71 protein-coding genes and 2 pseudogenes (1 of these 73 only partly in view) are annotated in these 54,036 nt (G+C 53.9%); 8 read left to right on the top strand and 65 right to left on the bottom strand.

The genetic code is table 11. From position 1 onward, the window contains the following. The 4 genes from artI to artJ form a co-directional block, all read left to right on the top strand. Positions 1–298: the 3' end of an arginine ABC transporter substrate-binding protein ArtI gene (artI, locus tag QVF11_RS19575; protein ID WP_110275253.1), read on the top strand. It extends 434 nt beyond the left edge of the window; only the last 298 of its 732 coding nucleotides appear in the window; its start codon lies beyond the left edge, outside the window; it ends in the stop codon at positions 296–298. Positions 299–304: 6 nt separating this feature from the next. Further along, positions 305–1,021: an arginine ABC transporter permease ArtQ gene (gene artQ, locus QVF11_RS19570; RefSeq protein ID WP_110275255.1), complete on the top strand. Its 717-nt coding sequence runs from the start codon at positions 305–307 to the stop codon at positions 1,019–1,021. Next, positions 1,021–1,689, top strand: coding sequence for an arginine ABC transporter permease ArtM (artM, locus tag QVF11_RS19565; RefSeq protein WP_112214678.1), 669 nt, complete (start codon positions 1,021–1,023; stop codon positions 1,687–1,689). The genes artQ and artM overlap by 1 nt, the downstream gene beginning before the upstream one ends. A gap of 179 nt (positions 1,690–1,868) precedes the next feature. After that, positions 1,869–2,600, top strand: a complete 732-nt coding sequence (gene artJ, locus QVF11_RS19560; protein ID WP_287858787.1) for an arginine ABC transporter substrate-binding protein ArtJ — start codon at positions 1,869–1,871, stop codon at positions 2,598–2,600. A 52-nt stretch (positions 2,601–2,652) separates the two neighbouring features. Here the strand turns inward: artJ and QVF11_RS19555 are convergent, their stop codons facing one another. The 12 genes from QVF11_RS19555 to QVF11_RS19500 form a co-directional block, all read right to left on the bottom strand. Continuing rightward, entirely contained in the window at positions 2,653–4,125 is a 1,473-nt protein-coding gene (locus QVF11_RS19555) for a sensor histidine kinase (protein WP_287858786.1), read from the bottom strand. Continuing rightward, positions 4,122–4,838, bottom strand: coding sequence for a response regulator transcription factor (locus QVF11_RS19550; protein ID WP_142512440.1), 717 nt, complete (start codon positions 4,836–4,838; stop codon positions 4,122–4,124). The genes QVF11_RS19555 and QVF11_RS19550 overlap by 4 nt, the downstream gene beginning before the upstream one ends. Before the next feature lie 78 nt (positions 4,839–4,916). Further along, positions 4,917–6,047, bottom strand: a complete 1,131-nt coding sequence (rlmC, locus tag QVF11_RS19545) for a 23S rRNA (uracil(747)-C(5))-methyltransferase RlmC (RefSeq protein WP_287858785.1) — start codon at positions 6,045–6,047, stop codon at positions 4,917–4,919. Between the two features lie 42 nt (positions 6,048–6,089). Continuing rightward, positions 6,090–6,578, bottom strand: a complete 489-nt coding sequence (locus QVF11_RS19540) for a YbjO family protein (RefSeq protein ID WP_287858784.1) — start codon at positions 6,576–6,578, stop codon at positions 6,090–6,092. A gap of 196 nt (positions 6,579–6,774) precedes the next feature. After that, complete coding sequence (gene potI, locus QVF11_RS19535; protein ID WP_110275269.1) at positions 6,775–7,620, bottom strand: putrescine ABC transporter permease PotI; 846 nt, start codon at positions 7,618–7,620, stop codon at positions 6,775–6,777. After that, a complete protein-coding gene (potH, locus tag QVF11_RS19530) occupies positions 7,617–8,570 on the bottom strand; it encodes a putrescine ABC transporter permease PotH (protein ID WP_110275271.1) in 954 nt (317 codons plus the stop codon). Before potH ends, potI begins: the two co-directional genes overlap by 4 nt. A gap of 10 nt (positions 8,571–8,580) precedes the next feature. Next, the gene (gene potG, locus QVF11_RS19525; RefSeq protein ID WP_110275273.1) at positions 8,581–9,714 is read right to left on the bottom strand and encodes a putrescine ABC transporter ATP-binding subunit PotG; all 1,134 of its coding nucleotides are present in this window, start codon (positions 9,712–9,714) and stop codon (positions 8,581–8,583) included. Positions 9,715–9,856: 142 nt separating this feature from the next. Then, the gene (gene potF, locus QVF11_RS19520; protein ID WP_112214684.1) at positions 9,857–10,969 is read right to left on the bottom strand and encodes a spermidine/putrescine ABC transporter substrate-binding protein PotF; all 1,113 of its coding nucleotides are present in this window, start codon (positions 10,967–10,969) and stop codon (positions 9,857–9,859) included. A 348-nt stretch (positions 10,970–11,317) separates the two neighbouring features. Then, positions 11,318–11,797 carry a type III secretion system chaperone family protein gene (locus QVF11_RS19515; protein ID WP_112214685.1) on the bottom strand — a complete coding sequence of 160 codons (480 nt, stop codon included), beginning with the start codon at positions 11,795–11,797 and terminating at the stop codon, positions 11,318–11,320. 89 nt (positions 11,798–11,886) lie between these two features. Continuing rightward, positions 11,887–12,789 carry a 30S ribosomal protein S6--L-glutamate ligase gene (rimK, locus tag QVF11_RS19510; RefSeq protein ID WP_287858781.1) on the bottom strand — a complete coding sequence of 301 codons (903 nt, stop codon included), beginning with the start codon at positions 12,787–12,789 and terminating at the stop codon, positions 11,887–11,889. A gap of 115 nt (positions 12,790–12,904) precedes the next feature. Next, complete coding sequence (gene nfsA / locus QVF11_RS19505) at positions 12,905–13,627, bottom strand: nitroreductase NfsA (protein ID WP_287858779.1); 723 nt, start codon at positions 13,625–13,627, stop codon at positions 12,905–12,907. After that, positions 13,611–13,901, bottom strand: coding sequence for a YbjC family protein (locus QVF11_RS19500; protein ID WP_287858778.1), 291 nt, complete (start codon positions 13,899–13,901; stop codon positions 13,611–13,613). The genes nfsA and QVF11_RS19500 overlap by 17 nt, the downstream gene beginning before the upstream one ends. Before the next feature lie 205 nt (positions 13,902–14,106). Here QVF11_RS19500 and QVF11_RS19495 point away from each other — a divergent pair, with 205 nt between their 5' ends. After that, a complete protein-coding gene (locus QVF11_RS19495; RefSeq protein ID WP_110275282.1) occupies positions 14,107–14,370 on the top strand; it encodes a GrxA family glutaredoxin in 264 nt (87 codons plus the stop codon). A gap of 6 nt (positions 14,371–14,376) precedes the next feature. Here QVF11_RS19495 and QVF11_RS19490 read toward each other — a convergent pair whose 3' ends face one another. Then, positions 14,377–14,760: an inner membrane protein YbjM gene (locus QVF11_RS19490; RefSeq protein ID WP_287858776.1), complete on the bottom strand. Its 384-nt coding sequence runs from the start codon at positions 14,758–14,760 to the stop codon at positions 14,377–14,379. Between the two features lie 267 nt (positions 14,761–15,027). Between QVF11_RS19490 and QVF11_RS19485 the strand changes: the two are divergent. Next, positions 15,028–16,089, top strand: a pseudogene (locus QVF11_RS19485) (aspartate:alanine antiporter); the annotation flags it as partial. Positions 16,090–16,229: 140 nt separating this feature from the next. Here the strand turns inward: QVF11_RS19485 and QVF11_RS19480 are convergent. From QVF11_RS19480 to QVF11_RS19225, 52 genes and pseudogenes are all read right to left on the bottom strand, one after another. Then, entirely contained in the window at positions 16,230–17,072 is an 843-nt protein-coding gene (locus tag QVF11_RS19480; protein ID WP_287858774.1) for a hypothetical protein, read from the bottom strand. A gap of 3 nt (positions 17,073–17,075) precedes the next feature. After that, a complete protein-coding gene (locus tag QVF11_RS19475) occupies positions 17,076–18,944 on the bottom strand; it encodes a hypothetical protein (RefSeq protein ID WP_287858772.1) in 1,869 nt (622 codons plus the stop codon). After that, complete coding sequence (locus tag QVF11_RS19470; protein ID WP_287858770.1) at positions 18,937–19,560, bottom strand: tail fiber assembly protein; 624 nt, start codon at positions 19,558–19,560, stop codon at positions 18,937–18,939. Before QVF11_RS19470 ends, QVF11_RS19475 begins: the two co-directional genes overlap by 8 nt. Beyond that, positions 19,560–20,303 carry a phage tail protein gene (locus tag QVF11_RS19465; RefSeq protein ID WP_287858769.1) on the bottom strand — a complete coding sequence of 248 codons (744 nt, stop codon included), beginning with the start codon at positions 20,301–20,303 and terminating at the stop codon, positions 19,560–19,562. Before QVF11_RS19465 ends, QVF11_RS19470 begins: the two co-directional genes overlap by 1 nt. Before the next feature lie 11 nt (positions 20,304–20,314). Beyond that, positions 20,315–20,971, bottom strand: a complete 657-nt coding sequence (locus QVF11_RS19460) for a YmfQ family protein (RefSeq protein WP_116290276.1) — start codon at positions 20,969–20,971, stop codon at positions 20,315–20,317. Further along, a complete protein-coding gene (locus QVF11_RS19455) occupies positions 20,968–22,029 on the bottom strand; it encodes a baseplate J/gp47 family protein (RefSeq protein ID WP_180405147.1) in 1,062 nt (353 codons plus the stop codon). The genes QVF11_RS19460 and QVF11_RS19455 overlap by 4 nt, the downstream gene beginning before the upstream one ends. After that, positions 22,029–22,385, bottom strand: a complete 357-nt coding sequence (locus tag QVF11_RS19450) for a phage GP46 family protein (RefSeq protein ID WP_065782547.1) — start codon at positions 22,383–22,385, stop codon at positions 22,029–22,031. The genes QVF11_RS19455 and QVF11_RS19450 overlap by 1 nt, the downstream gene beginning before the upstream one ends. A gap of 65 nt (positions 22,386–22,450) precedes the next feature. Beyond that, complete coding sequence (locus QVF11_RS19445) at positions 22,451–23,032, bottom strand: phage baseplate assembly protein V (protein ID WP_287858764.1); 582 nt, start codon at positions 23,030–23,032, stop codon at positions 22,451–22,453. Then, positions 23,016–24,254, bottom strand: coding sequence for a phage baseplate assembly protein (locus QVF11_RS19440; protein WP_180405150.1), 1,239 nt, complete (start codon positions 24,252–24,254; stop codon positions 23,016–23,018). The genes QVF11_RS19445 and QVF11_RS19440 overlap by 17 nt, the downstream gene beginning before the upstream one ends. Further along, complete coding sequence (locus QVF11_RS19435) at positions 24,238–25,551, bottom strand: DNA circularization protein (protein WP_180405152.1); 1,314 nt, start codon at positions 25,549–25,551, stop codon at positions 24,238–24,240. Before QVF11_RS19435 ends, QVF11_RS19440 begins: the two co-directional genes overlap by 17 nt. Next, a complete protein-coding gene (locus tag QVF11_RS19430; RefSeq protein ID WP_180405154.1) occupies positions 25,551–27,728 on the bottom strand; it encodes a phage tail tape measure protein in 2,178 nt (725 codons plus the stop codon). The genes QVF11_RS19435 and QVF11_RS19430 overlap by 1 nt, the downstream gene beginning before the upstream one ends. 113 nt (positions 27,729–27,841) lie before the next feature. Further along, positions 27,842–28,237, bottom strand: coding sequence for a hypothetical protein (locus tag QVF11_RS19425; protein WP_064360182.1), 396 nt, complete (start codon positions 28,235–28,237; stop codon positions 27,842–27,844). Continuing rightward, entirely contained in the window at positions 28,237–28,611 is a 375-nt protein-coding gene (locus QVF11_RS19420) for a hypothetical protein (protein ID WP_064360183.1), read from the bottom strand. Before QVF11_RS19420 ends, QVF11_RS19425 begins: the two co-directional genes overlap by 1 nt. 11 nt (positions 28,612–28,622) lie before the next feature. Then, positions 28,623–30,041 carry a phage tail sheath C-terminal domain-containing protein gene (locus QVF11_RS19415; protein ID WP_287858760.1) on the bottom strand — a complete coding sequence of 473 codons (1,419 nt, stop codon included), beginning with the start codon at positions 30,039–30,041 and terminating at the stop codon, positions 28,623–28,625. After that, complete coding sequence (locus QVF11_RS19410; protein WP_117091926.1) at positions 30,041–30,238, bottom strand: DUF2635 domain-containing protein; 198 nt, start codon at positions 30,236–30,238, stop codon at positions 30,041–30,043. Before QVF11_RS19410 ends, QVF11_RS19415 begins: the two co-directional genes overlap by 1 nt. Further along, positions 30,228–30,878, bottom strand: a complete 651-nt coding sequence (locus QVF11_RS19405; protein ID WP_180405159.1) for a DUF1834 family protein — start codon at positions 30,876–30,878, stop codon at positions 30,228–30,230. The genes QVF11_RS19410 and QVF11_RS19405 overlap by 11 nt, the downstream gene beginning before the upstream one ends. Continuing rightward, positions 30,875–31,303, bottom strand: coding sequence for a gp436 family protein (locus QVF11_RS19400; RefSeq protein ID WP_180405161.1), 429 nt, complete (start codon positions 31,301–31,303; stop codon positions 30,875–30,877). The genes QVF11_RS19405 and QVF11_RS19400 overlap by 4 nt, the downstream gene beginning before the upstream one ends. Before the next feature lie 9 nt (positions 31,304–31,312). Continuing rightward, a complete protein-coding gene (locus tag QVF11_RS19395) occupies positions 31,313–31,711 on the bottom strand; it encodes an HI1506-related protein (RefSeq protein WP_180405163.1) in 399 nt (132 codons plus the stop codon). Beyond that, positions 31,712–32,620, bottom strand: a complete 909-nt coding sequence (locus QVF11_RS19390; RefSeq protein ID WP_287858757.1) for a Mu-like prophage major head subunit gpT family protein — start codon at positions 32,618–32,620, stop codon at positions 31,712–31,714. Positions 32,621–32,631: 11 nt separating this feature from the next. Continuing rightward, a complete protein-coding gene (locus QVF11_RS19385; RefSeq protein ID WP_080876741.1) occupies positions 32,632–33,027 on the bottom strand; it encodes a hypothetical protein in 396 nt (131 codons plus the stop codon). Next, entirely contained in the window at positions 33,020–34,105 is a 1,086-nt protein-coding gene (locus QVF11_RS19380) for a phage protease (protein WP_180405166.1), read from the bottom strand. The genes QVF11_RS19385 and QVF11_RS19380 overlap by 8 nt, the downstream gene beginning before the upstream one ends. 234 nt (positions 34,106–34,339) lie before the next feature. Continuing rightward, positions 34,340–34,885, bottom strand: coding sequence for a phage virion morphogenesis protein (locus tag QVF11_RS19375; protein ID WP_287858754.1), 546 nt, complete (start codon positions 34,883–34,885; stop codon positions 34,340–34,342). Continuing rightward, positions 34,875–36,146, bottom strand: a complete 1,272-nt coding sequence (locus QVF11_RS19370) for a phage head morphogenesis protein (protein WP_117005990.1) — start codon at positions 36,144–36,146, stop codon at positions 34,875–34,877. The genes QVF11_RS19375 and QVF11_RS19370 overlap by 11 nt, the downstream gene beginning before the upstream one ends. Continuing rightward, positions 36,139–37,707 (bottom strand): DUF935 domain-containing protein, encoded by a 1,569-nt coding sequence (locus tag QVF11_RS19365; protein WP_287858752.1) that lies wholly within the window; start codon positions 37,705–37,707, stop codon positions 36,139–36,141. The genes QVF11_RS19370 and QVF11_RS19365 overlap by 8 nt, the downstream gene beginning before the upstream one ends. Further along, the gene (terL, locus tag QVF11_RS19360) at positions 37,707–39,410 is read right to left on the bottom strand and encodes a phage terminase large subunit (RefSeq protein ID WP_048756481.1); all 1,704 of its coding nucleotides are present in this window, start codon (positions 39,408–39,410) and stop codon (positions 37,707–37,709) included. The genes QVF11_RS19365 and terL overlap by 1 nt, the downstream gene beginning before the upstream one ends. A 4-nt stretch (positions 39,411–39,414) precedes the next feature. Further along, on the bottom strand, positions 39,415–39,774 hold the full coding sequence (locus QVF11_RS19355; RefSeq protein ID WP_287858750.1) for a hypothetical protein: 360 nt from the start codon (positions 39,772–39,774) through the stop codon (positions 39,415–39,417). Between the two features lie 3 nt (positions 39,775–39,777). Beyond that, positions 39,778–40,107 carry a ubiquitination-like system serine protease family protein gene (locus QVF11_RS19350; protein ID WP_080876746.1) on the bottom strand — a complete coding sequence of 110 codons (330 nt, stop codon included), beginning with the start codon at positions 40,105–40,107 and terminating at the stop codon, positions 39,778–39,780. 3 nt (positions 40,108–40,110) lie between these two features. Next, a complete protein-coding gene (locus QVF11_RS19345) occupies positions 40,111–40,320 on the bottom strand; it encodes a hypothetical protein (RefSeq protein WP_287858749.1) in 210 nt (69 codons plus the stop codon). Continuing rightward, positions 40,313–40,813, bottom strand: coding sequence for a DUF1804 family protein (locus QVF11_RS19340; RefSeq protein WP_080876748.1), 501 nt, complete (start codon positions 40,811–40,813; stop codon positions 40,313–40,315). Before QVF11_RS19340 ends, QVF11_RS19345 begins: the two co-directional genes overlap by 8 nt. A gap of 1 nt (position 40,814) precedes the next feature. Further along, on the bottom strand, positions 40,815–41,129 hold the full coding sequence (locus QVF11_RS19335; RefSeq protein WP_080876749.1) for a hypothetical protein: 315 nt from the start codon (positions 41,127–41,129) through the stop codon (positions 40,815–40,817). Then, positions 41,126–41,371: a hypothetical protein gene (locus QVF11_RS19330; protein ID WP_064360196.1), complete on the bottom strand. Its 246-nt coding sequence runs from the start codon at positions 41,369–41,371 to the stop codon at positions 41,126–41,128. The genes QVF11_RS19335 and QVF11_RS19330 overlap by 4 nt, the downstream gene beginning before the upstream one ends. Then, a complete protein-coding gene (locus QVF11_RS19325; protein ID WP_071199240.1) occupies positions 41,368–42,003 on the bottom strand; it encodes a hypothetical protein in 636 nt (211 codons plus the stop codon). Before QVF11_RS19325 ends, QVF11_RS19330 begins: the two co-directional genes overlap by 4 nt. Further along, positions 41,993–42,241, bottom strand: a complete 249-nt coding sequence (locus tag QVF11_RS19320) for a DUF2644 domain-containing protein (RefSeq protein WP_047935294.1) — start codon at positions 42,239–42,241, stop codon at positions 41,993–41,995. The genes QVF11_RS19325 and QVF11_RS19320 overlap by 11 nt, the downstream gene beginning before the upstream one ends. Continuing rightward, complete coding sequence (locus QVF11_RS19315) at positions 42,223–42,876, bottom strand: glycoside hydrolase family 19 protein (protein ID WP_287858743.1); 654 nt, start codon at positions 42,874–42,876, stop codon at positions 42,223–42,225. The genes QVF11_RS19320 and QVF11_RS19315 overlap by 19 nt, the downstream gene beginning before the upstream one ends. An 81-nt stretch (positions 42,877–42,957) precedes the next feature. Beyond that, complete coding sequence (locus QVF11_RS19310) at positions 42,958–43,449, bottom strand: hypothetical protein (protein ID WP_180405180.1); 492 nt, start codon at positions 43,447–43,449, stop codon at positions 42,958–42,960. A 9-nt stretch (positions 43,450–43,458) separates the two neighbouring features. Next, positions 43,459–43,893: a Mor transcription activator family protein gene (locus tag QVF11_RS19305; protein ID WP_180405182.1), complete on the bottom strand. Its 435-nt coding sequence runs from the start codon at positions 43,891–43,893 to the stop codon at positions 43,459–43,461. Beyond that, on the bottom strand, positions 43,838–44,314 hold the full coding sequence (locus QVF11_RS19300; RefSeq protein WP_080876753.1) for a gp16 family protein: 477 nt from the start codon (positions 44,312–44,314) through the stop codon (positions 43,838–43,840). Before QVF11_RS19300 ends, QVF11_RS19305 begins: the two co-directional genes overlap by 56 nt. Before the next feature lie 255 nt (positions 44,315–44,569). Beyond that, positions 44,570–45,208 carry a hypothetical protein gene (locus QVF11_RS19295; RefSeq protein ID WP_227659769.1) on the bottom strand — a complete coding sequence of 213 codons (639 nt, stop codon included), beginning with the start codon at positions 45,206–45,208 and terminating at the stop codon, positions 44,570–44,572. 138 nt (positions 45,209–45,346) lie between these two features. Next, entirely contained in the window at positions 45,347–45,895 is a 549-nt protein-coding gene (locus tag QVF11_RS19290) for a hypothetical protein (protein ID WP_180405184.1), read from the bottom strand. Between the two features lie 55 nt (positions 45,896–45,950). Then, positions 45,951–46,490 (bottom strand): HD domain-containing protein, encoded by a 540-nt coding sequence (locus QVF11_RS19285; RefSeq protein ID WP_124235094.1) that lies wholly within the window; start codon positions 46,488–46,490, stop codon positions 45,951–45,953. Continuing rightward, positions 46,487–46,711, bottom strand: a complete 225-nt coding sequence (locus QVF11_RS19280) for a hypothetical protein (RefSeq protein ID WP_124235093.1) — start codon at positions 46,709–46,711, stop codon at positions 46,487–46,489. Before QVF11_RS19280 ends, QVF11_RS19285 begins: the two co-directional genes overlap by 4 nt. Positions 46,712–46,723: 12 nt before the next feature. Then, entirely contained in the window at positions 46,724–47,242 is a 519-nt protein-coding gene (locus QVF11_RS19275) for a hypothetical protein (RefSeq protein ID WP_071199247.1), read from the bottom strand. Continuing rightward, the gene (locus QVF11_RS19270; RefSeq protein WP_287858739.1) at positions 47,243–47,410 is read right to left on the bottom strand and encodes a hypothetical protein; all 168 of its coding nucleotides are present in this window, start codon (positions 47,408–47,410) and stop codon (positions 47,243–47,245) included. Positions 47,411–47,672: 262 nt separating this feature from the next. Continuing rightward, the gene (locus tag QVF11_RS19265; protein ID WP_142465056.1) at positions 47,673–48,311 is read right to left on the bottom strand and encodes a DUF3164 family protein; all 639 of its coding nucleotides are present in this window, start codon (positions 48,309–48,311) and stop codon (positions 47,673–47,675) included. Beyond that, a complete protein-coding gene (locus QVF11_RS19260) occupies positions 48,304–48,495 on the bottom strand; it encodes a hypothetical protein (RefSeq protein WP_180405186.1) in 192 nt (63 codons plus the stop codon). The genes QVF11_RS19265 and QVF11_RS19260 overlap by 8 nt, the downstream gene beginning before the upstream one ends. Position 48,496: 1 nt before the next feature. After that, complete coding sequence (locus tag QVF11_RS19255) at positions 48,497–48,730, bottom strand: hypothetical protein (RefSeq protein ID WP_040200266.1); 234 nt, start codon at positions 48,728–48,730, stop codon at positions 48,497–48,499. 18 nt (positions 48,731–48,748) lie between these two features. Beyond that, the gene (locus QVF11_RS19250) at positions 48,749–48,967 is read right to left on the bottom strand and encodes a hypothetical protein (RefSeq protein ID WP_146411201.1); all 219 of its coding nucleotides are present in this window, start codon (positions 48,965–48,967) and stop codon (positions 48,749–48,751) included. Beyond that, on the bottom strand, positions 48,954–49,250 hold the full coding sequence (locus QVF11_RS19245; RefSeq protein ID WP_180405189.1) for a hypothetical protein: 297 nt from the start codon (positions 49,248–49,250) through the stop codon (positions 48,954–48,956). The genes QVF11_RS19250 and QVF11_RS19245 overlap by 14 nt, the downstream gene beginning before the upstream one ends. Before the next feature lie 8 nt (positions 49,251–49,258). Next, a complete protein-coding gene (locus QVF11_RS19240; RefSeq protein ID WP_180405191.1) occupies positions 49,259–50,152 on the bottom strand; it encodes an AAA family ATPase in 894 nt (297 codons plus the stop codon). A 10-nt stretch (positions 50,153–50,162) separates the two neighbouring features. Beyond that, complete coding sequence (locus QVF11_RS19235) at positions 50,163–51,734, bottom strand: Mu transposase C-terminal domain-containing protein (RefSeq protein WP_287858866.1); 1,572 nt, start codon at positions 51,732–51,734, stop codon at positions 50,163–50,165. Positions 51,735–52,001: 267 nt separating this feature from the next. Continuing rightward, positions 52,002–52,223: pseudogene (locus tag QVF11_RS19230) on the bottom strand (DNA-binding protein); the annotation flags it as partial. Between the two features lie 2 nt (positions 52,224–52,225). Next, positions 52,226–52,438, bottom strand: coding sequence for a helix-turn-helix domain-containing protein (locus QVF11_RS19225; protein ID WP_180405195.1), 213 nt, complete (start codon positions 52,436–52,438; stop codon positions 52,226–52,228). A gap of 221 nt (positions 52,439–52,659) precedes the next feature. On the opposite strand from QVF11_RS19225, the gene QVF11_RS19220 reads away from it, so the two are divergent. Both QVF11_RS19220 and QVF11_RS19215 read left to right on the top strand, forming a co-directional pair. Then, positions 52,660–53,058: a DNA-binding protein gene (locus QVF11_RS19220; protein WP_180405197.1), complete on the top strand. Its 399-nt coding sequence runs from the start codon at positions 52,660–52,662 to the stop codon at positions 53,056–53,058. A 12-nt stretch (positions 53,059–53,070) separates the two neighbouring features. After that, positions 53,071–53,721 (top strand): ORF6C domain-containing protein, encoded by a 651-nt coding sequence (locus QVF11_RS19215; RefSeq protein WP_180405199.1) that lies wholly within the window; start codon positions 53,071–53,073, stop codon positions 53,719–53,721. The last annotated feature ends 315 nt before the right edge of the window (positions 53,722–54,036 follow it).

Genomic DNA, 54,036 nt, shown 5'->3' with positions numbered 1-54,036 from the left:
CCCGGAAATCACCACCGTTCCTTACGACAGCTATCAGAATGCGAAGCTGGATCTGCAAAACGGCCGTATTGACGCCGTCTTCGGCGATACCGCTGTCGTCACCGAATGGCTGAAGAGCAATCCGAAGCTGGGAGCAGTAGGCGACAAAGTCACCGACAAAGACTACTTCGGCACCGGTCTCGGCATTGCGCTGCGTCAGGGCAATACCGAGCTGCAGCAGAAATTCAACGCTGCGCTGGAAAAAGTGAAGAGCGATGGGACTTACCAGTCTATCTATAACAAATGGTTCCAGAAGTAACGCTGAATGAACGAATTTTTTCCATTAGCAAGCGCCGCCGGGATGACCGTCGGCCTTGCCGTTTGCGCGCTGATCATCGGCCTGGTGCTGGCGATGCTGTTTGCCGTCCTCGAGTCGGTGAAGCTGCGTCCGGTCGCCTGGCTCGCAACCGGCATTGTCACCCTTTTGCGCGGACTACCGGAAATTCTGGTGGTTCTGTTTATCTATTTTGGCTCATCACAACTGCTGCTCATTCTTTCTGACGGCTTTACGATCAATCTCGGCTTTGCGCAGATCCCTGTGCAGATGGAAATTGAAAACTTCGACGTCAGCCCGTTCCTCTGCGGGGCCATTGCCCTCTCTCTGCTCTACGCAGCCTATGCGTCGCAGACCCTGCGCGGGGCGCTAAAAGCAGTCCCTCAGGGACAGTGGGAATCCGGTCAGGCGCTGGGATTATCGAAAGCCGCCATTTTCTTTCGCCTGGTGATGCCGCAAATGTGGCGGCACGCGCTGCCGGGTCTCGGCAACCAGTGGCTGGTGCTGCTGAAGGATACCGCGCTGGTAAGCCTGATCAGCGTCAACGACCTGATGCTGCAAACCAAAAGTATCGCTACCCGTACCCAGGAGCCGTTCAACTGGTACATCATCGCGGCGGCAATCTATCTGGTCATCACCCTGTTAAGTCAGTACATCCTCAAACGTATTGACCAGCGTGCGACGCGCTTCGAAAGGAGTCCAGGCTGATGCTTGATTACTTACCCGAACTGCTCAAAGGGCTACATACCAGCCTGACGCTGACTGCGGCATCCATCGCGGTGGCGCTGATTTTGTCGCTGATTTTTACCATCGTCCTGACGCTCAAAACGCCGGTGTTGGTATGGATTGTTCGCGGCTACATCACGCTATTTACCGGCACGCCGCTGCTGGTGCAGATCTTCCTGATTTACTACGGCCCGGGCCAGTTCCCGTCGCTGCAGGAATACCCGGTACTCTGGCATCTCATTTCAGAGCCCTGGCTCTGCGCGCTGATCGCTCTTTCTCTCAACAGCGCCGCTTATACCACCCAGCTGTTTTATGGTGCTATTCGCGCTATTCCTGACGGTCAGTGGCAATCCTGCGGCGCGCTGGGGATGAGCAAGAAAGATACGCTGGCTATTTTGCTCCCGTATGCTTTCAAACGCGCCCTCTCCTCTTACTCCAACGAAGTGGTGCTGGTGTTCAAGAGTACTTCTCTGGCCTACACCATTACCTTGATGGAAGTGATGGGCCACAGCCAGCTGCTCTATGGCCGTACCTATGATGTGATGGTGTTCGGCGCCGCCGGGATTGTCTATCTCATCGTCAACGGTCTGCTGACGCTGCTGATGCGTCTGGTTGAGCATAAAGCGCTGGCTTTTGAGCGACGAAACTAGCGGCTAAAATGCATAATAAGTAAACGTGTGACGGATAAGGTTAATGACTTATCCGTCTTTTTTTATTCAAATTAAAATAATTATCCATATTTATTGAATATAAATTCATTTAGTGGCATTGTTAACCCCAGCCGCAGACACGGCACAACAACATAAGATTGACCGACGGGAGTTTGACGATGAAAAAGTTAGTTCTGGCCGCACTGCTTACCTCTTTCGCCTTTGGCGCCGCAGCCGCAGAGAAAATCAGCTTTGGCGTTTCTGCAACCTATCCACCGTTTGAATCGATGGACGCCAACAACCAGATCGCCGGTTTCGATATCGACCTGGCAAACGCGCTGTGCAAACAAATGCAGGCTGAATGTACTTTTACCAATCATGCTTTCGACAGCCTGATCCCGGCGCTCAAATTCAAGAAATATGATGCGGTGATTTCCGGTATGGACATTACTCCAGAACGTAGCAAGCAGGTGGCATTTACCGACCCGTACTACGCCAACTCCGCGCTGGTGATTTCGAAGAAAGATGTTTACCACTCTTTCGACGATCTCAAAGGCAAGCGCATCGGTATGGAAAATGGCACCACGCATCAGAAATACCTGCAGGATAAACACCCTGAAGTGAAGACCGTAGCCTACGATAGCTACCAGAATGCGTTTATCGACCTGAAAAATGGCCGTATTGATGGGGTATTTGGCGATACCGCCGTGGTTAACGAATGGCTGAAAACCAACCCGCAGCTGGGCGCGGCGACGCCGAAAGTCACCGACCCGCAATACTTTGGCACCGGCCTCGGCATTGCGGTACGCCCGGATAATAAAGCGCTGCTAGAAAAACTGAACGCTGCGCTGAAGGCAATTAAAGCCGACGGGACCTACCAGAAAATCAGCAATCAGTGGTTCCCGGAGTAATCCTTCCCGGAGGCGGCTGTGAACCTGTAGCCCGGTAGGCCAATCCGCAACCTTAAACCGGCAGGGTGAACTGGAAACAGGCCCCTGCCGGTGCTTCCAAAAGGCGTATATCGCCACCGTGTAGCTGTAGCATCCTGCGCACAATCATCAAGCCCAACCCCCCTCGCGATGCGCTTTGCGCGCCCGGCTCCAGTACCGAAGGCCGTTCGAATAGCGTCGCCCGTAGTTCACCAGCCACTCCCGGCCCGCTATCCGCGACCTCAACGATAATCTCCGGCCCTGAACGATGCGCCATCAGGCGAATCACGCCGCCTTCCGGGGTGTGCCGCAGGGCGTTATCCAGTAGATTAGTCAGCACCCTTTCGATCATAGACAGGTCCGCGACAACCGGCGGCAAACCCTCCGACAGCTCCAGCTGCAAAGCAATTTTTCGCGTGGCGATCGTCAAATCGAACTTTTGCGCCACGTCCTGCACCAGCTCAGCCAGCGCAAACTTCTCCGGCTGCGGCTTAATTCCCCCGTGTTCCAGGCGGGCCAACTCAAACAGCTGCTGAGAAAGATGACGAACTTTATTCCCCTGACGTAGCGCGATGTTCAGATACTGTTTGTTCTCCTCCACCGTGAGTCGATCGGCCTTAATGGTCAATGTTTCCAGATAGCCCAGCAACGAGGTCAGCGGCGTGCGCAAGTCGTGAGAGATATTAGCGACGAATTCGCGACGCTGGCGATCGCTATCGGCCAGGCGATCCCACTGCCCGGCAATCTGGCGGGCCAGCTCGATAAAGCGGTTATGCAGCACGGCCACTTCATTCCCCGGATTCGCGTCCGGTGCCTGCGCCGCCAGCGCCTTAATCGCGCGAATGCTGTCTTTTTCATCCGTCGCCACCAACGCGGTAAGCTGGCGTACCGGGCGCGTTACCCAATACCAGGCAAGGCCGCCCGCCAGCAGGCCAAGACCGACGACCAGTACAAGGGTCCACAATAACAGGCTCCCCAACGTTTTCTGCCAGGCGCTCGCCGCCAGTTCATTGAAGGTTTCACCCTGTAAAATGATATACAGATAGCCGCGCAGCTGGCCGTCCTGCCTTAGCGGCGCGACGCTAAACACTTTTTGCTGGTCAATACTGCGCGGATCGTCGCCATAAATCGGCCACGTGCCGCCGGAGAGAAAAGTTTGTACCGGGGCCAGACCAATACGCTGGCGCTTGATATGACCCGGCGGCGCAGCGTCGGCCAGCAGCTCGCCGTCGGGTGAAACCAGATACAGCTCGACGCTTGGGTTAAAGGTCATCAGCCGGTCGAAAAGCGGTTTCAGCATCTGGCGGTCAACCTGCCCCTGAGAGTCCAGAAGCGGTTCGCGGGCGGCAATTTGCTGCGCCAGTCCGGCAGAGAGGCGCTGCACCATCGCATCACCATATTGCGCGCTGCTGTAGAGCTGGATCAGACACACGGCGACGGCACAGAGCAGCAGCAGCGAGGTGAAAACCAACGCCAGGCGCTGACTGAGGCTGAGACGGTGGATCATGACAGCGCCTCTTTGCGCTCCACGGCGAATTTATAGCCTTTTCCCCAGACGGTCAGGATGATGTCAGGTTCAGCCGGGTCGTGCTCAATTTTGGTACGCAGGCGGTTGATATGGGTATTGACCGTATGCTCATAGCCATCGTGCTGATAGCCCCATACCTGGTCAAGCAGCGCCAGGCGGGAAAAGACCTCTCCCGGGTGGCGAGCAAAGTAGTACAGCAGCTCAAACTCTCGCGGCGTGAGATCGATCGCCTCGCCGCGCAGCTTCACTTCTCGGGACAACGGGTCGATGCTCAAACCATGGCTGACGATGCGCCCGGCATCCATCAACAGATTCTGGCCCATCGCCTCCTGGCGGCGAAACACCGCTTTCACTCTGGCGGTCAGTTCGAGAATTGAAAAGGGTTTAGCAAGGTAATCATCCGCACCCATTTCCAGCCCCTGCACGCGCTGGGTTTCGCTGGCGCGGGCGCTGATAATAATGACCGGCAGGTAACGAGTTTGCTGGCGAATGCGCCGACAGATTTCCAGACCATCAACGTTGGGCAGCATCAGGTCGAGAATCACCGCATCCCAGATCTCTTTCTCCAGCCGCTGTAGCGCCTGCGCCCCGTCCGCCTCGTGGACAATCTGATACCCCTCATCCTGCAGATTCAAGCGCAGCAGCGCGGCGATATCGTCATCATCTTCAACCAACAGAATTCTCTTAGCCACCGGCAGCACTCCGCTTTTCATACATTCTGATTAGCCAAGCTTACCCGATCTTCGCCTGCTGAAGAGTTCACATTTTAGTTATACTTCGCGAACCAGCAGGGTCAGCACCTCATAGTGGGCGGTGTGGGGGAACATATCGAACAGCTGCACGCGTTCGATACGATACCCGGTCAGACGAGTGATATCTTTCGCCATCGTCCGGGCGTTACAGCTGGAGTAGATAATAAAGTCTGGCGCCATGCGGCTTAAATAGTCGCACAGCTCGCTGCCAATACCGCGACGCGGCGGATTCACCAGTACCAGCTCCGGAACCTCACCTTCACCAGTAGCAAACTGCGTAGAGTCGAGCGCCTGAAAATGCAAATTGTGTAAACCTAACTCCGCCGCCGACTGTTTTGCGCAGGCGATGGCTTCCGGGGCGATCTCAATCCCGGTCAGGCGCATCTGCGGCGTGGCGCAGTGCAGTCCAAAGCCGCCAACGCCGCAGAAGAGATCCCACATATGGTTAATCGGTAGCTGGCGCACCCAGTCGCGAGCGGTGGCATACAGCTGGCTGGCAACCACCGGGTTAGTCTGAAAGAAGCTCTGCGGGCGGATCCACAGCGGCACGCCGTTGAAATTTTCCGCCAGCGCCTGCTGGTCAGTGAGGAAGATTTCCTGCTCTCCCTCCATGATAGCCATATGCACCGGCTGAATATTGGCGGTAATCACTTTCAGTTGCGGAAGCTGTGCCTGTAGCTCCGGCAGCGCCGCGCGCAGTTGGGCAAGCTTGGTCTCTGAGCGCAGAACAAAGCGCAGCATCATACCGCCATCCTGCTGGCTTTCGGTGAGCAGAATATACTTCAGCTCGCCGCGTTTACGGGCCACGTTGTAGGGCGTGAGTCCGGCACGGGCGATAAACGGTTTAAGCGCGGCAAATACGGGGGCAAAACTTTGCGGGTAAAGCGGGCAATCAGTCAGGTCTTCTGCCCCACCATCACGGTGCAGCATCCCGAGGAGCGGGCGCTCCACGCTACCGCTGACCACCATTTTCGCTTTGTTGCGAAACCCGGTTTCCGGGCCGCACACCGGCGCGCACCAGTTGGCTACCGGAGCATCCGTCAACAGCGTACGCAGGTCGGCCATTTTATCGGCGAGCTGTTGAGATATCGGTAGTTCGAGCCACTGGCAGGAGCGACAGCGGTTCGCGTCATAAAGTGCGCAGTGCATAACAAGACCTTCAAAAAAACAGGGGCGGGGATTGTATCACCGTTACTGTAAACGGAAAAAGCGTCGGCACGGTGTAGGAACAAACAGAATGGCCAGCACCAGCAGATCCGGCAGTTTTTGCAGCACCAGAGAACGAAATATTTCGCGCTTCGATTCTCCGGCGATGCTAAATAGCTCGGGATAACCGTAACCCAGCGATGCGGCCCACAGATAGCCGATGACGATGACCTGAGTCAGCAGATACAGCCAGCGCGCCCAGTTGCGCCCTTTTACCAGCGAAAACGCGCACCAGATTTCAACGAACACCAGCACCAGGCTTGAGAGGAAAACCAGGGTTAACGCCCACGTCTGTACGCTGCGATGAACGAACTCTTCAATACCCTGAACGCCAAGCTGATTGAGGATCATCAGCAAATCCAGGCCGCGGATTAAAATAATGGCGAAAGCCGCCACCTGCACCAGTGCAGGAACGTTAAGACGAGCATGAGACGAGTGCGTTTTTGTAAACAATCCCAACGTAAAGTCTTCCATGAAAACGGCGCCACAAATGCGGCGCCGATGTTAACTCTATTGCAGATATTATACCCTAAATAATTCGAGTTGCAGGACAAGGCATTTGTGCCTTGAACAGCGCTTGCGCTGGCCACGTAGGGGCGAGGCCCATGGATGGGCCGAGTAATCCGCAGCCAACGCACATGCAACTTGAAGTATGACGGGTATAGGCGGTTCAGCCCCTTCTTGCACGCTGGATATCACGCACCCGCTGCTTTTCCGCGCGAGCCATTAAATACCAGGCGATAAAACCGACAATCCCGACCACACCGAGGATTAAGGTCGCCAGGGCGTTAATCTCCGGATTCACGCCCATGCGCACGCTGGAGAAGACCAGCATCGGCAGCGTTGTCGCGCCCGGGCCGGAAACAAAGCTGGCAATTACCAGGTCGTCCAGCGACAAAGTGAACGCCAGCAGCCAGCCCGAAACGACCGCCGGCATAATCATCGGCAGCGTAATGACAAAGAAGACTTTAAGCGGCGCAGCACCAAGATCCATCGCTGCCTCTTCAATTGAGTGGTCCAGCTCGCGCAGACGCGAAGAAATGACCACCGCGACGTAGGCGGTACAGAAGGTGACGTGCGCCAGCCAGATGGTCAGCATTCCGCGATCCGACGGCCAGCCAATAGAGTGCCCTAACGCAACAAACAACAGCAGCAGCGACAAACCCGTTATTACATCGGGCATTACCAGCGGCGCGGTGATCATAAAGGCAAAGCCGTTTGAACCGCGGAAGCGGCCAAAACGCACCATCACTACCGCAGCAATAGTGCCAAGGATAACCGCCGCCGTCGCGGCGCAGGCGGCAATGGTCAGGCTCAGTCCCACCGCGCTCATCATCGCATCGTCATGAAAAAGCTCGCGATACCAACGCGTCGACCACCCAGCCCAGACCGTCACCAGCTTCGAGCTGTTGAACGAGTAAATCACCAGCATGAGCATCGGTGCGTACAGGAAGGTAAAGCCAAGCACCAGAATTAAAATTCGCCACGGCGAACGGACTACCGGCAAATTATTCATCCGTGTTCCCCCACCTGTTTTTGCTGATGCTTGTGAAACCACATGATCGGTACGATCAGCAGTAACAGCATCACGATCGCCACCGCCGAGGCTACCGGCCAGTCGCGGTTATTAAAGAACTCCTGCCACAGCACGCGGCCAATCATAATGCTGTCCGGGCCGCCCAGCAGTTCCGGGATAACGAACTCCCCTACCGCCGGAATAAACACCAGCATCGACCCGGCGATAATGCCGCCTTTGGTGAGCGGAACGATCACCTGGAAGAAGGTTTTCAGCGGCCTGGCGCCCAGATCCAGCGACGCCTCGACCAGTGAGTAATCAATGCGCGTCAGAGCGGTATAAATCGGCAACACCATAAACGGCAGATAGGCGTATACAATGCCGATATAGACCGCAAGGTTGGTATGCAGGATCTCCAGCGGCTGATCGATAACCCCCAGCCACAACAGGAAGTTATTCAGTACGCCGTTGCTTTTCAGCAGTCCCATCCAGGCATAGACTCGGATCAGGAACGACGTCCACGATGGCAGGATAACCAGCAGCAGCAGGATGTTGCGCGTCGATGGTTTACTGTGCGCGACCGCCCACGCCAGCGGGTAGCCCATCAACAGGCAGCAGAACGTCGAGATCCCCGCCACTTGAAGCGACTGTAAATACGCTTCGAAATAGAGCGGATCGTCGGTGAGCTGCAGGAAATTGCCAAGATTCAGCGTCAGCGTCAGCTGGCCGTCAGCCCATTCCAGCAGATCGGTATAAGGCGGGATCGCCCGCGCCATTTCCGCCAGGCTGATTTTAAACACAATCAGGAACGGCAGCAGGAACAGCAAAATCAGCCACACGTAAGGTAGCGCAATCACCAGTTTGCGCCCGTGCGCCATTTGCAGGCGCGCCAGCCACAGCGCAAAACCGCCCGGCTTTTTAGCGCCTGACGGAGGTTCTAATGTACTCATCGCCCTCTCCTTACACCGTCAGCACAACGCAGCTATCGGCGTCCCAGCACAAACGAACCTCATCGCCCCACGTTGGCGCACCTTTGCGGTAGCGGTGTTCGTTTTGTAGCTGGGCGCTGATCATCTGCCCGCTTTTCAGGCGTACATGATAGATAGACAGGTCACCGAGATAGGCGATATAGATAACTTCGCCCACCGCAAAGTTGTAGCCATCCGCAGGCGGATCTTCGCAGAGCATGATTTTCTCCGGACGCAGGGCTACCCACACCGGGACGTTATCGACGACGGAAGCATCCGGATCGACCTTCAGCGGATGCGTCAGCCCCGGCGAATCCAGCACCAGGCCATCTTCCTGACGCTCTTTCACCAGTCCTTCGAAGACGTTTACCGAACCGATAAACTCCGCGCTGTAGCGGGTGGTCGGATGCTCGTAAATCTCCTCCGGCTCGCCAATTTGCACAAACTTGCCGCGGTTCATAATGGCGATGCGTCCCGCCATAGTCATCGCCTCTTCCTGATCGTGGGTGACCATCACGCAGGTCACCCCAACGCGTTCAAGGATATCGACCACTTCCAGCTGCATCCGATCGCGCAGCTTTTTGTCCAGCGCCCCCATCGGCTCATCAAGCAGCAGCAGCTTTGGCCTTTTCGCCAGGCTGCGGGCCAGCGCCACGCGCTGGCGCTGGCCACCAGAAAGCTGATGCGGTTTGCGCTTCGCGAACTCCTGCATATGCACCAGCGCCAGCATCTCCTGCACCCGGCTGGTGATTTCAGCTTTTGGCAGCTTGTCCTGCTTGAGGCCAAAGGCGATATTCTGCTCCACCGTCATATGCGGAAACAGCGCGTAGGACTGAAACATCATGTTGATAGGCCGCTGATACGGCGGCACCCGCGCCAGGTCGACGCCATCGAGAACAATCTGCCCAGCTGTTGGCTGTTCAAAACCCGCCAGCATGCGCAGCAGGGTCGATTTACCACAGCCGGATGCGCCCAGCAGGGCAAAAATTTCGCCTTTGTAAATGGTGAGATTGACATCGTCGACGGCGTGCTGCCCATCAAACGACTTGGTTAGATTACGGATTTCCAGTAGCGGGGTCAGCGCTTTGGGGGCTTTTGCCTGCGGGCGGGGGGTTGCGTCATTCACGGGGTGTTCTCCGGCAGAAATCAAAACTGGTGCAAACGCACTGTTATGGTGCGTATCGCCGGGCAGCGCTAGCGCTTGCCCGGCCTACGGGTTTTGTAGGCCCGGTAGCATTAGCGCCACCGGACAACGGTATTAAAAGTCGTTATTTCCCGCTTTTCACTTTTGTCCATGCGCGAGTACGCACTCGGTCGATTTTCGGATCCTGTACTTTCAGGGTGAACAGCTTGGCAAATACGTCAGCTGGTGGATAAATTGCCGGGTTATTACGAATCTCTTCGCTAACCAGCGGCGTAGAGGCTTTGTTACCGTTAGCGTAATAAACGTGATCGCTAATATGCGCGATGACATCCGGACGCATCAGATAATTAAGGAACTGATAAGCCTCATCTTTATTTTTGGCATCCGCAGGCATGGCGAAGACATCAAAGAACGCCAACGCACCCTCCTTCGGAATAAAGTAGGAGACGTTTACGCCGTTCTTCGCTTCTTTCGCCCGATTAGCCGCCTGCCATACGTCGCCCGCCCAGCCGATAGCAACGCAGATATCGCCGTTGGCAAGGTCATTGATGTACTGCGAGGAGTGGAAATAGCGGATGTTCGGACGCAGCTTAAGCAGCAGGTCGGTCGCCGGGCCAGTGTAATCATCGGCTTTACTGCTGTTCGGATCTTTGCCGAGATAGTTCAGCACGGTGGCGAAAATCTCTTCCGGAGCATCCAGGAATGAGACGCCGCAGCTTTTCAGTTTCTCCAGGTTTTCCGGTTTCATCACCAGATCCCAGCTGTCCAGCGGTACATCTTTGCCCAGAACGGCTTTGACTTTATCCACGTTGTAGCCAATTCCAGTGGTCGCCCACAGGTACGGTATCGCGTATTTATTGTCCGGGTCGTGCTTCGCCACCAGCTTCAGCACTTCAGGATCGAGGTTTTTCCAGTTGGGGAGCTTGCTCTTATCCAGCGGCTGGAAAACCCCTGCCGCCAGCTGGCGTTCGAGGAAGCTCGCCGATGGCACCACCAGGTCAAAACCGGTGCTGCCCGCCATTAATTTTCCTTCCAGCACTTCATTGGAATCAAAAACGTCATATACCACTTTAATACCGGTCTCTTTTTCAAAATTCGCCACCGTATCCGGCGCAATATAATCAGACCAGTTATAAACATGCAGGGTTTTTTGTTCGGCTGCGAGCGAACCGGCAGAAACGGCCATCAGCGCACCCGTAACCAGACCTGTTAACCATTTTTTACCAAAGGCGGTCATATCTCTTATTCCTTCTCAATGCCCGTTAACAAGCGGGCTGAATATACGCACTTGTTTGCATGCAATAATCATGCATATTTTTTCATTGCCTAAGAAAAGGAGAGAGGACCTCTCCCGGAATGGTTGCCCGCAACTGGAAGCATCGTCAGAATAACTGTAGCCAGAATAAGAGGCTATAGCCCAGGTAAAAAAACGGCTTTTATCAATTTTTTATGCAATAAGGGTCTATGTGATAAGCCGAAAGCGGCAGAATGGCGGTGAAAAATTCTTTAAGGAAAGGTTAATGGCAGAATAAAAGCGGGAAATACGCAGCCGCTATGGTAGTGGCTGCGCTATTTTTCGACAGGCTTAGTGAAGAAAATGGTACTGGATACTCTCAGCAACGGGTTCTTCTTCCTCAGGCTTATACAACACCTGATTGGCGCTGGCTTCGAGCATAACCATTGAAATCTGTTCTTCGCTCTGACGGAAAAACCACGCGAACTGATCAAAGGTAATACCGACACCTACGATCAGCGCCTGGCACACCACCAGTTTCGGCAGATTATCATCCTGAATATCGAGAAAAGCCTTCACGGTCAACGAACTGGCGTTAATCGCTGAAAGATCGGCAGAGAGCGGGAGCAGCGCAGAGGGCTTAACTTCCGCCAGAGCGGAAAAGAGTACCACGTTGTCCACCAGGTCGAGTTTGGCATCAAAAATGCCTTCGAAATTCTGCATATGCGGCAGATGTAACGCCTGGCAGGAATCACACTCAAAAAAGCTGATGCCCAATTCGTCGAGCCATTGACGTAACGTATCAAGACCCGGAACGACCAGTGAATCCATATGACCTGTGACCTCTTGCTGTGGAAAATGCGACGCCATAGCTTACGCAAAAAAAGCGTCGCGTACCATGACGCTGTCGTGAAAGGGAACTAACCTCCCATTTTCAGACAAAACCCCGGTGTTGCCTGACGTTCAATCCAGTCAATCATTCGCCCGGCAATATCCGCCCCCGTTGTGGTTTCAACGCCTTCCAGGCCAGGAGAAGCATTCACTTCCATCACCAGCGGGCCGCGCGTAGCACGCAAAATATCGACGCCCGCCACATCCAACCCCAGCGTTTGCGTGGCTTTAATCGCCATTTCTCGCTCTTGCTCGCTGATGGTCGCGATCGTCGCCACACCACCGCGATGCAGATTGGAACGGAAGTCGCCCTCCTTCGCCCGGCGTTCAATCGCCGCCACCACTTCATTGCCCACCACCAGGCAGCGCACATCCCGACCTTTCGCCTCAGCGATATACTCCTGCACCAGAATATGAGCGTTCAGACCGCGAAATGCGTCAATCACGCTCTCCGCCGCCTGGCGGGTTTCGGCCAGCACCACGCCGATGCCCTGCGTACCTTCCACCAGCTTTACCACCAGCGGCGCACCGCCCACCATCGCGATCAGGTCGCTGGTATCATCCGGTGAATGGGCAATCCCGGTGAGCGGAAGGTCAATCCCCTGACGCGCCAGCAGCTGTAGCGAGCGCAGCTTGTCACGGGCGCGCGTAATAGCGACAGACTCATTCAACGGATAGCTGCCCAGCAGCTCAAACTGTCGCAGCGCGGCGGTGCCGTAATAGGTGATCGCTGAACCGATGCGAGGGATCACAGCATCGAAATGCGGTAGCTGGCGGCCTTTATAGTGAATCGATGAGGCCACCGGACTGACGTTCATATAGCAAGAAAGTGGATCGAGGATTTCGACCTGATGACCGCGTTTATGCGCGGCTTCACGCAGGCGTCGACATGAATAAAGCGTTCCATCCCGGGATAATATGGCAATTTTCACCCTGTACCTCTGCGAAAAGACCCGCTTTGGCGGGCCTTTGATAGCTAACAACGACTCAATTTTACGCTGACCTTGCAAAATCGCCTGGCGTCAGGCCGGGGCAGTTTACACGCAATCAGCGCGTAGCCCATCCCTGCTTATGCAGATATTCAAGAATAAACGGGCGACTCTCTTTAACAATAGTACGACGGATATGGTCGCTCCAGGTATCACGACGCGTGTTGCTCCCACGTGACAGATAATACTGCGCCAGTTGCTCGTCATATTCGCTAAGTACCGTATCGTCTAGCGGCTGATAGCTGTTTTCGTGCACCAGCATCGCCGATGGCATGCGCGGTTTTACGTCCGGGTTGTCAGCGGGCCAGCCAAGGCATAGACCGAACAGCGGCAGTACGTGCTGCGGCAGCTTCAGCAGTTCGGTCACCGCGTCAATATTGTTGCGCAAGCCGCCGATATAGACACCGCCCAATCCCAGAGACTCTGCCGCCACCAGCGCATTCTGCGCCATAATCGCGGTGTCAACGCAACCCAGCAGCAACTGTTCCGCCAGTCCCAGTTGGGCATCGGGACAAATTTGCTGATTGCGGTTAAAGTCGGCGCAGAACACCCAGAATTCGGCAGCCTGCGCCACGTGCTTCTGGCCGCCGCTCATTGTCACCAGCTGTTGACGCATCTGTGGATCGGTAACACGAATGATTGAGGTACATTGTAAAAAACTGGAGCAGGAAGCCCCCTGTGCACCGGCAATAATCGCAGCGCGCTGTTCATCACTAATAGGCGCGTCGGTAAAATGGCGAATAGAACGGTGGCTACGCAGCAGCTCAATGGTCGGCGTCATCTCGTTTTTCTCTGTCAGACAAGTAAGAAGGTGGGGTTTTGGTTTGCGTCAGCTGGGGGGCAATCACTTTCGCCACCCGCCACATTAACGCCACAGCGGCCGGGAGCATCAGCAGGATCCCCGCGAAAATCATCAATAGCGCAGCCGTCGGGCTGGAGAACGGCGCGGGTAGACTGATGTACTGATTGAGCGATAGCCAGGCCAGGGTCAACAACACCATGCCGAGAATCTCAACCACCAGCACGCTTTTTGGCAATGCAGCGGGCGATCGCATAACACTCCTCCGGTCCAAATGATTCGTACAACCCAGCGAGAACGGGTCACGCAACAGGGCCAGTATAGCGGTTTCATCGCCAGAGTATTTATCAAACATAGCCCTAAACCATCAAAGCAAAAGGCAGAACCTTCTTTCCCTCGTCGGCATAACGCGTCATGATACGCCCCATTCGCCATTAGGCTGAGATTTAAGGAGAGAAACGATGTTTACCGTAATTTTTGGTCGTCCAGGTTGTCCGTATTGCGTTCGCGCCAAAGAACTGGCTGAAAAGTTGACTAATGAGCGTGATGATTTCAACTATCGCTACATTGATATTCATGCCGAAGGCATCAGCAAAGCCGATCTGGAAAAAACCGTGGGCAAGCCGGTAGAAACCGTACCGCAGATTTTTGTCGATCAGAAACACATCGGCGGCTGCACGGATTTTGAAGCCTGGGCGAAAGAGAATTTGGGTCTATTTGCCTGAGACGGCTCAATCTTCTGATGAGTGCTTGCGTCTGGTATCAAGCCAGGCGCAAATAAACAGAAAGCATAATGCGCCAAGCGCGCACCAGAACACCGCGCTAAACAACCACGCCAGCTCCTGCCAGAAAGAACGCTGAGTCACAAAGAAAAGCCGCATTACTACCAGACAAATGGGGGCCGCCAGCATCGCGCCGATAAGGGGACGAATAACCCGCTGTCCAGGTGAGAGGCAGCTTGCCGCAGCGCCGGGGAGTATAAAAAACAGTAGCCCGAGCTCGGGATTACCGGTGGCCCGAAAGGCGCCTTTCATATGTAACAGCAGTGATAAACAAACCACAATAAATAGAAAGAACCCACAGATTATACCGGCCCAAGCACGCTCAGATTTCACTACATCCTCCTGATTTTGCCTCTAACCAACTTCCACTTCGTCCAGTCAGATAAAGATTCTGGCAGTCCATTCCAATTAAAGATCCCGCCAGTGCAAAAACGATTGTTACTAGCCGAAGCCTCCAGGAAGGATTAAACTATCGACTATATTTTGCTGGTTATAACGGGATGCCAGAATAGCGTTCGTGACAGCGCGAACACTGGAGCAACCTTAGACCAAATAACCATTTCCTTCAACAACTTACTAGTAAATGAGAAGTTGGCTTTCGTGAATATAAACGTCGCAGATTTGTTAAACGGGAATTACATCCTGTTATTGTTCGTTGTTCTTGCATTAGGTCTTTGCCTCGGGAAACTGCGTCTCGGGTCAGTACAACTTGGTAATTCCATTGGCGTTTTAGTCGTTTCGTTATTATTAGGCCAGCAACATTTTAGTATTAACACTGATGCCCTAAATCTTGGCTTTATGCTGTTTATTTTTTGTGTCGGCGTGGAAGCGGGTCCCAACTTTTTTTCTATTTTTTTTCGCGATGGGAAAAATTACCTGATGCTGGCTCTGGTAATGGTCGGTAGCGCAATGCTGATCGCCATGGGTCTGGGTAAGCTGTTCGGCTGGGATATCGGCCTGACGGCCGGGATGCTCGCCGGGGCAATGACCTCAACCCCGGTGCTGGTCGGTGCTGGCGATACGCTACGCCACTTCGGCATGTCCAGCGAGCACCTCGCCGCCTCACTCGATCACCTGAGTCTTGGCTACGCTCTGACCTACCTGGTTGGCCTGGTGAGCCTGATTGTTGGCGCGCGCTATATGCCCAAACTACAGCACCAGGATTTGCAAACCAGCGCCCAGCAAATCGCCCGCGAACGTGGCCTCGATAACGATTCCCGGCGCAAGGTCTATCTGCCGGTGATCCGCGCCTATCGCGTCGGCCCGGAGCTGGTGGCATGGGCCGACGGCAAAAACCTGCGCGAGCTGGGTATTTATCGCCAGACCGGCTGCTATATCGAGCGAATTCGCCGTAACGGCATTCTCGCTAACCCAGACGGTGACGCGGTGTTGCAGATGGGCGATGATATCGCGCTGGTAGGCTACCCGGATGCCCATGCCCGTCTCGACCCGAGCTTTCGTAACGGCAAAGAGGTCTTCGACCGCGACCTGCTGGACATGCGCATCGTCACTGAAGAGATCGTGGTAAAAAATCACAATGCCGTTGGCCGTCGTCTGGCGCAGCTGAAGTTGACCGATCACGGTTGCTTCTTAAACCGCGTGATCCGCAGCCAAATCGAAATGCCCATTGACGATAACGTGGTGCTTAATAAGGGCGATGTGTAGCGCCGCAATTTTTTTTGCATTGAAATGCAATAAATTATGCACAGATTAATAATGGATTTTTGCACGGTGCAAAAAAGAATTAAGAAGAAAAAGATTCCAAAAAAAAGCAGCGCCTTTTCAGATGCGCCGCTCATGTTTCACAACCTCGATACTGCTTTCAGGTATGTCAGGTTGGCCTGCTGCGACAACTCAGCCAGGGACAGTGCACGGCTCTGCCAGTATTCGGCAGTCATCAGCTCTGCACTACCCAGGGTTCGGGTATTCATTGAGCCGTAGACGATGCGCGGGATGACGCTTTCGGCTGAACCCTGGTCGGGAACGGCCGCAAAGGCAAACGATTTTGTTACCACCGGAGCGGAGCCTTTTTTGACCGCCAGGCTTACGGTGCCATCTGCTGCGCGCGACACGCAGGCCGAAATCAGGTCCGTAGTCTGCCAGTCAACATCCACGGCACACTGTAATGGTAGAGCACCCACAGCATCGGCAATTGATCCTGACCATGCAGCTATCTTTCTCGCCCCATCATCACCGATATAGGCTGCGATGCAGAGGAATGGTGGCGCAGCAACTGTGCCCGCACTCAGGTAAAAAGAGGCTATCGGGTACAACTGCCGGCCGGTTTCTTTCGTCTTCTGTAAATTCCTGAACGCGCAGCCCATCGACAGGGGATAACCGTTTTTCTCAATGCTCGACAGAGTCAGGTCAAGACGAATGCCGGTCGATGCAGAGCCGTCTGCACCAGGGCCAGTGAGCTTAAAGTATCCCTTTCCGTAAGTCAGGGATGCTGGAGTCTGAGCCGCAATCGTCTTTACGTTTGACACAACTGAAGCGGTGGAGCTGTTCAATAGTGACACTGCCTCGCTTTCACCATACAGCCCCCTGTAGGCGACCGCCTCTTCTGCCACATCTGAGATAAAAGAAAGGTCAGTAAGAACCCGGCTGAAGGTGGTAGGGACATTAATCATTAAACCCTGAGTCATAATTCATTCGCCTTCTGTGTACCAGCCGAGGCTGATTAATTTTGGTTTGATAACGTGTTCGACAACAGCTTTATGTGCCGTAGTATTCAGGTGCGCACTGTCAGCTGACAGTGATGTGGCCTTATATCCTGATGCCTGCATCGCTAAATCATCAGCGGTTGGAGTTATTCCGGTATCCGTCCAGATTTGACTACTGCAGATATAGTCCTGCGTGTCGCAGTACAGGTCACCGAAATGCGCTTTAATCCGGCTGTTCATTTCCGCCAGTCGGGTTTTATAGAGTTCGTTCGTATATGATGAGTCGTTAAATATACCGATAACGAGGACGCGTTTTGCCAGCGTGGATGCATGAGCGAACGATTTAACGACGTTATTAAAAATGACGTCCATGTTAATTTCGGTTTGTGTGGAGTATTTCATGTCGTTTTTATACGACCAGATGAGCACGACACCATCCCGGTAACTCGCCGGAATAGTCGGAATGAAATCTGTACCACCACTCAGAGAGACCGCCGCCCCATCAGTTGTACGCGTAAACTGGAGAGAGGCGCTGCTCCACGACAACGTCCCGGCGACGCCACCCACCACGCCTGAGTACGTTTTCAGGAAATTGTTGCAGAAATTACTGGGCAACTGAGTGCAGGTAACTGCAACCGTACCACTGGATGGAATTACGTTTCCCGGGAAAACCAGCGTGAATGGAACAGCACCCCATCGGGCAGCAACCTGAAATGATGATTCGCCTCCCTGCCCCTGATTATTCCAGTCTGAAACACCCAACTCCTGGGCCAGGGCTGCAAAATTCGCGCTAGCACCAGCCACAACAAACGACGAGGAGCCCCACGCGCTCATTTTTCCGCTTTCCGGTACCAACGGCATGACGTTGCCGTGAGCGTCAATATAGCGATCCCCGTTGCTGAATACCGGGTCACTCCCTCCGCCATTACCGATGATTTTTTTTCCGGCAACGGTCAGTTCATCGGTTATCACTGCCGGTATGTGCAGCGTGGCGGAGTTATCCACTGCACCTGCAATTCCGTTCCGGCCGCCAATCAGTAATGGGGCTCCGAACGATTCCCCCGATAATCCAGAGCCGAAAATATTTATACCCACAGTTCTCAGGGTGCCGTTCTTATCTAAAGCAAACGGGACGCCATTATCGCCTGTCATCATAAGTGGAACGTCATTTTCGCCCTGAGCCAGCCGTAACCCGCCAATTCGTATCTGGTTCTGAATAATCAGTTCAACCAGGTGTGTGGCTGCATTTTTATCGATAACAAAAACTGCGCCATTTTCACCTGAAATAACCAGGCTGCCGTCAGGTAGCGCCTGAAAATATCTGTCCAGCGCGTATTTTGATGGCATCTGCCGCCCGGTAGCCTCCAGCGTACCGCCGTTGTTGGTGTACTCGTCTGCCAGTTCACCATCCATGACCCAACATTTAGAATCATTCAGAATATTGCCGGCAAGAACATCATCTTGAGCCTCAGGCAAAGTGGTATAAAAGCGGACGTTATTAGTTATTGACCCCATGCCAGGCATGGATGCAATGTTAAATGCCACTCCATTAGCATTGAGGTAATAATTGAATGACAAACTGCTGCCGACCCCCTCAGCAACACGAAATGTTTTACCATTTGGTGTATTAGCTAAACCTGTGATTGTACCATCCGGGTCTGATACAGTTTTATAGAACGTATATTCACGGTAATCACTGGCTGATTCTACCAGAATACGTAGCCAGTTAGTCCTATTGGCAAGTTGTGACGCCTGAAGGTTCAATATGCCACCAGGACCAGCTTTAGCTCTTTCTGACTCTTCAAGTTGATGTATACCAGATTCCCATGCCGGTTGTTCAGGTAAATTAGACATCATCATTCTCCCTGATCGTCGTAACAGGCCAAACAATATTCGGCGCGAGGGATGTATCTACCCGGTTAAGCTGCACCCGATAAGCCTGCAAAGCAGTAAGACGGGATTTCTCTTCATCAGTCGCCATATTCAAGTTAACGGCATCCATAAGAATTAAAATATCGCCTGAGACCTGTGTAATCATCTGTTTCTTTTGCAGGTCAGCAGCAGCGATATCAGCAATATGCTGCGCATCAGCATCCGTTACCCATGCAGAACCGTCCCATTTATCGTATGGAGTGGATGGTGCAGAGGTCGTTACTGTGTCGGGGATAGGTCCAGGCTCGTTAATAACGTGACTGGCCAGCGTCTGAAGGTCATAGGCAGTGATACCGCGAAAATCATCGGTAACAGACCAGAACGAATTATCTTCCGAACGAACAGCAACCTGATATTCATTTTGTACCGGTGGTTCATCCAGGCAGGTAAATGCAGGAATTCCGACACCGAGAGGGACATAAATATCTTCAATGCCAATAAACTCACGGCTATTTGAATCAAAATGAAAAACCTGAACGGAACCCGCCTGAGTTGCAATAAAATTGCTGTCAAATACTGCTTTAATATCGCCAGACATTATGCTGCCCTCACAATATAATGGAATGCCATGTTTTTAACCGTCGTTTCTGAATTACCAGAAGCATCGACAGTAACCGTGTGAGAGTGTGATCCCAAAACAACATCGTGGGTATGCGCACCAGCTGTTGACGTTGTCCCGAAACCATCGCCACTGTTATTACCCACTTCCTGATCGCTCCCTCCCTGTTTCTGCATACCTGAACCCCAGGAGTGAGTATGGTCGCCGTTATTACTGGTGGTTTTAGTTCCTAAATCAGTAGCCGATGCTGATGCGTTATGCGTATGGGATTTATTACCGTCAGCCTCCAGGCTTAACAGCGAACGTCCCGACGCCGGTAACCCTTTGATAGTCTGGCCCCGTAAATCAGGTAACACGCCACTGGTATAAACCGCCGCAAGATTGGGATAGGTTACCGCGCTGAATGGCGCACCGTTGCAGATTAAATAACCCGCAGGCGGGGTACTGGTTGGCCATGGTAGTGGTATGCCGTAAGGTACCGACATATTTGAATCCACCATGATTTTATTAATAGCCTGCAATACCTGATTATTACTGTCGCCATCAGGGTTGATACCTGCAGCGGCCAGGATAGACAGCAGTTCACTTTGTACAGACCGGATGGCACCCTGCACATTATTCAGGAACAATGCTCTGACAATTGTTCCCAGCGTCCCCAGCGAGGGGTTCCCATCACTAAATTCATTATTTGGTGCATCAACCGGAGGCATCAGGCTTTGCATAAAATACTCCGTTAATCGGTGGTTTTTTCTACGTAGCCGGTCATTGGCTGTTCGCCGTCCAGCGCAAATGAACCATCCAGATAAAGCGGATAGGTCATTTCAGATTCGTAGAGGAAATAACAAAGGGTATGAGCGGGTTTTAATTCATTGAATGTGGTTTCAAGAACTTTATCGCCCAGCGTCATGAGCCGTTCGCCAACGCGGGAAGTCCCGGCGCGGAAATAATAGAGAGGAACTTCTAACCCATAGACGTTTACCCGCCACGTAAAAATAATATCGTCGATATACAGCGTGTCACCGCAGCGACTGGAACCGACCCTGAAGGGTTGTAATTCATCAATAGTGATGGTGTAACCAATCCTGCTGGCCATGGTGATAAAATACGGAATACTTAAACCACCAATTTCTGACAGCTTAATCAAGACGCGATCGAGACGCTGCTGATACCCGTCATCCTCATTAGGCGTGACGTCTAAAACTCGCTCCCAGTCTGTCAGCAGGTTATCAGCAAAAAAGGGTGCAACAGCGTTCAGTGCATTATTTGCTGATTCATCTGTGGCATCGAATGCATTGCCCTCTGCCGATAGCTCAGCAGATAAGGCTGGTTGTTGCGTATCGTAGGCAACCGGTGGCAGTAACAGGGATAAGAGGTTCTTCGCGTTGCTCATAGCTGCGATACCTCGATGCTGCCGACACGGATCCATTCAACGACAGTTTCACTGACGTCAGGAAATACGTTCGACGTCGGCGAGACGATGACCCGGTCCACAACGCCGGTCACGATTGAAATCAGCATTTCGGCCTGTGAGCGAATAAAGGGCTCGCCCGGCGGTAATTTATTTATATAGTCGGTCAGCGTGGAAATAATATTTTCACGCGCCACATCAATTGTCACACCGTCAAGCGAAACCTGAATAACGAGGTCTATCGTTTTAATCGTCGGCCCCAGAACCAGGCAGTTCTTTGCCGTGACCGGACGCACATCGTCGATATATGCCTGCGTGGCGGCAATAATTTCGGCGGAGGGTAAGCCGTCGGCCGAGGTAATGACCACATCAACGGTACCCAGACCGCGCCGAAGAGGATAAACATACGCGGCCGTGACGCCATCCACGGACATGGCCCAGCGGCGGTAGTCGTACTTATTCCCGCCGGCAGGTGCGCGACGAATAATGTCAAGCAGCCGGTCCAGCAGCTCGGTATCCGATTCCTGGTCAGTCCCCCCGGACATAATCCCGATAATAACGGTACTGTCGAACCCTGTCGGCGTGCTGGTGAATGTGCCTGTTGTGATAGCCGTGGTATTACCGGCAGCGCCGGCAGTGGAATAGCTTGCCGCTACCGTGCCGTTACCGTCACTATCAAGCGTCACTGCGGCGGTGGTGGTATATGTCAGGCTACCGCGCGTCACGCTGTAGCCGGCCGCTGCCGTCGCGCCGGGTTCGCCGGTGGCCGTCAGGGTACCGCTGGCCGTGGTGGCCGACTTGCGATACAAGCCGCGCGTACGGGCATGCCATTCGAGAAACTCGGTATCGGCGGTGTCGGCAAATATCTGGCGAACTATCCAGCCCTGATATTGATAAATACCGGTTGCCACGCTGGCCACTGCGCTGGCACGGATATACAGGTCACTGTCGTCACCGATATCTGCGTCAGTATTCAGGTTTTTAATATCACGCAGAATATTACTGCGGATATCATCAAACGTCGGCGTGATAAACGGCATTAAATAACCCTCACAAAATGCTTAAAGGTGACGGTAATACCATCGGCCTGAATAACGGTGATCAATAAAAGGAGCCAGCCCGGCTCCCCCTGAAAGGTTTCTACTGTGATGCTTTTTGCCCGGCCATCAGTATCAGCCGTCAGCGGTGCCAGCGCCTCTTCGGCATACTGGCGAGCGAGTTTATGTACGCGGGTTACATCTTTCTCTCTCCTCAGAAGATGAAGCTTTGAACCGACATCCGGCTGCGCCCACCACGAGCCGAGCGGGATGGTCAGACGCAGATACACTGCGTTAGCCAGGGTGCTGGTGCTCGTGCCGGCGTAGTCGCCGGTTGTCGGGTCTAATAGTCTGTCCACGCTGCCATGATGACAGCGTGGACAGATACGAACAGACAGACAGGTGTCAGTGGGTTTGGCGGGGGTTACATAGGCTGGTTCGGTTTATCCGTTGTGCCGGCATCACCACCATGTTCGTGGTCATGGTCATCGTAGGTCTCACGCATCGTATTGAGCGTGGATTTACCGTCTGCCAGCTGGTCGCTGGCTTTCAGTAACGGCGTTTCAAAGGTCGCGCCGGCGGTGGCGGTGACGTCGTAGTCCTCAGCCTTAACGGTATATTTTTTGGCTTTCACGAGGTACTCGTCGCACTCCACCTCGACGATACGGCCCTTTTTGATATGCACGAATGCGCCTTCCTCGGAGTAGATGGCCATCTCTCCGCTGGCCACCTGCAGGCGGTATGCGCCGTTCTCGGTGGCAATGATGATGGCGTGCGACGTCTGGCCACCGATGGGGAGCACGATACACTGAGTGCCGGCAGGCGGGCAACTGGTAAACCCGAAGTGCTGGAACAGTTCGGCGTCCTGCAGCTGCTCTCCGGCAAGTCCTTTAACCTGCACCTGCTGGATAGTTAAATCGCTTTTAACGCGGGTTAAACGCCCCCTGAAAGCGAGCCTGATACCGCGCAGTGCGGAGCGTATACGTAAATCAATCTGGTTCCACATCGATTATCGCTGTCTCCTGCTTTTTCTTTTTCCGTCCCTTGCGGGCCTTTTTCTTCTTCGGCCACGCGTCGGGTATCCAGACGCCGTCTTCTTTCAATCTGAGCGTGGTCACTGCGCCGCCCGGGCGACCGCCGGTGAACTCCCGCCCCATTAGAAAATAAACAGCATCGATGCCGTGCGGCTCGCTGATAACGTGGATGCGCTGCCCGGGCTCCCATAACACGCCGTCGCTGGTCCGGTGGCCCTGAACCCTGGCAATCAGGCTATAACCTTCAAGGCGGGCATCGGCCATCATCTTGCGGGCGCGATAGCGGACCTGCTCCAGGTCATCCGCATCGTGCATAACGATGACCTGCGGCCGGTAATAGGTGACCGTCGGATCCTCAACGGTAAACGTCAGACCGTGCTGGCCGGTCTCAGGAAGGCCCGTGTCCAGTTCGGTTTCGGTGGTATCCGTATCCCCGGACACCGTCAGTGAGTCTGAGCTGCTGACGTCGATAATCCCCAGCTCTTTTTTGTTGTTCGTTGAGTGTGCATGCCCCTGTGCCAGCACTGTCAGGCGGGAAAAGCTACGCTCCATGCTGCTTTCATCGGTGAGGCTGAGCAGGTTATTGCCCTCGCCGGAACGGCGCATCACCAGCGTGGCCACCGGCGCAGTGGTGTAATCCGGGCCACCGATAACCAGCGTGCCATCCGGGCGGAACCACGGCCAGAGCCCGCGACCGGCACAGGCCCGCAGCAGGATATCCCAGGCACGCTCGCCCGGTTCGGTGGTGATTTTGTCATTGCGGATCGAGCTCTCGGCGTGCAGCTCGATGTTTTTGATACCCAGCGGCCGCACGACCTGGGCGATGACTTCTTCCAGGCTGGCCTGACGGCTGGTCAGCAAAGGTGATGCGCAGTCCACCAGGATGGCCGCACCGTCACGGCCGGTGACGGACAGCGATACCTGATCCCGGCTGACGGTACGGGAAACCCGGTCTATGCGCCCGGACATCACAACATCCGGCCCGACGCGAACCTGAACAGGAACGCCCCGGGCCACGCCTTCAGGGAAGATGCCGGCAGGCAGACCGAGACGCATCGACCAGGCATCGGCGGGGATAAGAAAGTCGCTGTCGATACCGTAGGCAGACCAGTCGGAATGCACCTTACCACCGACGATCACAGAGACTTTGTCGAGGTCGATATCCTGCGCGGCCTGTTTATTCTGCGTAGCCATTCAGCACGTCTCCCGGGATGATGTGATTAGGGTCCCGGAGGGACGGATTCAGGAGCTTCAGCTCGCCGGCTCGGGTGTAGTCGCCGTACCACAGATGCGCCAGCAGGTGCAGGTTCGTGGCGCTGGCCACCGTGCGCTGAATCATCGGCGGCCGGGCATTAATCAGGGCCACAGCCATCGACTGCAGGGACAGCGCAGTATCGCGCAGGCCATCAATCACCGGCTGATACTGCAGGGCGATCGACGTCTCTGAACTGCTGACGTTTTCCATCTCCGCCGCCCAGGTACTGCGCACGCTGTCGATGGCGTTCTGTACCGCCTGACGGGCATCACCGGCGATCAGACTGATATCATCGGGACTGAGTGAGGCCGTGATGGTCTCATCACTGAGAAGGTCTGATGCCTGCTGCGCCAGCTCGATGGCCACGCTGATCATGGTCATCGCGATGAGCTCGCGGATATCACTGGTGGTCACGTTCGCCGGCATCTCGACTGATGCGGTTACATCGCCAGTGACCAGACCCGCCGGCAGCGCGGCCACTTCATCGGCCTGTGTTTTTACCGCCGCCCAGTCCGCGATGACCACGGCCGGCGCTGACGCATAGACGGCAGAGTCGCTGCTGATGGAGCTCATCGCCGCTGAGCTCTGCAGGCTAAGGGCCGACTGAATATCGTTCATGAAGGCCGACGGGAAGTTAACAAAATCGGTGGTGCTGCTGATAAACCCGGTGATATCGCCGCGCAGAACCGCAACCATATTCAGTGCCGTCACGCCCAGCGCTTTGGCCCGGGCCAGATATTGCCGCGCCGTTCGTAGCGGCTTCATGGCGTTATCCAGCAGTGTGGCCGCGTTATCGAGAATCCCCTGAGCCTGGTTGAATATGGCGTCGGCCTGGCTGAGTGGCCACTCGCGCACAAAGAATTCGACATCCAGACCATCCTGCAGGAACTGCAGATCAACGGTGCAGTAGTCGGGGTTCTCGGCCTCGTGATTCACCTGGTAAACGTAGCACAGCATGTCCGGCATGACTCCGAACACCGGGTGTATCAGCTCGCCCGGACCACGTGTATAGAGGGCCGCCATAAACGCCTGCAGCCGGCTCTCGTAGTCGTCACCAAAGAAAACCGCCTGACACTGCAGGCTGCGAGGTTTAGCGCCGAGATCATCAATATTGGCTCCGTCCCGGTACGGGTATTCGTGCTGGGCGATATCGCGCTGCATGCTGTCGCGGGTGTTGATGATATCGAAGGCGACGCCCCGGAAGCTGGCGTCCTGAAGGTCTGTTTCCCATGCCATCAGTGCGGTCCTCCCTGCGGGCCACGGGTGGCGGACTGGTTGTTAACCTCATTCACGGCCTCAGCAATAACCCGGCCATCCAGTTCAAGTTTGGTGGTGATATTGATGGGCGGCTGCTGTGCCGGCGTCCGGGCGAACGGTGGCACCGGGTAGCCGTTGGCGGACTCAGGAACGCGGATATTTGTAGGTGGCGTCCACCATGAGGGCACAGTTCCGTTCGCTTCATCTTTATCCAGTCGGGATAGCCACTCTTCGTTTTCACTGGCGTAGCCTTTACCAATCTGGTACCAGGGCTGATAAAGCTTTCTCGCTTTATCAATACGCTCCTGACTGTAACGAGATCGTAAGGCAGACCACTTAGCCGGACCGTTGGTAATCTCTTCATCTTCGTCGCGGGTGGTGAATGTTGCAATTGCTGTTGCTGACATACCTGCACCGAGCAATTTCGCCCCCCATCCCCATGAGCCGGAACCTCCTGTTGGTAGTTTTCCTGGTGGTACCGGAGAAGTCGAGGGGGTTATTTTACCGCCGGTAAGAAAATTAAGAGTCGCAAAGGCAACCGCGGCGGCTGTCATCGCTTTAATGCCAGTCGTAGCACCTGACAAGGCCGTGGTTAATTGCGGGTATTCCTTGGCATAATCGACAAGTTTGGTTGACAAATCCCCATACAGATCTGCCAGGGGCTTCATGGCATCCTGTTCGGCAAAGACTTTTTCGGATTCAAGCTGCTGTGATTTGAAAGCATTCGTGGACGACCGCACTTTAAATGAGGCTGCACCTGAGCCTTCAGCATCCTTGGTTCCCGCCTGCTGTTCTTTAATATAGTCCTTGTACAGGATGCTGGTTTTGAGTGCCATCTGGGCTTGCTGATCCGCAACTATTTTCGAAATGATTGAGGCGACCACAACATCTAGCGCTGCATTAATCTCCTTTTCCTGGTCTGTGCCCTTATATTTCTTCGCATCTGCTCTGAGAGACTGTACCCGCTTATCTTGCGACACAATGCCTGAAACTGCGTCCATAAAAGCATCAGGGACGCTGACCCCGTTCATTCGTTGCTGGGCCAGATAATCGGTGTAGTTCATCACTTTGCCGTTCACCCGGAATTTATAGTTTTTTAATGAATTCTGAGTGTCTGCACTGGTGATTTTGTCCAGGAGGTTATTGACGTTTGTTGCGGCCTGACTGTTGTCACCCGCAGTAAGCGAGTTCGCCTGATACCAGGCCGCAAGTTTATCGACGTCCGCGAGGCCGGACATACCAATTGACTTAGCTTTGGTCATCGTCGTTGGCATAGAGCGAGCCATATCGGCCAGCTCATAACTACCATTCTCCCCTGAACGAACAAGCTTATCGAAAAGTGTCGGGATTTCTTCAGGTTTGATACCAAAGTTAGCGATAGCAGCGGAAGCAATCTTAGCCAGATCTTCGGGATTAGCGCCTGATGCTGTCGAATAGCGCATAACATCCGGTAAAATTCCCATCGCAACTTCATTACTTACCTGGCCACCGGCAAACAATGATTGTAAGGTACCCTGAGCCTGCTCAGGTAAACCGCCACCGTATCTTACTGCTGTTCGGATGGCCGCATTCAATACCGGAATTTTTTTAAGACGATCTTCGGGAGGCAATTGGTTGTAGCCTGTGTTGGCAATGTCAGCATTTTTATCTTCATAAGCCATTTGCCGCTGAACCGGGTCTTTAATAATCATGGCCGCAGCGGTAACGCCCCCGGCGATCGCCGTAACGTTTCCACCCCACATTCTGGCGCGTTCCATACGGGACATCGACTGACCAGCACCGTTGAGCTCGGTACGCAACTGAGATACCTGATTCGTCATCGCCCGGAATGCACGAGTTTGTTCATTCGCGGTGAGCGTGCCGGTCCGTAACAGGCGATTGTAGGCCCCCTGGGTTTGAGCTATCTCACGCTGTATGTCCCGCTCCGAGCGGATACCTAATGTCGAACGGGCGCTTGCTGCCCGCTGATATTCCTGCTGCAGTGTGCGGGAGGCCCGGATACCGCTCTGCGTTGACTGCTCACGGGTACGGGCGGCATCTTCATCGGCCTTTTTGTTGGTGTTAATCTGTTTGAAAATATCAGATAACGCCTGGCGCAGTACCTTAGAACCCTGATCTCTGGCAAGCAGGGTCATGGCAAGCTGTAGTGAGCGCATTTACCTTTTCCCCTTCTTTTTCCTGCGGGAACGTACATGAGGTGCACGGGCTGTTGGCTTCCTGCCATGCAGCCCGTCGAGGTCATCCAGCCAGCGAGTCAGCTCGCTGACGGTCATACCTTCGATGCGGTCGGCGCTGATGCCGAATCGTCCGAGGATGAGGGTTGCTCGCCGGAGGCCGGTGAGCTTTTCTGAGCAAGCATCCGCTTTTTTTTAAGCCCGGCCAGCTCTGCATCAAGGATATCCAGATCCTCTTCTGTGAGATTATCCAGAAGGAAATCCACAGTAATGTCGTCCTTGCTTAAGGTTCCAAGAGATTCAATAACTTCTGCCAGCAATGCTACTCGGTAGTGAACATACGCCGCTGGCGTATCGGTTTCCCCCAGAGCCTCCATAGTTGAAGCCAGTGCCTTGACGGTATGCCTCATGACCGGCAGGGTCACGGTGTAGTCGTAATGAATGACGTCACCATGGGGTACGCCGTAGAGCAGTTGTCCTGATGCTTTCATTAGCCTTGTACCTTACGCAGTGACTGAATGGTGAGATCGCGACGTGCTTCGTTGTCCACGCTGTACTGTTCACCGGTCTGGGTGGTGAAGCAATCCAGGTAGGAGTAAAGCGGGTTGCCGTCCATATCCATGGTGGTCAGTTTGGACCCGACCATTTCATCCCAGTCCGGCTGCGCGACGTTTTTCGGCATCACGACGGTGATCTGCAATGAATGCTCGGCGATGCCTTTTGCATACCCTTTGGCGCGGCCGGTACGGTTCATGGTCTTGACCAGCTTGCGGCCGGTGTTCGTCTGAGGACGAATATCGGTTACCTCAATTTCCAGACCATCCACGTACAGGACGATCGCGCCCACATATTCTTCAAGTGCCATTTAAAAACTCCTTATAAATACAGGTCGATGACACCGGCAAACACATGCAGGCCGTTTACCACGTCCGCCGGGATACGGGCGTTAAGGCGGTTGCTGTCCTGACTGTCGCGCTCAACAATCAGTTTGTCCTTGTTCGCCTCAACGTTTTCAATAATCTCCAGTTCTTCCAGCTTCAGCAGCACGTCATAGAGCTCGCTTTTCACCAGCGGAGGTGTGCGGGTGGAGAGCTTGCTGCGCGGGAAACGCAGCGCAATACGCTCGCGGCATGCCTTACGCACGTAATCCAGGGTTCGGATGGTGGTAAGGTCCAGCAGGGACACATCATCGACGCCGCTGGCGTTACGGGTGTAGGTCGTGATGGCCCGGACGATCTGCACTGTCTCACCGGCCCCCACCTCAAACGGCACCAGGCCGTTATGCAGGGCGCTTTCCTGCTCGGTTCGTCCCGGACGACTGGCGAGGTCCGTCACATCCAGCGCCAGCGTCAGGGTATTTAACGGCCGGGCCGGGTCTTCTTCGCTGGCAATACGTGCGCCATAAGCCGCCGCAATCTCTGCCGGCAGCATAACTGAGCCGTTATGCCAGCCCAGCGTGATGCGACCGCCGTTGAGCTGTGACGCCAGCGTGGTCCCGGCGGCAAGCGTTCCCGGCCAGCCAGCAACGCCGATCGCGCCGCGCTGCTCCATTGGACCGGAAACAAAATCCAGATGGGTACGCAGCGCCGTCAGCGTGGTCTGGGTGGAGAACGGGCTGATGATGATGTTGTGACCAGCAGCCACGACGTTCACCAGCGCCGGCGCGATATCCGGGTCAGTGGCTCCGCTGGCCATCGCAACGATGGCAGTCGTCGTACCGGACGCGGTGGTCTGCGCACGCAGGCGGATATCGTTACCGGCGGTACCTTTGTTCTTCGCGGTCAGCGTAAGGACACCAGCAGCCACTGCAGCGGTAACCGGCAGTTCCGGCTGATTGTCGATCGCAGTTTTCATTGCTGCTGCGATGGCCGTTGCGGTATCTTCCGCACTGACGGCTACATCCACGCGGGTTTTACCGACCCACAGGCTGACCACGCCCTGCGAGCTGGCCGGCCCGGTAATGGTTAGTGTGCCGGCAGCAGCAATACCTGCCACCGCATCGCTGACGCCGATTACGGTCAGATCGAGATAGGCATAGGTGTTGATGGCCGCCACCACCATCAGGTGTGCAACGGAGCCGTAACCAAAGTAAACCGCCGCTTCATCGCCGCTGAATACACTGGTTGCCACGAGCGGTGCAAGGCTACCGGTGGCGAGCATCGGGGCCACAATCAGCACCTTCTGCGCGTTTGCCGGCAACGTGCGTACCGCGAGTTTCGTGTTGAACTCGAAGTACTGCCCCGGCTTGCGGATGCTGGCCGGGATATTGTCGAAAGAAATATTCGGGCTGGACATTATTTAGTTCCTTTGCCGGTCGTTGCTGCAGCGGCCGTCACATCAACGGTCGCATCCGTCACTTTCAGCAGGTCGCCATCATTCAGGCGGCGCTGATAGTAGGTGCTTTCAGGAACCTCGACGGGTTCCTGCTCGATGTACCGGCGGGCGTTATCCTCGCGCGGTACCCGGATCCCCTCACGGGCTTTAACTTTCATGATGAATAATGTCCTCAGCAACGAACGGCTCCTGGCCGTTCAGGAAATACTGCAAATCGGTTGTCAGCCAGGCCGGATCATCTTCACTGCTGGCACCACCATACTCGCCAAAAATCTGGTCAGGATGACCGGGCGGCAGGTCGGCCGGCACCAGAGGAAACCGCCCGTTCTCCAGTGATTCCGAATCAAACCGGGTGTCAAACTCACAGGCAAAGACGGACATCGCGGCCTTCTGTACCTGCGTGTTAAAGAGCGTGCGCACCTTGCCTGGCATCAGGTGGTCAATCGGTAACCCCAAATCCTGCCGCGCCAGTAGCCGACGGATGGCATACACCAGCTGGTAAGAACCTACCTCGCCGGATGACGGGCCGCCGTGGCGGGTTGCCTGATCGCTTCGCACGTTACGCGACCCGGCGATGACCACAAATCGGCCGGTATCGCGCCACTTATTACGGGTGGTGCTCAGCAGCTCTGTACCCTGAATACCACCAAAGGTGACCCAGACGCCCGGCAACTGGCGCACTACCTCAGCAGGATCGCCATCGAGTTCGCCACTGTAGGAATGCACCTCGCGGACCAGTTTGCCGAGCCCCCGGGTGAGCCTGTCGATAATGGCGGATTCGATTTGCGTGATAATCAAAATGCACCCCCATCCGTTTCACTGCGCCCGAAAACCCGGCCATTAGAGGAAAAGCGGGACAGACTCCCGCCCTGAGCCACTGAGCCGTCTGGCAGACGGCCAAGTGTGATATTCCCCTTAGCAACCTGCTCCAGATAACGAATCGCATCTTCATAACGCTCCCTGATCTCTTCGGTGTTCTGCGTCTCCGCCCCGGTCAGTTTGTACCGGGCGATGTCACAGCATTTATCCACGAGGATCCCGGGCGTATCTGGCCACGGCACCGGATAACGGCCGGACAGGTAGCTGTCGATGGTGGCGGAGGCCCGCTGAAGGCCACCGTTCAGCACTTCATCATCAATCTGACCGGTGAAATCCCTGTCGGAGAGGGAGATGCACTCCCCTTCGCCGAACTGCAGGACCATATCGGCCCGGGTGGCGTACATAGCAGCTCCTTACTTTTTCGCTTTGGCTGATGAGTCAGTTGCTGCAGTATCGTCAGCGGCGATCTCCTTCGCCTCTGTGTCTGACGGACTGCCTGCGGCCGTCAGCGCTTCCTGCAGACGATCGCGGTCAGCGGTCATCTCAACCAACTTAGCCATCAGACCAACTGAGTCTTCTTTGAGCTGCAGAACGACCGTTTCCAGCTCTTGAACATGACCCAGTGCGGCCTTCAGCTTGTCGTCATCGCCACTGACCGATCCAAGGTGGACAACCAGCGACGGCTCGGCACGCAGGATGGCGATCTGCTCGTCCGTAAAACTGCCATCCGGCCAGGTCACCGGCACGTCACGGTGTGCCACCCCACAGCGACGGAACCCGTCGCGCTTTGCAGTAATCGTAATTTCAGGCATTTATGCATCCACCCCTGTTGAACCAAAACCCATCTGCCAGAAGCCATAGCCGCCGTTTGAGCGGGCCTCGGCACCAAATTTGTACTTCTTGATCAGGAAGACGTCGTCGCTGTCCATGTTGGTCTGCTCGACAAACACTGGCTTTTTACGCTCCTGGTATACCAGCGGTTTCACCGGCTGGGTGTTGTCAAAGAGATACCACTCGGTATCGGTAGCCAGTCCAGGCCACACCAGGACTTTCGCCGTCCCCTTGTAGATGTTCGGCGTATTGTCCGGGAAACGGTCGGCCGTCATCAGGTAATTGGCTTCATCTTCCAGCGCTGGCGGAACAACCAGCAGACCCGGACGGATACGCAGGTTTTCACCTTCGTCGTCTTTGAAGTCGCGCATGGCTGAACGGGCCGCACCGTAAGAGGCTTTAGCCGCCGCGAACGACGCTGCAGATAACGCTTTGGTGCCTTTGTTTGACGCCACACCAGTACCGACCGGGTGATCCGTATCGAAGAAGTACTGGCCGTCATAACAGAAGTTGGTGAAACCACCGCTCAGCAGCCGGACGATAATATCGGCTGGCAGTTCTGCGGCAGACTGGCCAGCACCCTGAGCCTGCTGTGCATAACCCAGCATGGTGTCATCTTCGATATCGTTACGATCGACCTCAATGGTTGCTTCCCAGTCTTTGTTACGGATGGTGTAGCTGAAGCCTTCCAGGGCTTTCACCACTTTTTCACCAATCCACTCGCGCATTTTCGGGAAGCGCGACAACCAGGCGTAGTTTTCTTCTTTGGTGGTGGACGGCACGACCATCGCAATCTGCTGCCAGTCGTTGGGGGTCTGATCAAACGCATTCTGAAAGGTCTTCTTGAGACCGATAAAAATGGTTTTCAGGTTCTGCTTGTTCACTAACACGGCTGTTCTCCTTAAATTTCAACCCAGACGCCGTCAGATTCGACGGCAATAACGGTACCGGCCACCGGTCGCACGTTGGTATTGCTGGTTTTGGCCACGGTAATGCTGTCGGCGACATAGCAGGATTTACCGACATCTGCCTGGGTGACGGCATCCCCGGACAGGTTGGCCAGTTTCCAGGCTTTACCGCGACGGACCATCACCGACGTCGCTCCGGCCGCACCGGCGGTGTTATCGGCGTACTCATCGGAGACGCCGAAGATGGTCAGGGTCGCGCTGGCCGAGGCGGGAACGGCCAGACCACTGGCGTTAAGCCCGACCATATGACCGCCATAAATCATCGTGGCCGCAGCCACCGACGCGGCGACCAGTTCGCCATTGCGCCAGGGAGTGTTACGATCAGACATTGCTGTTTCCCTCTTTAAAATCGTTCGGATCAAGACCCATCATGCTGAGCACCGCCGGATTCAGCTCATCTTCCGGGGCATCGATGGTTCTGGACGGCAGGCCAGCCGGCGGACGGCCACCGGTCTGGGTGGTAGTGAGCGCCGCGATACGGGTCTGTTTACTCAGATGGTCGCGGAGTTTGTCGGGGCTGGATTTGGCCAGCGCCTCCGCCCAGCCTTTCTGCGCCGGCAGCAGACGGCCATCCGACAGGGCCGCCTGAATCAGTTCGGTAGACTGCTGCAGGGTGAGCTGTGCAATCTGCTCATCGCCGGACGCGCGGGCCTGCTCGATCGCCTGATTCATGATGTCCACGGATACCCAAAGAGCCGGGTCCGGGGTTTCAACCTGTGACGTCAGCGCTGCAATGCTGGCTTCCAGCCCGTTAATCCAGGCCAGGCCCGCAGCGGCTTCGCTGTCAGCCGCCTTGATTTTGTTGATGAGTTTCTGCAGCTCGGCGAGCACATCCTCTTTCGTGGCCGAAAGCGGCAGACCCAGGAACCAGCGGAGCTGCTCCAGTAATTCATCCATCGTTGTGTCCTCAGTAGAAGCGGCGGCAAGGAGTGAGGCAGCAGCAAGCATTGCCTCATCCATACCGTCCAGGGCGGGCGTATTGGTCAGGGCCGCGTTGATTAACGTGGTGACCAGACCACTGGTGTCGTACAAAAATACGGGGGAGATAAACCGGTATTCGCCGGCATCGATAGCGGCAGCGGCGGCGTCAGTCCATTCAACATCCACTGCAAACAGGCCAACCCCTTCACGCCATTCCAGCTTTTTGAACCAGCCGGAAGCCGGAGCTGGCAGGCCGTTCTTTGCCGAACGCAGGGTCTGATGTTCGTAGTCGATGACATAAGGGGTCTGGCGGGCGTCAGCCGCTGCGATGAGAGCGGCCGCGATAGTGCCGTCAATAAACCAGCCGTCAGGGCATTCAGCCGGGCGACCGTCGCCGGCACGGAAGGTGCCGGCCGGTAACAGCTGGATCACGCCGCGAGTGGCGGCGTTGATAACCTGTGAGAGTGACGCGATACGAGTTTTCATGACGCCGACATTACAGGGATATTTTCGGCGCAACAGACTGAAGGATGTCAGTGGGTATATAAAGGAAGGAACCGCGTCAACATCATGTCACTCTGTCCCGGTGCAGGGCAATAGCGCTAAACGTTTTTAAACCGCTTTTAAAAACGCCTGAACACCCCGTTAAGGTAGTTCCGTCGCCATGGATGTGAGAGAACGCCCTGTGATGCGTTACAGCGCGTTTTCGGGTTTGGCGGATTATTGGTAGATCTGGCTGAAATAATCCGTCGCTTTTTCTTCCATATCGCTGATGTCGGATTCGGTCAGGCGCAGGAACGGACGGGCGGGCATGTTGATCTCATACGCCGGGATAGTATGCCACTCACTGTAGTTGGCCTTGCTCTTGCGGGCGAACTTGTTATTCAGGGTGCCATCCTTGTTCTGGCGATAGTATGCCTGCTGGCTGCGGGCGGGGATGTTAATCTTGCCGCCGGACTGGTGAATGCCGGCGTAGACCACATTGGTGCCGACCGTCGCCATATCATTGTCGCTGTAAGCCGTGATACTCGCCGCCAGTCGCCCGGAGCGCTGGAGTATTTTACCGCCCCGGCGCTGCGCCCAGTAGGCATTGCTTTTCCAGTGCTGCCATTTTGGCCGGCCTTCCACCTCGAAGTTCTCCTGGACCGAGTCTTCCATCAGACCGGCCAGCATCTTCATCAGCGGCGCGCGTTTTTCGAATTTGTTGATCAGCTCGCCTAACGAGCGCTCAAAGTCAGTGACGTCAAAAACGATGTTATAAGCCATCAAACGAACCCTCCAGTAACGGTAACTCCGCCAGCGACTGCAGGGAGGCCGGCGTCAGGGACTTGCCGCCGTCCGGCAACTGCAGGGCATATCCCTGCGCGTTATCCACCGGCGTGGCTCGCACCTGGTGGAGTGCATCCCCGTTGCGGATGACGTACAGCAGGTCGTCGCCGTCAGCGGCCACGGCGACAGGCTGACGCAACTGTTTCGGCAGTAGCTCCCACAGCGGACCCGGAGACTGCACCACCGCATAGTCGGTGACGGTCAGCACCGCTGAGTCAGGCATTCGCCCCCGACTGGCCAGCGCATCAAGCGTGCGGGTGCTGAGTGCGCCGGCATGACGGAAGGCTCCGGCCGGCTCGCGCAGCAGCGACTGGTTCACAAAGCGGCGCATGTCGGACGTGATCGCGTCAAGCAGCTGCGGCTCCGAAAGTGTGTGCTGAACAGCCAGCGCGGCCATTTTCGGCGGCGCGGTGACGGAACGGTCCATCAGACGCTGGCCGAGACCGGCCAGCCAGCCCTGGCCCGGATTGTGGCCAAAGCCGGCATCCGGGGTATAGAGCTGACCGTTGTAGCGGAACGCCTGCACCTCGCGGGTATCCTGCGGCCCCCATGCCTGCTGCACGGTTTCCAGATGCCCCTCGCTCGACCAGACGGAGATGCTTTTGCTGTCGATATCGCTTTGCGAACGTGCCCGGACGCGGCAGCGGCATCCCCAGCCGTCGGGCGGATAGGCAAACTGCCAGATGGGATCATCATAGCGGGCCGTCAGTCCGTTGAGCGCCGCGTGTGCGGGCCGTGTGCGCAGGTCCATGACCGCCACGCGCGTCCAGTACGGGCGGTCGGCGGCATTCTCCATCTGCTGGGCGTAGCGGCCGGCACCATAGGACGACTGCATATTGGTTTCAAAGATGGTGCGTAGCCGGCGCGGGGTTAACTGCTTGCCCTCCAGTACGCCATCCTCATCGGCGACCAGCTTCGCCTTATCGGCCAGCCAGCCTTTCTGCGTCAGTTTCTGCGTCATCTGCCGGCGGAACTGTTCCAGCGTCAGCCCGTTGTCCAGTGAATCCTGCAGGCCGGCACGCACGTCCTGCAGAATATCCTGGCGAAGGATGCCGGCGACGGTGAACGCCGTCGCGTGCGCCCGCGCCTCCACCTCATGCCAGTTAAAGCCTATGGTGTAGCCCTTGGACTGGAAATACTCGATGGCCTGAGCGGGTTTCAGGCCGATCGCATAGCTCAGGTCAACGCTGTCAGGCATCGGAATTCAGCCGCCCCCATACATCCGCGACAAACAGCGCCTGCTCCAGCAGGGTCACCAGCTCGCTGTCGTCCAGGTCCGGGTAACTGCCGGCAATAATATCCATGGCCTCATCAGGCAGGCGGCCATCCTGCAGGGCAGCGACCAGCGGCGCGATCAGGTTCTGCATGGCGGTGGCGATCTTCTCCGGCACCGGACGGCCGTTATCCAGCGCCTCCTGCGCCGGGTCTGACAGCTCTGCGGCGGTGGTCAGAGCAGCAATGCGCCGGAACCGCTGACTCAGTGCAACCGGTGCCGGTGTGCCGGTCTGGGCCGGAGCCTCCAGCACGGCCTCATCTTTCTGGGGAACCGGAATACCCAGCTTTGTATGCACCCAGGATGCCGGAATGGTTTTCACACCCGATTCCACCAGGTTTTTCACCCCGGCAGAGAAGGTTTCGATATCTTCGATATCCCGGGTATCAAATACCAGTTTAGGCAGCTTGCGGCGTGAAACCTCATACCCGTTAATCCGCAGCAACATATCAATCATGTTGCGGAAGAAACCCTCCAGTTGGCGGGCATCCGCGACCAGGATATCGTGGCGGACGTCGTTATGGACGTTACCCAGCGCATTGGTGGAGGTCTTGCCATCTGCCTGACTGGTGAGGGTTGCCCCGAGGATCACTTTTGATTCGGTGCGTTCGCACCAGTCAATCATTGCCACGAATGGATCCGGCTGACCGGAGGCGGCAGTCTTGAAATCAATAGTGGTGCCCATCGGAATAATGCCGGCAGCGTTATGGCCAAGCTGCACCAGACAGTCAAAGAGCGCGTCTTTGTCTGCATCGGTGGCCCCCGCCATATACGTCCCGACCCGCGCAGGCAGGCCGTAAATCTCCAGAAACTCTGCCATATCGCGCAGGGAGAAGTTTTTGAAGAGGTAAGGCCAGACCAGCACACGGTACAGCCCGGACTGACCCGTGAACCCGGTTTTGGCGTTATGCCTGTGTACCATCCAGCCGAACGGCACCAGCTCTTCGCCATCGATGCTGCCATTATTGAGCCGGATTTCATCGCCCCTGTCGGGCCGAGCCTGGAACCAGCGATGCGGGCGCAGATGCGCTTCAGACGGAAGCCAGACGTTCTCTTCCATGTCCCACTCCAGCTCCTGACAGCTGAAGCCATGACCGATCGCATCGGCCGCCTGCAGGATGATGTCTTCCAGGTTATCCAGCGTATCGAACCACTCCTGAACCATCGCCGCGAGGTTCTTCTCTTCCGCTGTCGCGTTGCGGCGCGGTTCGATGCTCCAGTCCAGCCCCAGCAGCGCGTTCTTGCGTTTGGCCATCTCCGAGAAAATATGGCCGTCTTTTTCCACCATATCGTCGAAAAGGTCAGCCTGCGCGGAAAGATAACCCTGCTCAGCTTCCTGCAGTATTCGGGGAAGCCGGCGAATGGTCAGCCCCCGGGAAGGATGCGCCGGGTAGGTGCTGTTCAGCTGTATCATCCGTGCGGTCTGCGGTGCTTTTGTCACCGCCTTGTCAAACGGGCGACCCCACTGGTCAACGATTTTGCTCATTACCATCCTCCGTTACTGAAGCGCGAGCGGCTGCGCGGGCGCTTCGAATCTGTGCGTCTGTTGTCATCATCGCGGTCATCGTCCTGCCGGCGCGGGACCTGGCGGAAACCGTCACGCGTCCCAAAGGAGTTACACAGCGCCCAGAGCATATGCAGCCCATCCGGGCCATCATCGTGATCGGCTTTGGGGAAGTGCCGGAGCTGCTCAATCAGGGTGACCTGGCTCGGGTGTAAGCGGATCAGCCCGTTAAACATCCACGGCTGCAGGGACTCGATACGCAGGATTTTGTCGGCATGCGGTATCACCGGCATCGCCGGAACCGGAACCCCCAGCTCGGCGGACTGGCGGACCAGCTCGGTGCGCAGGAACTCCTGGAACTGGACGGCTTCCACCGACCAGCACAGGCAACCGTACTGGCGCTGCATCTCGATGGTGTCACTGATAATGACGCTTGGCAGACGCTTTTTAATGCGGGCCTCGACGACGTCAAGGATGCCGGTCATCCGGTTAAAGCCCCCGACCAGAATCGCTGACGGGTCGCGGGATTTACCGTTCTTACCCAGACTGGGGTCGATACTGCCGAAGAAGGACCACTCCTTCAGCCGGTTAACCCAAAAGTTGATGCAGGTGGCGAACGGCGCATCATCGCCGCTGACCGGGTCATTCTGGTACTCACTGTCAAAGGTGCTGTGGCCGTCACGAGCACGGATCAACATCAGGGCATAGAGTGGCCGCGCGGACCAGGAGACCACCGCGCCGGCTTCCATCGCGTCCCTGCGCTCATCGTAGAACGCCCGGGCCAGCAGCTCGCCGTCGTCGTCATTGTTACGCAGGACCTCTTCCCACTTATCCCACAGCGTCATGTCTGATGGCCAGGTGATAAGGGCTTTAAATCGCTTCTTGCGCCACAGGGGATTCTTCAGGGTGCGTGACAGCACCGAGTCGTAATGCAGAATGGTCCCGATGTAGATCACATCGAACTTAGCTCCCGCGCCGCCCAGCGGCAGGACGGTCTTTTTCAGCCAGTTATCCAGCTTGTCGCGCTGGTCCGGGTTGCGGACCAGCTCATCGTTTTCAATGTCATCAAGTACAGCCAGGTCGGGACGATACGGACCATGACGCAGGCCGCGCAGCTTTTTACCGCTGCCGGCAACCTGCACCTTGATATCGGTGGCGGTCAGGATGGTACCCATCTGCCAGACGCGGCCAGCACCGCAGGATTCGGGAAAATCCATCTTCAGACGCGGATTCCAGCAGAGCTCGGCCTTGATGGCTTCCAGCATCGGGTAGGCCTGGTCGATACTGTCCATGATGATGACCGGGTATTTTTTCAGCTCCAGAATGATATTCCACAGCGTAAACAGCTGGGTGACGATCGTGGACTTTGCCTCACCGCGAGGAGCCGCGATAGCGTCCTGCTGGCTCACCGTAGCGGTGACAATCTCCGGCAGGCGGCGGAACAGGTATTTATGCAGCTCCGACTCATCCTTGTGACGGACATAGTGCGGGAAGTAGTTCTGTACAAAATAGCGGAAGCCGCTGACCGGATCCCGTACCGCCTCACGACGCTGGTTTACTGCCGCTTCGGAAGGGTCAAAGCCAACCTGTTCCGCCTCAATAGAGCGGCGCAGCGACGCGGCCAGCTCGTTGAGTTGAGCCTCAAACTCCTTTTTGTTCAGGCTAACATTCTTTTTACGCGTCACAGGGTTACTCCGGTACCGCCGGCGCGGATAATTTGCGCTCCAGCTTAGCGATCAGCTCCGCTTTACCCGCTGCCTGCAGGGCATAGACGGCACACATCACGAACCAGCCAGACCAGATGGCAAATACGATGAACGCCACATCTGTCAGGACGTCATAGCAACGCCGGGACAATGAACGATGTTCATATTCGCGCGCAAATACTACCTGGCCGTTCGGGCTCATCAGCCCCAAAAGGTTAACAACCCCGACGAACCATCCGGCAAAATAGCCGATATTCAGTAAGCGTTCGTCGGCCCACAAAACGCCCAGGGCCAGCGACACCGCGACGATCGCATCGATAAGCAGGCTCAGTAAAAATTTCATCGGTCAGTCCTCAATGCGGGGTAAAGGGAGTGTCTGTCCCGCCAGTTCGTGCGTGCAGTCAGCCAGATACTGAATAAGGCCATCGCGCACAAAGCTGTGGCAGACACGATGCTGGTCCTTAGTCCGGTCATCAAAATGCGCCGGGTTATCGCTCGGCTCTTCCCAGGTCACCAGGATGCTGGGGTTGAAAGTCGGGCGAACATAATCATGGTTCCAGTCCCAGCGCGGGCCGTCGCCCTGGCCAATGGTCACCTGATGGGAGAAACCGCAGCCCGGGCAGATGAAAGACAGGCGATCGTGAGACACATTTTTCACAACGGCGGAAATAAACATGATTTATTCCCCCTTTAACGCATCGTTAACAGCCGTTTCAAAGCGGTCTTTCGCGCTCCAGCGTTCGTTACGCATAGAGTATTCCAGCTCTTCGACGCGACCATCGAGCAGGTGAACCTCGATACGATCCTGAAACTCCGGCGTGATGACATAAGCCACCTGGCTGGCCATCACGCTGACGCGGGAATTCACCCTGATTATTTTGTCAGCCATAGTGTTTTTGCACCTCATTACCAAAGGGTTCCAGCACCTGGACAAAAGCTTCCATATGCTTCGGATAGTGTTCACTGATGAAGGTGGACAACAGAGTGATGACCTCCATCGCCGTGGCCAGCTGCGACGTCTCCGGCAGAACGCGCTTGCTCGCGACCGTCGCTTTGTTGAAGGCATCACTGAGGCTGGCCAGCAGCTCAACGCGATCCTTCGGCTTTAAATCTGCATCAACGTTGAGCTGTTCAATGGTGGTCTGATACTGGACCAGCAACCCCATCAGGATGGCCCGGCCGACATCTTCCATGCCATTACCCGCCAGCACGTTCGCGGCGCGGAGCTTGTCCCAGTCGTCGCCGTTGTCCTGCGCTTCCTTCTTCCAGCGTGCCGCTGTCGCAAAACTGACGCCGCATTGCGAAGAAACGATCTGCAGTGACAGCTGGCTCTGAATATAAAGCCGCCGTACTTTTTCCCTTGTCTCGGGCGGATGCGCCATATCAGAACCCCATCTTGGCCTTGATTAAGGAAATGGTCGTCACGACCAGCCCGCCCGATAGCGCCCCGGTCAGCCCGCCGGAGATAGCGCCCTGACGGATAACCCGGCTTTCCATCGCATCAATACGCCTGTCGATCCGCATCACCGCCCCGGAGATTTTCTCCAGCTCCGGCATGATGTCAGGGGAGAACGGCCGGCGCTGTTCCGTCAGCAACTGCTGCAGGAGCAATAACGGGTCATCGCTGGCCAGCCTGACCGACGGCGTCACGTTTGCTGTAGTGATACGACGCTGCCGCCGCTTTTGTCTGGCCTTCATGTCCTGTCTGCCTTCTTGTCCAGTTTGTCGAGGATGCGGTTAAGTGAGTTCTTGATGTCCCGGATGTTGTCCGATACCAGGCTGTAATCACGCGAGGCATCGTCCCGGCGCTGGTATTCGGTTCTGATACGGTCAACCGATTCTTCCAGATCGCGGATATCGAGCTGCAGGCGGCGGATCCAGATACCGCCGAACAACGTGACAAGACCGAGAAGTAACTGGTAAAGCTGGTCTGGGTTCATTGTGGCTCCTTACCGTAGAGCTGGCGGATGGTGTTCAGTTTGTTGCGGATGAGCTGGCACCATTCGCCGTAGTCGTTGCTGTGGCCGAGGATTCCCCGGGGAGAGAGTCCGCCGCCGGCGCTGCCGGCATCGCCGGAATATCCAGCATTTCCGCTGTTGGCTGCTGACAGGTATTGACTACAACCGGGTCCGGCTGGATAGCCGAGGTTCTGCTGGTACAGGCACAAAGCGCCAGGACCGATACCAGTCCAGCCAGCACCATCTTTGCGTGCGAGTTCATCAATTTTTTCCTTCAGTTTTTGCTGTGCGATCGTCAGAGCTTTGCCTTTGGCCAGCAGCTCCCCGGACAATTTGTCCGCCTGCTGGCGGTAGTGTTCAGCAAGATTTACCTGAGCCTGCAGCTGTGACTGGTTCTGTCTGGCCTTGTCGGCATCCGTTTTTTCGCGCTCAATCTTGTAATCGTCGAACGCCTTCTGGACGGTAGCCGTCGCGTTGTTCGCCGTCTGTACATCTCCACGCATCTGGCTGGCGCAGACCTGAATACCAATCCAGATCCCCGCAAACAGAATCAGCGCAATAGCAACCAGCCAGGGGAGCAGCGGTTTAACCAGCGTCCAGAGTTTACTGACCATCGGGGGTACCTCCGTTCGTCGGGGCTGCGGGCTGATCGCGCTTCATTGCCACCAGTTTGGACCCGATGTTATGACCCGCCCAGGCAACGATGTAGGCGGTAAACATCCACTCCTGCAGCTGCAGGCTGTAGCCGTACCAGATGACGATCGCGGACGTGACCAGAAAGGTAAAAAACGTAATGGTGTCGGAGGTGCTGAGCCGGCCCGACGGGTTAGATATCAGTTCTTTGAGGGACATAACGCCCTCCGGGCTTTCTCGAAGAGCATGGCGCGGTCGTTAAGGCCAACCAGCGCGGGGTTAATTTTGCGGGTAACTTCGACCACGTTGGCCGCATCCGCCGGCGCATTACAGCCGTGCTGATACCAGTACCAGGCGGCAGAACGGGCGGCATTCACCGGTTCAAGTAACAGGTCGGGATTGTTCAACAGGTCCAGCCCCAGCGCCTGCCCGCAGGCCCGATAGTTGTTTTTGAGGGTAACCTGAATTAAGCCACGACCACGATAACGCCAGCCGTCGCCGGAGGATTCCGGGCCGTTTCCGCCCTGGCTGGCATAGACAATGTTAGCTGTGGCCTGCGGTTTACCGACAAACCCCCGGGCAAACTCCAGCTCAGCAGGATCAATCTTGCGGTTTTTGTTGCGGTCGAAGTCCGAGCGGAAAATCATCGCCAGACGCGCAGCATCACGGTAGTTCAGTTTCTCGCTGATGACGGCAAAGCGGGTGCTTTCATGGCCGAGCTGCGCGATAAAGCCAGCCTGACGCAATGGGGTATTGATAAAGAATTCGGCCATGGCCGCATTCAGCGGATCAAGCCATTGCTGCGCCCGCTGTTGCGTAATGCCGGCGGCACGCTGGAAGTCGTTGAGATTCATGAACTGACACCACAGGGAGTTAAGGTGATGTCAGTATCGCGGGAGGGAGATCAGGAAATCAGATTGACGGGTGTCAGTGGGTTATGGCGTAACGTCAATGATTTGAAGCTGTTCGCTTTCTTCAATCTCTTTTGGCGGAGGATTGTTTATTGCATACACACAATCGTTCGCCTGCTTGATGTAGTGATTTGCAGCAACCTTAAGAGCTTCAGGATCGTCTTTAGAAACACTGCTTAGTCTCTGTGACCAGAAATTATAGGCAGCTGACGGTACAGAAGTACATGCATAAAATGGGGTTGGCTTAAGTGAGATATCACCATACAAATGCTGGATATCTTCTCCAAGGATAATCAAATGTCGACTCATCGCTCTAACCTCGGGTGTTGTGTATCCGAGATTTTTGTACATCGCGATCACTGCATCGGATGCTATAAGCGTTTGCTGAACCTCATTCAGCATTTTTTTAGTTTGTTCTAACTGTATTTGATAGGTTTCAACTGCCTTAGCATTGGACACCATTTTTGCAACTGAACAAGAGCTCGTAACCAGAAGAAGTAAAGCTATATATCTCATAAAGCCTCTTTAAAACAACGAGTCTTGATTGTATTCAGCCACACTTTTCCGCTGCGCCAGTAGACGCCAACCGGTGCGATCACCAAATCCGTATTTCGGACACAGTAACGTCATGGCCATTAACGAAGAAACACCGTTCCGGCTGGCCTCGTCGAAGTCTGCCAGGAACTGCAGGTTACGCAACTCGCGCAATGCCAGCTCGCAACGGGGCAGATAAAGCGGGAACCCACCAAAGTTTTTAAACAATATCTGGGCGTTATGGTCACCGATTGTATCGCGGAGGAGTGCGGCACGTTGAGCACCGAGAGCGCGGAGACCTTTACCAATCGGGAAGGTGGTGCCACCGAATGCGGACAGCAGGCGCTCGGTGGCCGGGAAGCCTATGAGGTCAGCTATCTGAATGACTACCGGGGGCAGTAGCTCTGTTACCTGTTGCAGATTCATCGGTTGTCTCCCGTTTTTTACGCCGTTTTGCGTCTATGGCCAGCGCCTGCATCAGCTTGGTTAACTGTTCATCCGTCAACCATTCCACGCGCTTTACCTGGAACATATGATCGCACATTTTCTCGGCATAATTCCACGGGCGTTTTGCATCTGCAAGCAAAGCTTCAATTTTGCTGAGCATCGTTTTGCGTGAACGGGCCACATTTGGCCGCTTGCCGTGACGGGCTGACTGGCGGGGAAAACCCTGCTCATGCATGTATTCACGCACGGCCTGCAGCTCGTCGAGGGAACATTTTGTGGATGAGGTTTTGCCGTTACATATACGGGCCAGCACGGCGCGATATGTCGCGTCATCCCAGCCCAGATGAGACTGACCGGCTTTGATGGCCCCGATAAGGCCGCGTTTTGCTGGAGTGGACATATTACCTCCTGTTGGTTGCCATTACGGCAGGCACTCCGCAAAGTGCCTGCAAGAATGACTCACTGAATGGGTTCGAGTTTATTAACCGACACGCCCCCGATTTTCCCTTCTACCCGGACGACCAGCCGGCCGTTACGTACATGCCAAGCTTCAGAGGTGGTGATAACTTCTTCCACTTTAGGCATCCCGGGAACGATGTAATACCGGAACCGGGAGCCCACCGGATAACGCCGGTTAAAGTTACCGGCGGTCATATTACGCAGGAGGCTCTTCATTGTTCCCCCGAAGGCAATCAGCGATGCTGATGAGACCGTTTTTTTGCAGATAGCCCATCGCCGCTTTGGGTAATTTGTTATCAGGGCTGGCAGAGCGAAGCGCCAGCGAAAGACGCTTAATCCACATCACCAGCGATCTGGTCTGGAGGTCAGCTGGCTGTGGAGATGCTTCAAGCCATAAGCGAGCTGACGCTGCACTCCACCAGTCAAATTCATCCCAGGCCTTTTGTCTGATGCTGATTACTCTGCCCGTCGGACTAGCGGAATTGGCATTACCGGCAGACCTGTAAGCAGCATAGATAGCGTCAACGATCTGTTTGCAGTCCACCAGGATATCAGGCTCACTATGGGTCCCGTGCAGGCCACCAAATGTTTCCTCCAGCGCACGGCGGATATGTTCGATACCCACCATAGCATCGCGGAAGTTTTGTAAGGCCAGATCAGAGGATGGCGGCTGAACGGTGTAGAGCGACTCGCTGCCCATTGCGGCCAAAGCTATTTCAAACGTATTCAGTATATTTTCACGCTCGTCATCCCAACTTATAGAGCCGTTATTGCGTCTGGTTTGGATGTCAGAAATTGCTTCCTGCAACCACTCTCTAGTTAATTTGCTGGTCATTATTTTGACTCCATCAGAATAAATTAAAAATAACGGAAAGAATCAGAGCAGCGCTTAATGTGCCAATAATCCATCGCCAGAACGATGCGCGTTCAGACGATGACTGAAACCGGGATGCCTCACTCATAAGCTTTTTGTTCATCTTCTGGCGTCCATTCTGTCCAGCTCGAACAGGATCCGGTCTTGCCGCGTCATGCGGTGACCATATACAATAGCCAGAACGGCCCCCAGCGATATTTCCATTTTTTCAGCAATAAGTTTTACACTCATTCCGGCAGTATGAAGTTCGCGGCAAAGCAATACATCCTCATCACTATGAATGGCGCAAGGGTGATTTTCTCCGATACATATAAGGCTGAGTCTCATGTATTCAGCCTTACCTTTTACAGATTGCAGACTACGCCCCAAATTTTTCGCGATATCTCTGCATACCATCTTCCCTGCATTGCACTTGAGGAAATCTATTTCTTGCTTAGTCCAGAAACGATAACTTTTACGCTTGCCTAACCCCAATTTGTGGCGCATTCCCTTTACCGAATGATAGCTGCGCTCTAATTCTGCTGATAAATCCATTAATGGTTTACTGTTACCATGTTCGATTAAATAGGCTATTTCTCTACTGCTCCACAGTTTTCCTTTTAATCCAGAGTGCCATTTGCTTACATGGCTTTTATCTTTTTTAATCATGATAATCACCTCATTATTTCGAATGATTAATAGACCAGTTGTGCAAAATCTTTTCTCAATGTCCTGGCTTGAGTTCGAGCCAGCGATCGATAAAGAGTTTCCGCGCCTGACGGGGTAATAACGGGCTGATCGTAAATTCATTAGTCGGCTGAATACCCCTGAGAATGGCCCACTCAGAATCGTCATCAATAAACAGGTCGCGGCGTTCCGTCGCCAGCATGATGAGGTCAGCTTGTTTGACTACAGAGCTCATGGTTTCAGGGAGGCCGAATTTTTGACTGATTAAAACCTCAACCCATTTCTCAATACCGCGATAATCAGGCAGCAACGCTTTCAGCGGCGCAGCAATATCATTGCAGTAAGCCTCACTGGCATCATGCAGGAGAGCCTCAAGCGCAAACTCAGACGGCACAAGATAGCTGGCCAGCACGGAATGCTGAGCGACGCTATAGAACTCATCAAGATGGCCAGTAAAGCGACACAGATTAGAAAGAGCCTGGGCGATATCATCAATATAAATAACGTCAACGCCTGAATTACAAAAATAGAAGTGCTGACCTGACCAGGTGGTAATAAAACGGTTTTCGGTATTCATGCTAATCTCCAGCGTTTCTTATGACGTTCTACGGCTTGTTTCATTGCGGTTTTATCAGCCGGTTTACGAATTGACTGACCGTTACGGGTATAAAATTGAAATCGTGTCTTTCCTGGGTAATCGGGATGCTCAATTACAACGGAGTTATCGTTAAGGTGATAAATACGTTTGCTACCCTTATCCAGAACTTCGCACCCTGAGACACAGAGATATCCAGCCATAATCGCCCCCTGTTATGAGCCCAGTGTTTTTTCAGCAGCGTTAAATTCCGATTCAACAATCTCGATTGCACCGGAATCCGGGGATGGTCTGGCGTCGGTTTTGAAATAAATCACGTCGCCGACCCGATAGTGGGTAATGCCACACAGGATCAACATTCCCCATTCAAGACCCAGGGCTTTCCAGTAAGGCTCCCTTGAGATTCTTTCCGTGGGGCGACCGTCATCCCATGCGTCCAGCAGCTGCTGATGTTCCTCGCGGCGCTCGCGGGGAATACGGGTCTTACCACGGGGCTCGCGGGTATAACCATTCTGCGAACGGGAAAGCGTCCAGAGACTGCTATGTCCAATAAGTGGCGCGACATCGAATGACAGACCGTGAAAGTGATAGTCTGTAGCGCTACCAGAAAAGACTGGCTTACCGCCAAATTTTTTAGCGAATGCGTCCGCTTTTTCTTTCAGAGAAATACGTTGGTTAATTTCATTGTCCCATGCGCCAAGCGCCTTTTTTGTGGATATTTTATAAAAGCCCATTTAAGCCCCCTTAAACATGGTGAATAACAGCTCAATCATTTTCAGACTGTAGTGAATACCTACGCCCCATACAGCGATGCAAAAGAAAACGCAAAACAACCAGGTAATCGCCCGTAGATGAGTGGTCATCATTAGGCGGTCAATAAATCTTTCGGCTGATATTTTCATTGCTGAAACCCCATATTCAGGCGTAAGCATCCCCTGACGCATTACGCCATTTAAATAATATTTAAGGTTTAATTAATCCTGGCGCGTAAGTGAGTTCACGTTTGCAAGCCAGGGCTCTACGTTAATTTCCACAATTGTCGCAGACTTCAAATCCATAGCCGCAGCAACAGTTCTTACGGCCCGACGCTCGGTTTCTTTTGGGCGTTGATGCCAGAACGTGGTACCTGATTTATATTTCCGGTTAAACTCTTTCGCGTTCATATCACACCGTCGCCATATTCAGAGCAATAGGCATGTACTGGTCAGTGTCACCAATACGTTCGTAAATACGAATATAAGAGCTTGTCGCGATAACCTGTAAGGATTCGCCGATAGCATCCATCGCCTTATGCCAGCGTGGATCGTCGATATCATAACGACGAAGGTTCAGCACCGCGCCCGTGGAAACATTACCGGCTTTATCAGTCGAGAATGCACGGCTGATAAATACTTTCAGCTCCGGGCGAGCGTCCTCAGTCCAGTCAGCAAGACATTCGTCAATGAGGCTCTTCGCTGCCTGCATACGCTCATCAAAGGCGATGCGGTCAGCCATAGCCCGCTGAATCAGATAGCGGCCATCAAAGCTATAGAGTGTAACGTTGCCTTTTTTGCCGCCCAGCTTAACGCCATATTCGTTAGCGGAAAGGTCGACGAACGCCCCGATATCGCCAAACGAACTTTCTTTAAATTCCTTCATCAGCTTATTCAGCTCGATAGCTTTAGTTACGATCTCGCCAACCAGCGTATCCCGGGCCAGGTCAATAGGCTTCAGAAGTTTAACAGGGATAAATGCATCTTTAGCATCAACCCAGTAACCTTCAGGTGCGGTTTTTTCAGTAAATTGCTTTTGCTGATTATTCATGATTTGCCTCATTTAAATGTTGAAAAAACTTTGCTATTTCAGCGCTGGCACAAGCCAGCATTAACGGTGCAATAATATTGGACGTATCTTTAACTAAACGGGAATCTGTTTCTTCAGCCGATATAATTGCGGATAAATGAACTTCCCCTTTGACTTCCTTAACCGTAAAAACAATTTCAGCCATACTACCTCCAGATAACATGCATCCCGCGCCAGATAAGCATTTTGACCTGTGAGCTTTTGCCATCTTTGCGCTCGGTAATCTCGACTTCCTTTCCGCGCCACGCCTCAAACGGGCGGTCTACCTCGACAATCGGACGGCGGAATCGGATGTTAATGTCCAGAACCTGCAGGCCACCGCGCATAAGACGATTAATCGGGGCCATCATTTTTGGATCGTTAATAGGTAAACGGCACATAGCGACTCCTGACTTTGGTTAATGAAATGAATCATTTTTTTTCACAGGAACTGACGGTAAATCTTTAACGCGTCCGAACATTTGGCTACGAACTGAATGGATAAGGCCGCCGAGTGAAACCTGAATAACCCGGGCTGCTTTCTTAACCTGTTCTGAGTCAGAATCGTCTTTAATCATTCGGCACTGGACATCAATGCCTTTCCCTTTACGGGTTACAGATATCTCAATTTTTGCCATGGTTACCCCCTTCACGTACAAATCCACGCATCATCCGTGCCAGCCCATAAACCTTTTTAAATTCATTTATGGACTTAAAAGGTAAGACAATCATTTTTTGTGCAAAAACATCTACATCCCACAGGTCTACATATTGAGGTCCCTTGATAGCCAGTTCCCACAAATGAACATCAAATATCAAGTGACCGGGCTTAGTGCTGTAAATAAACTCGGAAATAAGCCCCTGACCTGCAACATTCCATTTAATTCTGGAAAGCGCCTGGCTTTCGTCGCTAATATCCATGACATACCTCAGTGAATGAGCATTTCTGCAAATTTGCGAACAGCCCCAGCCGTCACCGGCACCTGATTCAGTGAGCTGTAGCGACTGACACCACGAACCAGCTTAAACAGGCGGCGTGCGTTGCCCTTACTGGCGCCAAACAAGGCATCGTTTACCGTCTCATCACAGACGGTGTCTAACATATTGGCCGCTATGGTCTCGATATCTTCACGCGGAAGCGTGTCACCAATATTCAGAGCAAAGCCTACGCGGCTATAAAGTTGCTTATATTCCCCGCGTTTGCCCTTCAGGTTGATAATCAGGCGCGGCATACCTGCCAGCACAATACCGATCCCCGCCTTATCGTGGATACGGCGCAGCGTCTCCAGCGCCCGGTACGGCAGATTCTCTGCCTCGTCAACCATCAGCAGGCGACCAGAGTCACGCAGGGCATCAATGCAGGCTTCACTGAGCTGATGCATGTTGCCGCTGCGGGACAATCCCAGAAGGGTACAAAGCTCTTCCAGTACAGTTCTGGCGGTGTAGCCTGGGTCAGCCTCAAGCAGCAGAGCATCGCGATGTTCGCGGGCATACTGGCGCAGCACCATTGTTTTACCCAGACCGGCGTCGCCAAAAATCACATTGATATCGCAGTCCAGCTGCGCAAGGTTGATAACCTCCAGCGCCCGGCTGGCCGTGACCGTATTAACGAATGAAACATTGATGCGGGCGGCTTTCTCTTTTTCACGCTCACGGGTAATAAAGCCGGATACCAGTTCATCAATATTTTTGATATCGCCAGTATATTTACCCTGGATATACAAGCTAATGAGGGTGGAGCTTTTGCCGATGGCTTTAGCGACCTGAGTCTGGCTGTATCCCTTACGAGCCATCAGTTCTGTCAGTTCAGTTTTAATTGTCATAATCATTCCTCTACTTATGGTTTCCGGCTTTTTTCAGATGTTCTTCGCGGTCTGTCGCAAGGAAGAAATATTCTGGTTCAGGATCATCAACGATTTTCGGTATAAAGCTGCCGAAGTCGGGTAATTCATTGACCACGCTACCAGGCAGCAGGCCACGCGCTTCTGCTTCCACTTCCTCCCGTTTTTTATCCAGCAGACCAAGGCGACGTTTGGTACGTTGTTTCATCGCGTGCTCCATTTTGCTGACCGGGATCGCATCACGTTTATTACCGTTCCAGACCGCGTGGCAGACATAAGTACCATCCATGCGGCGAACAACGATTTCGCTGGCATCATGAATATCAAACGCGACGCGGACGTCTTCCTTGTCGACATTGATAAGCTCATGCGAGAAATAGTCGTTATTCATCAGTTGAATCCAGCCCTGCTGAGCTTTACGCGTGGTTTCAGCCATAAACACTTCACGCAACTCAACATCCGTCAGGTATTCAATCTCATCGCCTTCCTGCTCCAGAACCATTTTGCGGTAGGCTGTTGGCGTCATATGACGGCCATTGCGTCTCGGAAGCTCGCTGTGCTCATGTTCGTTGTTATAGGCATCAACCTCTTCAGCAATCACATCCAGCAGTCGCTGCCAGGACGGGAGCTTATCCAGGTCTTTTTTCTGTCTGGCTGTCAGTTCACGGCCTGCAGCTTCCGCACGTACAGCGGACTGAATGGCACGGTTGGTCATGCGAACATTCTCACGATCAGCGCCACGGCCATTGAAGGTTTCAAAACGCTGTCCCAGTCTGTGCGGAATGACGGCGTTAAGGCGCTCAATAAGACCACGAGACTGCGGACGCCCCGGAATACTGGTCATATGGGTAATTCCCATGCGGGGGAAAATACCGGTAAGTTTGTCATCAAACGTTTTGTTGGCTTCACCGCCACCGTTATCTGAATAGACGAATAACGGTTTACCGTGATACTGCATACCGTAACGGTAAGCATCCAGTACGGCGTCCATACTTTCCGACAATCGCAGGCTCCAGCCCACGCAGTAACGTGTACGACCATCAAGTACCAGAGTTAATTCAGGCGTAAATGGCTGACCATGAATAGGGTGCCGCGCAACCAGATCCAGTGATTTACCATCCGAAACCCAGCAACCATTGACGGGCATCGTCGACCAGTCGCGCTTCTGGTAAACCTCATAGGCCAGTTTTGCGGAGCCGCTGACGCGCCCAAACGCTTTCTCACGGCGGGGCAGTTTGGCCATAGCCCGACGAACGGCATCATATGACGGGCATGAATCAAGCATATCTGGCTGCTCTGAGTACACCGTTTTCCACTCTTTGCGGAAGCTACGATACGCCTCACTCATCGACGGACCATTAAGGTTGCGCCAGTGCGCCAGAAAGTCCGGGAGCCACTTAATCTGTTCTGGCTTCTTCGCTTTCAGATGACCGGGTGCCAGCATGGCCAGACGCTCTGCGCCGGATTTAGTGGCTTCAAAGACACTGAGCCACTCCTGCAGACTGCGGGTGCCAACGCCTATACGAGTTCCTTTGCGGGCATTGGCCAGCTCTACAGCCCTCATCAGGTGTTCAGGCAGTGTCCCTTTTCGGGAGGCGCTGGAAATGTATGTAACAGCAGTAGTGCGCGACATACCCGCATCCCGAAGCTTCTCGACTTCCATCGCTAAAGCTGCACGAGCATCTGCGATTTGCTTTTGTTTCTCAGTCAGAGAACTAACCTGATGATCAAGCAATGCTGGGTATTGGCGTATAATGTTGAGTTTTGAGCCGTTTTCTTCAGCGGATTTTATTCGACTACGCGTTGATTTAACGGTCGGACATATCCCCTTATCATTCAGTAACCTATTGTAATGTTTATTTTTAAGCTCATTTTGCCAGTCCTGTGGTAGGCATTGAATATCATATTCAAACACGACACCTTTAACCCCCGCTCTCTGCCTGAAAACCCACCCTTCCTTTTTGGCCTTACGGATAATCGTGCTTATGGCTGATGGAGATTTGTCTAGTTCCACGAGTTCTTTGCTTGTAACCCATGAGAGTGCGCTAGCCATGCTTAGTACCTCTCCGGCCAGATATCTTGTGGATGTAAACCTATTGCATCCGCAATGATTCTTTCCCCTTTTGGATAGGACTTATCGAGCGCATTTTTTAATGTATGGGGGGAAAGATTGTGTTCTCGCCCTAGCTTGGATAAGGAGAGATCTCTTTTGTGCAATGCAGCGACAATGTCTGCCCTGTGCATATTTTTTCTTTGATCACCATTCATTTCATGCCATCCTTAAAAGTTAACTACATAGCTACTTTTGCGGGTACTCAGTTAGCTATGAAGAATACTAGTTTCATTGCAATGTGATTGCAATAGCGCAATGAAACATATTGATGGCCCAATTCAAAAATCCAGATTAACACCATGAAATATAATAATTTATTTTTTTCATTGCGATTTTTATTTGATTTCCATTTCGCAATGAATGCGAGGGGGTTGTGATGGCAGAAAAAGAATGGTTTTCTGCCAGCGAACTTGCCGGTCTACCCGGACTTCCCAGAGATAAAAGCAACATCAACAGGAGAGCCAATAAGGAGGGATGGAAAAGACGCCAAAAATCAGGGGTTAAAGGTGTTGCCTATGAGTTTCATATCTCTTCTTTGCCTTTGGATATTCGAGATAAGTTGGATCCTAAGCCAAAGCATACTGAAGAGCTTGAACTCGATACCGAGGTGCTGGCAAAAATCATCGAAGCAGTTGAGGTTTTAATTGCAAACCGCAACAAAAAGATATCACACACAACAAAAGCAAAAGTCATAGCTCTTCTCTATAGAGCTGCTATGTCAAGTAAAATCATAGATTTAAAATTAGTAAAGGAAACTTTAGAGCTGGTTGCATAAGTAGGAGATATTATGAACGATAAGAAGGTTGTTAATCTTGGACGTCGTAAAAGAGACCTTGAAGATGAGTTACTTGAAATAGCTAAAATCATTTCTGATGACACAGGCGATAACCCACCAGTAAACAACGATAAATCAACAATTTACATCAATGGATCCGGCAACGTTGTTGGGCAAGGCAACTTCGTGAACCATGGTGTAGTTAATATAAACAAAGCCACTCGCAGAAAGGTAAATGTAAAAACTGGTGATGGTGTTGTAAATGCAACACAGAAACATCAGATTAAATCCCTTTTATATGAATGGGTTGACACACACAATTCTATAAAAAAATCTCAAATAAGTTATGGTTTAGCTTGGTCTAAACTCAATGGATTCTTGAAGGTAAACAGTTACCATGAAATTGCCTCTGTCGATTTTGATAAGGCGATCAAATATATAAGGCAGAGGCTTGGCGAGCTAAGGAACATGGCGTCAGCCCCACAGAAGGTTAGTAATTGGCGAGCCCAGACAATCAAATCCATACAGGCTCGCTGTTCAGAACGAGGATGGCAGGAGTGGAGGAAGGAGTACATGTTCAAAATCTTTATGAAAAGCTCAATGACCGAGTTAACCGACAAAGAACTTCAAAAGCTTTATCAGACCATCTGGTCTAAAAAATGATTCATTGGGGCGGCAGTTGCTATGCGACTCCGTCCTTTCTTTAAACCCCCGATAAAGATGATTTAAACAGTATTAAAATGCGTTTGTTGTTGATCACTTAAATTGCAAAATAATGCAAAACTCATCGCATAAATCATAAGAAATTCTCATTTTTCGGAAAACAGTGCAAAAGCAGATTTTTTTCTAAAGCCTTGTCCCGCAAGGCCCCTCGTTGTTTCCTTCGTAATTTCCATTCATGCAGAAACGATCACCTCCCCACAGATGTGTTACAGGTCAGCGGCGACGCGCGTCGCGTTAAAACTGTCGCAGACCGTA

Source organism: Klebsiella sp. (assembly GCF_027492335.1).
GTDB lineage: Bacteria > Pseudomonadota > Gammaproteobacteria > Enterobacterales > Enterobacteriaceae > Klebsiella > Klebsiella huaxiensis.
Note: the sequence above shows the minus strand (reverse complement) of the source record. Positions and strands in the feature narration are given on the sequence as shown.

Excerpts from the sequence above, each read along its gene's own strand:
- QVF11_RS19455 (WP_180405147.1), bottom strand. The coding sequence starts at position 22,029 with ATGCCGTTTATCACGCCGACGTTTGATGATATCCGCAGTAATATTCTG.
- QVF11_RS19345 (WP_287858749.1), bottom strand. The coding sequence starts at position 40,320 with ATGGCTGACAAAATAATCAGGGTGAATTCCCGCGTCAGCGTGATGGCC.
- QVF11_RS19445 (WP_287858764.1), bottom strand. The coding sequence starts at position 23,032 with ATGTGGAACCAGATTGATTTACGTATACGCTCCGCACTGCGCGGTATC.
- potH (WP_110275271.1), bottom strand. The coding sequence starts at position 8,570 with ATGAGTACATTAGAACCTCCGTCAGGCGCTAAAAAGCCGGGCGGTTTT.
- QVF11_RS19500 (WP_287858778.1), bottom strand. The coding sequence starts at position 13,901 with ATGCGATCGCCCGCTGCATTGCCAAAAAGCGTGCTGGTGGTTGAGATT.
- QVF11_RS19320 (WP_047935294.1), bottom strand. The coding sequence starts at position 42,241 with ATGTCCCTCAAAGAACTGATATCTAACCCGTCGGGCCGGCTCAGCACC.
- QVF11_RS19325 (WP_071199240.1), bottom strand. The coding sequence starts at position 42,003 with ATGGTCAGTAAACTCTGGACGCTGGTTAAACCGCTGCTCCCCTGGCTG.
- QVF11_RS19280 (WP_124235093.1), bottom strand. The coding sequence starts at position 46,711 with ATGGCTGGATATCTCTGTGTCTCAGGGTGCGAAGTTCTGGATAAGGGT.
- nfsA (WP_287858779.1), bottom strand. The coding sequence starts at position 13,627 with ATGACGCCGACCATTGAGCTGCTGCGTAGCCACCGTTCTATTCGCCAT.
- QVF11_RS19330 (WP_064360196.1), bottom strand. The coding sequence starts at position 41,371 with ATGAACCCAGACCAGCTTTACCAGTTACTTCTCGGTCTTGTCACGTTG.
- QVF11_RS19410 (WP_117091926.1), bottom strand. The coding sequence starts at position 30,238 with ATGAAAGTTAAAGCCCGTGAGGGGATCCGGGTACCGCGCGAGGATAAC.
- QVF11_RS19350 (WP_080876746.1), bottom strand. The coding sequence starts at position 40,107 with ATGTTTATTTCCGCCGTTGTGAAAAATGTGTCTCACGATCGCCTGTCT.
- potF (WP_112214684.1), bottom strand. The coding sequence starts at position 10,969 with ATGACCGCCTTTGGTAAAAAATGGTTAACAGGTCTGGTTACGGGTGCG.
- QVF11_RS19270 (WP_287858739.1), bottom strand. The coding sequence starts at position 47,410 with ATGAAAATATCAGCCGAAAGATTTATTGACCGCCTAATGATGACCACT.
- QVF11_RS19275 (WP_071199247.1), bottom strand. The coding sequence starts at position 47,242 with ATGGGCTTTTATAAAATATCCACAAAAAAGGCGCTTGGCGCATGGGAC.
- QVF11_RS19285 (WP_124235094.1), bottom strand. The coding sequence starts at position 46,490 with ATGAATACCGAAAACCGTTTTATTACCACCTGGTCAGGTCAGCACTTC.
- QVF11_RS19380 (WP_180405166.1), bottom strand. The coding sequence starts at position 34,105 with ATGAAAACTCGTATCGCGTCACTCTCACAGGTTATCAACGCCGCCACT.
- QVF11_RS19365 (WP_287858752.1), bottom strand. The coding sequence starts at position 37,707 with ATGAGCAAAATCGTTGACCAGTGGGGTCGCCCGTTTGACAAGGCGGTG.
- QVF11_RS19220 (WP_180405197.1), top strand. The coding sequence starts at position 52,660 with ATGGCAGAAAAAGAATGGTTTTCTGCCAGCGAACTTGCCGGTCTACCC.
- potI (WP_110275269.1), bottom strand. The coding sequence starts at position 7,620 with ATGAATAATTTGCCGGTAGTCCGTTCGCCGTGGCGAATTTTAATTCTG.
- QVF11_RS19555 (WP_287858786.1), bottom strand. The coding sequence starts at position 4,125 with ATGATCCACCGTCTCAGCCTCAGTCAGCGCCTGGCGTTGGTTTTCACC.
- QVF11_RS19435 (WP_180405152.1), bottom strand. The coding sequence starts at position 25,551 with ATGGCATGGGAAACAGACCTTCAGGACGCCAGCTTCCGGGGCGTCGCC.
- QVF11_RS19480 (WP_287858774.1), bottom strand. The coding sequence starts at position 17,072 with ATGACTCAGGGTTTAATGATTAATGTCCCTACCACCTTCAGCCGGGTT.
- QVF11_RS19340 (WP_080876748.1), bottom strand. The coding sequence starts at position 40,813 with ATGGCGCATCCGCCCGAGACAAGGGAAAAAGTACGGCGGCTTTATATT.
- QVF11_RS19440 (WP_180405150.1), bottom strand. The coding sequence starts at position 24,254 with ATGGCTACGCAGAATAAACAGGCCGCGCAGGATATCGACCTCGACAAA.
- QVF11_RS19515 (WP_112214685.1), bottom strand. The coding sequence starts at position 11,797 with ATGGATTCACTGGTCGTTCCGGGTCTTGATACGTTACGTCAATGGCTC.
- QVF11_RS19420 (WP_064360183.1), bottom strand. The coding sequence starts at position 28,611 with ATGGCACTTGAAGAATATGTGGGCGCGATCGTCCTGTACGTGGATGGT.
- QVF11_RS19305 (WP_180405182.1), bottom strand. The coding sequence starts at position 43,893 with ATGAATCTGCAACAGGTAACAGAGCTACTGCCCCCGGTAGTCATTCAG.
- QVF11_RS19540 (WP_287858784.1), bottom strand. The coding sequence starts at position 6,578 with ATGGAAGACTTTACGTTGGGATTGTTTACAAAAACGCACTCGTCTCAT.
- QVF11_RS19240 (WP_180405191.1), bottom strand. The coding sequence starts at position 50,152 with ATGACAATTAAAACTGAACTGACAGAACTGATGGCTCGTAAGGGATAC.
- QVF11_RS19475 (WP_287858772.1), bottom strand. The coding sequence starts at position 18,944 with ATGTCTAATTTACCTGAACAACCGGCATGGGAATCTGGTATACATCAA.
- rlmC (WP_287858785.1), bottom strand. The coding sequence starts at position 6,047 with ATGCACTGCGCACTTTATGACGCGAACCGCTGTCGCTCCTGCCAGTGG.
- QVF11_RS19430 (WP_180405154.1), bottom strand. The coding sequence starts at position 27,728 with ATGCGCTCACTACAGCTTGCCATGACCCTGCTTGCCAGAGATCAGGGT.
- QVF11_RS19335 (WP_080876749.1), bottom strand. The coding sequence starts at position 41,129 with ATGAAGGCCAGACAAAAGCGGCGGCAGCGTCGTATCACTACAGCAAAC.
- QVF11_RS19235 (WP_287858866.1), bottom strand. The coding sequence starts at position 51,734 with ATGAGGGCTGTAGAGCTGGCCAATGCCCGCAAAGGAACTCGTATAGGC.
- QVF11_RS19355 (WP_287858750.1), bottom strand. The coding sequence starts at position 39,774 with ATGAAATTTTTACTGAGCCTGCTTATCGATGCGATCGTCGCGGTGTCG.
- QVF11_RS19400 (WP_180405161.1), bottom strand. The coding sequence starts at position 31,303 with ATGTACGCCACCCGGGCCGATATGGTCCTGCAGTTCGGCGAAGGGGAG.
- QVF11_RS19300 (WP_080876753.1), bottom strand. The coding sequence starts at position 44,314 with ATGTCCACTCCAGCAAAACGCGGCCTTATCGGGGCCATCAAAGCCGGT.
- QVF11_RS19375 (WP_287858754.1), bottom strand. The coding sequence starts at position 34,885 with ATGGCTTATAACATCGTTTTTGACGTCACTGACTTTGAGCGCTCGTTA.
- QVF11_RS19255 (WP_040200266.1), bottom strand. The coding sequence starts at position 48,730 with ATGTGCCGTTTACCTATTAACGATCCAAAAATGATGGCCCCGATTAAT.
- QVF11_RS19460 (WP_116290276.1), bottom strand. The coding sequence starts at position 20,971 with ATGAGCAACGCGAAGAACCTCTTATCCCTGTTACTGCCACCGGTTGCC.
- QVF11_RS19250 (WP_146411201.1), bottom strand. The coding sequence starts at position 48,967 with ATGGCAAAAATTGAGATATCTGTAACCCGTAAAGGGAAAGGCATTGAT.
- artJ (WP_287858787.1), top strand. The coding sequence starts at position 1,869 with ATGAAAAAGTTAGTTCTGGCCGCACTGCTTACCTCTTTCGCCTTTGGC.
- QVF11_RS19310 (WP_180405180.1), bottom strand. The coding sequence starts at position 43,449 with ATGAGATATATAGCTTTACTTCTTCTGGTTACGAGCTCTTGTTCAGTT.
- QVF11_RS19385 (WP_080876741.1), bottom strand. The coding sequence starts at position 33,027 with ATGTCTGATCGTAACACTCCCTGGCGCAATGGCGAACTGGTCGCCGCG.
- QVF11_RS19415 (WP_287858760.1), bottom strand. The coding sequence starts at position 30,041 with ATGTCCAGCCCGAATATTTCTTTCGACAATATCCCGGCCAGCATCCGC.
- QVF11_RS19315 (WP_287858743.1), bottom strand. The coding sequence starts at position 42,876 with ATGAATCTCAACGACTTCCAGCGTGCCGCCGGCATTACGCAACAGCGG.
- QVF11_RS19215 (WP_180405199.1), top strand. The coding sequence starts at position 53,071 with ATGAACGATAAGAAGGTTGTTAATCTTGGACGTCGTAAAAGAGACCTT.
- QVF11_RS19425 (WP_064360182.1), bottom strand. The coding sequence starts at position 28,237 with ATGAAAGCATCAGGACAACTGCTCTACGGCGTACCCCATGGTGACGTC.
- QVF11_RS19290 (WP_180405184.1), bottom strand. The coding sequence starts at position 45,895 with ATGATTAAAAAAGATAAAAGCCATGTAAGCAAATGGCACTCTGGATTA.
- QVF11_RS19225 (WP_180405195.1), bottom strand. The coding sequence starts at position 52,438 with ATGAATGGTGATCAAAGAAAAAATATGCACAGGGCAGACATTGTCGCT.
- QVF11_RS19295 (WP_227659769.1), bottom strand. The coding sequence starts at position 45,208 with ATGACCAGCAAATTAACTAGAGAGTGGTTGCAGGAAGCAATTTCTGAC.
- QVF11_RS19260 (WP_180405186.1), bottom strand. The coding sequence starts at position 48,495 with ATGGCTGAAATTGTTTTTACGGTTAAGGAAGTCAAAGGGGAAGTTCAT.
- QVF11_RS19265 (WP_142465056.1), bottom strand. The coding sequence starts at position 48,311 with ATGAATAATCAGCAAAAGCAATTTACTGAAAAAACCGCACCTGAAGGT.
- artM (WP_112214678.1), top strand. The coding sequence starts at position 1,021 with ATGCTTGATTACTTACCCGAACTGCTCAAAGGGCTACATACCAGCCTG.
- QVF11_RS19465 (WP_287858769.1), bottom strand. The coding sequence starts at position 20,303 with ATGCAAAGCCTGATGCCTCCGGTTGATGCACCAAATAATGAATTTAGT.
- QVF11_RS19495 (WP_110275282.1), top strand. The coding sequence starts at position 14,107 with ATGTTTACCGTAATTTTTGGTCGTCCAGGTTGTCCGTATTGCGTTCGC.
- artQ (WP_110275255.1), top strand. The coding sequence starts at position 305 with ATGAACGAATTTTTTCCATTAGCAAGCGCCGCCGGGATGACCGTCGGC.
- QVF11_RS19395 (WP_180405163.1), bottom strand. The coding sequence starts at position 31,711 with ATGCCTGAAATTACGATTACTGCAAAGCGCGACGGGTTCCGTCGCTGT.
- QVF11_RS19470 (WP_287858770.1), bottom strand. The coding sequence starts at position 19,560 with ATGTCTGGCGATATTAAAGCAGTATTTGACAGCAATTTTATTGCAACT.
- QVF11_RS19245 (WP_180405189.1), bottom strand. The coding sequence starts at position 49,250 with ATGGATATTAGCGACGAAAGCCAGGCGCTTTCCAGAATTAAATGGAAT.
- QVF11_RS19370 (WP_117005990.1), bottom strand. The coding sequence starts at position 36,146 with ATGCCTGACAGCGTTGACCTGAGCTATGCGATCGGCCTGAAACCCGCT.